This is a genomic window from Streptomyces sp. NPDC057099, from assembly GCF_042671245.1.
Classification (GTDB): Bacteria; Actinomycetota; Actinomycetes; order Streptomycetales; family Streptomycetaceae; genus Streptomyces; species Streptomyces purpurascens.
This window is the reverse complement of sequence record NZ_JBHUTX010000042.1, coordinates 1-55365: the sequence shown is the minus strand read 5'-3', so window position 1 is coordinate 55365 and position 55365 is coordinate 1. Positions and strand designations below refer to the sequence as shown.

Below are 55365 nucleotides of genomic sequence, written 5' to 3'. Positions count from 1 at the left end.
TGCTGATCGGTGCCACGGCGTTCGGCGCGATATCCGTGTTCAACGCCTATGCCACCACCCCCGAGATGTTGATCGTCGCGCGGGCCCTGCTGGGCGTCGCCGGTGCCACCCTGATGCCGGCCACGCTCGCGCTGATCCGCAACCTCTTCCACGACCCGCGCGAACGCAGCCTCGCCGTCGGCATCTGGGGCGCCACCGCCTCCGCCGGTACGGCCGTGGGCCCGATCGTCGGCGGGTTCCTGCTGGAGCACTTCTGGTGGGGCTCGGTCTTCCTGATCAACCTGCCCGTGATGGCCGTCCTGGTCCTCGTCGGGATCAAGCTGCTGCCCGAGTCGCGCACCGCGAACGCCGGCCCCTGGGACCTGGTCAGCGTCGTGCTGTCGCTGGTCGGCATGGTCGGTGTCGTGTACGCGATCAAGGAGGTCGCCACCCACGGCTTCGCCTGGGCCACCCTGGCCGCCGGCCTGCTGGGCGCGGCTGCCCTGTACGGGTTCGTACGCCGTCAGCTCACGCTCCCGGCCCCGCTGCTGGACATGCGGCTGTTCCGCCACCGAGGCTTCAGTGGAGCCGTGCTGGCGGACCTGCTGACCATTCTCGGCCTGTCCGGGCTGGTGTTCTTCCTCTCCCAGTACCTGCAACTCGTCCAGGGCAGGCGCCCGTTCGAGGCGGGCCTGGCCGAGCTGCCCGCCGCCATCGGCGCGGTGGTGGCCGGACTGGCCGCGGGGCGCGCGGCCCGGCGTTTCTCGGTGCGGGCCGTCGTCGCCGGGGGTCTCGCGGCGATCGGCCTGGCGCTGGCCGCGCTCACGGTGATCGGCCAGTCCACCGGCTACCCGCTGCTCGGGTCCGCGCTGCTGGTCGTCGGTGTCGGTGCCGGTCTCTCCTTCACGGTGACCGCCGACGTGATCCTCTCCAGCGTGCCCAAGGAGCAGGCGGGCTCCGCCTCGGCCGTGTCCGAGACGGCGTACGAACTCGGCGCGGCCCTCGGCATCGCCGTGCTCGGCTCCATCGTGACCGGCGTCTACCGCGACTTCACCGGCCCGGCGGGCACCCCCGCCGCCGCCCACGAGTCGCTCGGCGGCGCCGTCGAGGCCGCCGCGAGCATGCCCGCACACACCTCGGCGGTGATGCTGGACGCGGCCCGCACCTCGTTCGTCGACGGCCTGGCACTCGCGGCGGGCGTCGGCGCTGCGGTCCTGCTGGCCGCGGCGGTGGCGGCGTGGTTCCTGCTGCGGGGGCAGCGGCTCGCAGACGGGGCGGAACATCCGTAGCGTCCAGAGCCGCCGCTCGTCCCGACCGTAGGACGAGGTCCGAATGCCGCCGGTGTGGTCTGCCTCGGTTGATCACACTTGCGGCATGACGACTTCATCCACGACGGACTCGTTGACCATCCTCACCGGCATGTACAGGGCCGAGGCGGAGTACCTGGCGGCCGGAGGCCCAGGTGAGGCTTCGTTCGGTCTGCTGGCGCCCTTCTTCGCGCCTGATGTCGTGCTGCATCAGGCCGAAGCCCTTCCCTTCGGCGGAACCTGGCGTGGGCACGAAGGCCTGGAAGCGTTCTTCCTGGCCATGAGCCGCGCATGGGAAGTGTTCGACATGACGGAGCAGGAGTTCCTCGCCACCGGCGAGACGGCAGTGGTGCTCACCCAGGTCCGTGCTCGTGCCCGTGCCACCGGTCACGAGCTCGGATTCCCGATTCTGCAGACGATCAGGTTCGAGGAGGGACGGATCTCTGAAGTCCGCCCCTTCTACTGGGACTCACATGCTGTCGCCGTAGCGTGCGCGGGGCTCTGACCACTGCCCGGTTCTGCCGCGTGAGCGCGACAGGCCCCGGACGCACCCGCGGCCGGAAGACTACGCCGCTTCCTTGGCCTTGCTGGCGTACATGTCCACGTACTCCTGCCCGGACAGCCGCATGACCTCGCTCATCACCGAGTCCGTCACGGCCCGCAGCACATAGCGGTCCCGGTCCATCCCCTCGTACCGGGAGAACTCCATCGCCTCACCGAACCGCACGGTGACCTTGCCCGGGCGGGGGAGACCCGCGCCGCCCGGCTGCAGCCGGTCCGTGCCGATCATCGCGAACGGCACCACCGGCGCGCCCGTCATCAGCGTGAGCCGGGCGATACCGGTACGCCCCCGGTACAGCCGCCCGTCGGGCGAACGGGTGCCCTCCGGGTAGATGCCGAACATCCGGCCCTCGTCCAGCACCCGGCGCCCGGTCATCAGGGCCGCGACCCCGCCCCGGCCGCCGTCGCGGTCGACCGGGATCATGCCGACGCCGGTGAAGAACCAGGCCATCAGCCGGCCCTTGAGGCCCTTGCCGGTGACGTACTCGTCCTTGCCGATGAAGACCACCTGCCGGTCGCAGACCAGCGGCAGGATCATCGAGTCGATGAACGTCAGGTGGTTGCCGGCCAGGATGACCGGACCGTCGCCGGGAATGTGCTCCGCACCTTCCACCTGTGGGCGGAACATCAGGCGCATGACCGGACCGAGCACTGCCTTGATGAGCGCGAAGCGGGACAACGGACCCTCCGGTGTCAAGGGAATCTGTATGAGTATGTGCAGGTGGGGACGATACTCGTGGCCCCCGGGGTCGCGCACATCGGGCACGATGACTTAACCGAGGCCTTACGCACTGTTGACGCGTGTTTACCTGCGGTGGCGCCTCGTCGGCCGTGTGTAACCCGGCCGCCATGATGTGACGGACATCGCCTCGGACGCCACCGGACGCGTTCCCAGAACCGCCGCACCGAATCGAACGGGGTGCGACGAATCGTCAGATCACCCTCCCCACCAGCCACTACGACATCCGGAGCCACCCGCGTGTTCCGCCCGGGGTCTCCCACCCGTCATGTACGCGCCCCTACGATCAGCCCGCAGTGACGAGTCGAACGGCAGGGAGGGCGCTCACATGGGAACGCAGGAGTCGAACGAAGAAACGAGCGGGACCGGACGGCGGGCCCTGCTCGGCGCGGCGGTGCTCACCGCCGGCGGAGCGGTCCTCGGCATGACCGGCACCGCGCGGGCGGACGGCTCCCGGCACGGCGGCGGACACGGCGGCCTGGGGAGCCTGCCCAAGCCGACGATCGTCGGCCACCGCGGGGCCAGCGGCCACCGCCCGGAGCACACGCTGGGCTCGTACCAGCTGGCCCTCGACCTGGGCGCGGACATCGTCGAGGCGGGCGACCTGGTGCCGACGAAGGACGGGCACCTGGTCTGCCGGCACGAGCCGGAGATCGGCGGCACCACCGACGTCGCCGACCACCCCGAGTTCGCCGGCCGCAAGAAGACCAAGCTCCTCGACGGCGTCTCCACCACCGGCTGGTTCACCGAGGACTTCACGCTCGCCGAGCTGAAGACGCTGCGCGCGATCGAGCGCATCCCGGCCAACCGCCCGCACAACACCCTCTACAACGGGCGCTGGGAGATCCCCACCTTCGAAGAGGTCCTGAAGTGGCAGGACGAGCAGACCCGCAAGCGCGGCAAGCAGGTCTGGATCTACCCCGAGATCAAGCACCCCACCTACTTCCGCAAGCAGGGCCTCCCGCTGGAGGAGCGGGTCGCCAAGGTGCTGCGCAAGCACCGCAAGGACCGGCGGACCTCCCCGGTCGTCATCCAGTCCTTCGAGCCGACCAGCATCGAGCGCCTCAACAAGCTCGTCGACAACCCCCTGGTCGTCCTGCTGTCGTCGGCGGACACCCGTCCCTGGGACTTCGTCGAGACCGGCGACCCGCGCACCGTCGCCGACCTGGTCAAGCCGGCCGGCCTCAGGGAGATCGCCTCCTACGCGCAGGGCATCGGCCCGACCCTCGACCTGGTCATCCCGCGCGACGCCAAGGGCAACCTCACGCAGCCGACGACGCTCGTCGCGGACGCGCACAAGGTGGGGCTGATCCTGCACCCGTGGACCCTGCGCAACGAGAACCCCTTCCTGCCCGCGAACTTCCGCAAGGGCACGGACGCCGACGCCTACGGCGATGTCTTCGGCGCGTACAAGGCGTACTTCGCGACCGGCATCGACGGTGTCTTCACCGACCAGCCCGACACGGGCCTGCTGGCTCGTGAGGACTTCGTCAACGGCTGAGCTCACACCACCCGGTCGAGTGGGCTTCGGCCGCCCGGGCAACCCGCCGCCCGGGCGGCCGCGTCGCTCCGCATATGACACCCGACCTGGTCACCGCCCTGGGCCCGCTGCTCACCGCCGAGGCCTCCGCGGAGGCATATGCCGCGGGAACCGAGCCGAGTGACCTGGAGCAGGCGGTCTGGCTCCGGCTGCTGGAGCGCCTCGACGCCGATGACCCGCCGCTCGACCCTCAGGGATGGCTCCGCCGTGCCGTCCGCTCGGAGGCCCGCCGCACCCGCCGTACGCGCCGCCTCGAACGGCCGTACGCCGGTGAACCGGTCGACGACTGCGGCCGCGACCCCGAACAGCTCGCCCTCGCCGCGGCCCGCGGCCGTGCCCTGCGCGCGGCCGTACGCCGTCTCCCGGGCCGCTGCCCCCGGCTGATCGAGGCGCTGCTCTCCCCACAGGACCTGACATACCGGGAAATCGCAGGGGAGTTGGGTATGTCACAGGGGAGTCTTGGCCCGGAACGTTCCAGATGCCTGGGATGTCTGCGCAGATTGCTCGCGCCGGAGGTTGCGGCCCACTGAGGACGGGGATAGGAGTGGGGGACGACAGGTGATCAGATGAGCGGGAGGCGTGCGCACATGGGCATGAGCGTGACCATCTCTGCGGCGACCGAGCAGGACGCGGAGCAGATCTTCAGGCTGCAGTACCTGTGCTTCCAGCGGGAAGCGGCGCTGTACGGGAACTACCGCATCGACCCGCTCGTCCAAACCCTCGACTCGGTCCGCGAGGAGGTCACCCGGGACTGCGTCTTCGTGGCCCGGCTAGGCGACGAGGTCGTCGGCTCGGTCCGCGGCTCGGTCACCGAGGACGGCGCCGCCGCGATCGGCAAGCTCTGCGTCCACCCGCGCCTCCAGGGCCACGGCATCGGAGCCCGCCTCCTCCGAGCGGCCGAATCGGCCCTGGCCGACCAGCACGGCGCAAAGCGCTTCCGCCTCCACACGGGCCACCGCAACGAGGGCAACCTCCGCCTCTACCGCAAGGTGGGCTACGAAACGGTGGGCACGTCCCAGGGCGCCGACGGCATCCCCATGATCGTCCTGGAGAAGCCGGCGGGAACATACGCAGCCACGGCTTGAGGGCTTGCCTTTGGGGGCGCGGGGAACTGCGCGAACAACCACACCGGGCCCGCGGCCGCCTGTTCACCTCAGGCGGCACCCCCTACTGCGCTCGTGACCGCCGCAGCCAGTAAATGGCGGACAGCGGCAACAACACCGGGATGAACAGATACCCCATCCCGAAGTCCGACCACACAGTCGCGTCAGGAAACGCCGACGGCTCGACCAACGTCCAGGTCCCCACCGTCAGCACACCCACCAACTCCGCGACACAACACACCAGCGCCGCCCGCCGGGCAGTCTCCCCACCCCGCACCAACGAGTACGTGATGAACCCGTACACCAGCCCCGCCACCGCCGACAGCGCATACGCCAGCGGCGCCCGGTCGAACTCCGTCGCGATCTGATACGCCGACCGCGACACCGCCCCGACGACCATCACGCCGTACAGCCACACCAGCAGCGTGCCCGGCCCACTGATCAGCCGCTGCCGAGTCACCTCAGCCTCCCCAGATGTCATAGAGCCGCACCTCCAGCACCGCCAGCACCACACCGCCGGCGGCGACCGTCACCGAGCCCCACCGCGTGCGCTCGGCCAGCGACATGAACCCCGCCGCCGGGACGCACGCGAACGCGCCCAGCAGATACGCCACGAAGATCGTCGTGCCCTGCTCCGGCTTCTCGCCCTGCGCCAGCAGCACGATCCCCACCACCAGCTGGACCAGCGACAGCAGGGTGACCACGGCCATCCCGATGAAGTGCCAGTCCTTCGTCGGCTGGTCACGGTAGGCCGCCCAGCCGCACCAGGCGGCGAGCAGCAGCGCGGCGACGCCGGTCACCAGCGTCAGAGCAGCAAGCATGCTGCGACCTTATTACGGCCGAAAAGGCCCGATGCTTCCGGCCCTGGCCCGCACCGTAGGGTCGAGGGCATGAAGATCCACGCCCAAGCCCTGCTGTTCGACAACGACGGAACCCTGGTCTCCTCCCTCGACTCGGTGGACCGCTGCTGGACGCGGTGGGCCGCGGAGTACGGGATCACGGCCGAGGACTTCGCGCGGGTCGAACTGCACGGCCGGCCGGCCGTCGAGATAGCCGCCGACCTGCTGCCCGCCGAGATCGTGCCGCAGGCCCTCGCGCGGATCGAGGACCTGGAGGTGGAGGACGTACCCAACGGCGGTGTGCACCTCCTGCCCGGGACGCGCGCCTTCCTCGACTCCCTGCCCGCCGAGCGCTGGGCCGTCGTCACCTCGGCCACCCGGCGGCTGGCCGAGGCGCGGCTCGACGCCGTCGGCATCCTCCCCAAGACGCTCGTCGCCGCCGACGACATCACCCGAGGCAAGCCCGACCCCGAGCCCTACCTGCTCGCCGCCCGCACCCTCGGCGTCGACCCGGCCCACTGCGTCGTCTTCGAGGACGCTCCCGCGGGCCTGACGGCCGGCCGCGCCGCCGGGATGACCACCGTGGCGTTGACCACAACCCACCAGGCCCACGAGCTCGACGCCGACCTGATCGTCGAGAACCTGTCGGCCCTGTCCGCACTGGTCACCGAGCAAGGGGTGGAAATCTCCCCCCGCGGCTGACGCCTCCCGGCCCCTGTTCACCGCTGTCCAGCATGCGGACAGCGGCGTGACTGTCAGGACCGTACGCGTGTTTTACTGGCGACCATGACCACGACGAGCGACCGCATCCCCGCGACCGAGGCGACCATGACGCCCGGTGCTCGTTGTATGTGTCGAATGTGCGCCTTCTAGAGGGCCCCCGCACCACCCCCTGAGCTCGCGCCCCGAAGCGAGACAGCGGCAGGTCCGCACGCCCTGAGCGGTGTGGGACGCCAAGCCGCCCCGCGCGCATGTTCTCCCCGGTTCCCCGCCCCAGCGAGAACCGTGTCGCGTCCCTGAACGAACGCATCTGTGCCCGGGCACACCCACGCCCGCGCACTCGACAGTGACGGAAACCCACGTGATCACCACAACGGACCTGACCAAGGTCTACCGTTCACGCGGCCGCGAGGTCACCGCCCTGGACGGCGTCGACCTGCACGTCCGCGAAGGCGAGGTGTACGGCGTCATCGGCCAGTCCGGCGCCGGCAAGTCCTCGCTCATCCGCTGCGTCAACCTGCTGGAACGCCCCACTTCCGGCACCGTGACCGTCGCAGGACAGGACCTCACCGCCCTGGCCGGCCGCGGCCCGCGCGCCGGAAAGGAACTGCGGGAGGCGCGCAGCCGGATCGGCATGGTCTTCCAGCACTTCAACCTGCTGTCCTCGCGGACCGTCCAGGACAACGTCGAACTGCCGCTGGAGATCCTCGGCAAGTCCGGCAGGGAACGCTCCCGCAAGGCGCTGGAACTGCTCGACCTGGTCGGCCTCGCCGACAAGGCGGGCGCCTACCCCGCGCAGCTCTCGGGCGGCCAGAAGCAGCGCGTCGGCATCGCCCGCGCCCTCGCCGGCGACCCGAAGGTGCTGCTGTCCGACGAGGCCACCAGCGCCCTCGACCCGGAGACCACCCGCTCCATCCTGGCGCTGCTGCGCGACCTGAACCGGCAGCTCGGCCTGACCGTCCTGCTCATCACGCACGAGATGGACGTCGTGAAGTCGGTCTGCGACTCCGCAGCGCTCATGGAGCACGGCCGCGTCGTGGAGTCGGGCACGGTCAGCGAACTGCTCGCGACCCCCGGCTCCGAGCTGGCCTCCGCGCTGTTCCCGCTCGGCGGCGAGGCCTCCGGCGACGACCGCACCGTCGTCGACGTCACCTTCCAGGGCGAGAGCGCGACCCAGCCGGTCATCTCGCAGCTCGCCCGCACCTACAACATCGACATATCGATCCTCGGCGCGGCCATCGACACCGTCGGCGGCCTCCAGGTCGGCCGGATGCGCATCGAACTGCCCGGCCGCTACGAGGACAACGTCGTACCGATCGGGTTCCTGCGCGAGCAGGGACTGCAGATCGACGTCCTGGGCCACGAGTCCGAACTGGTGAAGGAGGGTGTCAAGTGACCTGGTCCGAGATGCAGCCACTGCTGGAACAGGCGTGTTGGGACACGCTCTACATGGTCGGCTGGTCCACGCTCATCGCCGTGGTCGGCGGACTGCCGCTCGGGATCCTGCTGGTCCTGACCGACCGCGGCGGCCTGCTCCAGAACCTCGCCGCCAACAAGGTCATCGGGCAGATCGTGAACATCGCCCGCTCCCTGCCGTTCATCATCCTGATGGTCGCCCTGATGGGCTTCACCCGCTCCATCACCGGGACGACCATCGGCGTCGAAGCCGCCATCGTGCCGCTCGCCGTCGGCGCCATCCCCTTCTTCGCGCGCCTGGTCGAGACGGCCGTCCGCGAAGTGGACCACGGGCTCGTCGAGGCCGTGCAGTCCATGGGTGGCAACACCTGGACCATCGTCCGCAAGGTCCTCGTACCCGAGTCCCTGCCGTCGCTGATCTCCAGCACCACCACCACGATCGTCGCCCTCATCGGCTACTCGGCCATGGCGGGCACGGTCGGCGCAGGCGGCCTCGGCGACATCGCCATCCGCTACGGCTACCAGCGCTTCGAGACCCAGCTGATGTGGATCACCGTCGCGATCCTCGCCGTCGTCATCTCGCTCATCCAGTTCGCCGGCGACTACGCGGCCCGCTCCCTGCACCGCCGCGGCGCCCACTCCGGCCCCGCCCCGAAGCTGCGGCTGCTGAAGGCCGCCTCCTGAGACTCCCCGTTCACCCACGACGGGGCCGCACCACCTCAAGGCCATAAGGAAAGGCACTTTTCGTGCGTAACACCGCCAAGATCACCACCGCCGTCCTCGCCGCCGGAGCCCTCACCCTCGGGCTCAGCGCCTGCGGCGCGGGCGACTCCGGCTCCGACGGACCCCTGATCGTCGCCGCCAGCCCCACTCCGCACGCCGAGATCCTCACCTACGTCAAGGACAACCTGGCGAAGAAGGAGGGCCTCGACCTGGAGGTCAAGGAGTTCACCGACTACGTCACGCCGAACACGGCGACGCAGGACGGCTCCGTGGGCGCCAACTACTTCCAGAACCAGCCGTACCTCGACGACTTCAACAAGAAGAACGGCACCGACATCGTGCCCGTCGTCACGGTCCACCTGGAGCCGCTCGGCCTCTACTCCCACAAGGTCAAGAAGGCCGACGCCCTGAAGAGCGGTGCGACGGTCGCCATCCCCAACGACACCGTCAACGAGGCCCGCGCCCTCAAGCTCCTCGCCGCGAACGGGCTCATCACCCTCAAGGCGGGCATCGGCAACGAGGCGACCCCTTCGGACATCACCAAGAACCCGAAGAACCTCAAGTTCAAGGAGCTGGAGGCGGCTCAGACCCCGCGCTCCCTCGACGACGTGGACGCCGCCGTCGTCAACGGCAACTACGCCCTCTCGTCCGACCTCAAGCCGGCGAAGGACGCCCTCGTCCTGGAGTCCCCGAAGGACAACCCGTACGGCAACTTCCTCGCCGTGAAGAAGGGCGAGGAGAAGGACCCGCGGGTGAAGAAGCTGGCGAAGCTTCTCACCTCGCCCGAGGTGAAGAAGTTCATTCAGGACAAGTACGACGGCGCCGTGCTCGCCTCCTTCTGAGGCCTCGCCCGGCACCCGCGCCGCACAGGGTCCTCCCTCACCGGGTGGGGGAGGACCCCGTGGTGCGCAGCAGTGCATTCATGCTGCATGCTGGGCAGTTGAGCAGGCCCTGAAGGTTCACCGAAGGTTACGGAGCGGCGCATGACGAGCACCTTTCCCAACGTCTCCATCAGCACGGAGCGGTTGGTGCTGCGTCCCCTTGACGAAGACGACGTCGCCGCCCTGGCCGCGATGATGAACGACGAACAGGTGGCGGCCTGGACCTCCGTCCCGCAGCCCTTCACGGAGGACGGCGCCCGCACCTGGATCACCGAGTACGCCCCCGCCGAGCGCACCGAGGGCCGCGGCCTCGACTTCGCGGTCACCGAGTTCCTCACCCAGCGCCTGGTCGGCGTCATCCAGCTCGGCAAGACCAACTGGCGCGTACGCTCCACCGAACTGTCGTACATCATCGCGCCCTGGGCCCGAGGCGAGGGCTACGCCTCCGAGGCCGCCCTCGTCACCGCCCGGTGGCTCTTCTCGGACCAGAAGTTCGAGCGCATCGAACTGCGCACGGCGGCCGACAACACCGCCTCCCAGCAGGTCGCCCAGAAGATCGGCTGTATCAGCGAGGGCGTGCTGCGCAACGCCTGTATAGCCCGCAGCCGTGCCGAGGACGGCACGTGGACGGACGTACGCACCGACTTCATCGTCTGGAGCCTGCTCCCCGAGGACCTGGAGGGCGTCGGCGGCCGGCTGCCCGATGGCTTCACGTCCTTCGGCGACTGGAACTGACCGGAACGGCCACCGTGCGCGAGCGCACCGCCGTCCCCTCCACCGGCTCCACCGGGTACTCTCACCAAGCCCGACCACGGGCCGCCCGCGACACGACACGCAGACGACCTGCGACATCCTCTGGAGACTGACGACGATGGCCGACCGGGTCACGGTGATCGGCTGGGACGGTTCGCCGCTGACCGACGCGGCACGCGCCGCCCTGGGTGCCGCCACGCTCGTGGCGGGTGCCGCCCACCACCTGGCGCTCCCCGAGGTACCCGCCGGCGCCGAGCGCATCCGCCTCGGCAGCGTCGCCCTCGCCGCCCGCCGCATCGCCGGCCACCGCGGCACGGCCGTCGTGCTCGCCGACGGCGACCCAGGCTATTTCGGCGTCGTGAAGACCCTGCGCGCCCCCGAGTTCGGCCTCGAGGTCGAGGTCGTCCCCGCCGTCTCCTCCGTCGCCGCCGCGTTCGCCCGCGCCGGCATGCCCTGGGACGACGCAGAGGTGGTCGTCGCACACCGCCGCACCCTGCGCCGCGCGGTGAATGTATGCCGAGCCCACACCAAGGTGGCCGTCCTCACCTCACCCGGCGCCGGCCCGGCCGAACTCGGCCTGCTCCTCGAAGGAGTCCACCGCTCCTTCGTCATCTGCGAGGAACTCGGCACCGAACGCGAGCGCGTCACGATCGTCTCCTCCGACCGGGCCGCCGACCACGCCTGGCGCGACCCCAACGTCGTCATCGTCCTCGGCGGCCCGGCCGGACCCGGCACGGCGGGGGAGGCCGGCGGCTGGATCGCCGGCCGCGACCCGTCCGCCGGGCCCCGCGGCTGGTCCCTGCCCGCCGAGTCGTACGGCGCCCCCCTCGGCGAGGGCGAGACCCAGCCGCTGCGCGCCTCCCAACTCGCCCGCCTCGGACCGCGCGTCGGCGACCTCGTGTGGGACATCGGCTGCGGCAGCGGCGCCTTCGCCGTCGAGGCGGCACGCGCAGGCGCCGCCGTCATCGCCGTCGACAGCGACCGGGCCGCCTGCGCCCGCACCGACGCCACCGCCCGCCGTCTCGGCGTCCAGCTCCAGATCGTGCACGGCACCGCCCCGCACATCCTGGAGAACCTCCCCGAACCGGACGTCGTCCGCGTCGGCGCCGGGGGAGCGGCCGTCGTCTCGGCGGTCGCCGACCGCCGCCCGCAGCGCATCGTCACGCACGCCGGCACCCGCGACGCCGCCGAACTCATCGGCCGCGACCTGACGGAGCACGGCTACGGCGTCGAGTGCGCCCTGCTGCAGTCCGTCGAACTCGACACCCGGGCCTGGACGGAGAAGGAACGGAGCGTCGCGTTCCTGCTCAGCGGCGTGCTGCCGCGGCGCAGCGCCTGATCCCGCCGCCGTCCCCGTGATCGGGTTGTCGTACTGCGCGCGGTAGGCTGGCCGATCGTTGCACCGCACGCGGGCGCCCGGCACTTCGTCGGTCAATGTCCGGAAAACCCGCCCGTTTTGGGGTGTGTGTGGTACGGCAGAACCGGAGGACGCGCAACGTGGCGCAGTCCACAGCGGAACCGTCGCGGATCAAGCTGCCGTGAGGGTGGCACGCCCGCGACAATGCCAGTGAATGGCTTTGTCGCCTTTTTGCGGCGGGCCGCTCGTGCCGCTGGGGACGCACGCTCGTTCTTCACAGCGGGGCGGTCGGTGCGCCGTCCCGGGCGAGCTGGTCGTAGGAGCACTAACCGATGGGCGAGGGGTACGCATGACCGACACCGGCCAGGTCCCGGGCGAGGGACTGCCGGAGAACGCAGGCATGGTGGAGCAGCCGGGCGCCCCCGCGCACGGTTCGTACACCTACCTCTCCGAACCCGAGACCACCGCCGAGGACGACGACCTGCTGCTGTTGCCGGGCGCCCAGGGAGCCTGGGGCAACGAGGTCGCCCCGCCCATGCCGGAGCCGGTCGCCGAGACCGTGCACGAGCCGGGCCCGCACGAGATCTCCGGCCGCGACAGCGGCTCGGTCGACCTCGGCGGCGTCCGGCTGCCCGACCCTCCGCCGATCCCGCCCGTCACTCCGCGCCGCCCGCTGCACCTCGGCCCGCCGCTGCCCGACAGCTCCGCCAGCCCGGTCCGCTCCCTCGCCGATCGCGGCCCGGCGGACGTGCCGCTGCGACAGCCCGTGCCGGCGTCGGCGGGACCCGAGTACCTCGACGCCCCGCGCGCCCCGGAGATGCCCTCGTCCCCGGCGGCGCCCTGGGACGCGCAGGTCACCCACCAGGCCCCGGTGAGCGCAGGGGCGGCCCCTGCGGAAACGGTTGTTCCGGAACCGCAGCCGGTGGCCGAGGCCGAGGCGCCTGTGCAGGTGGCCGAGGCCGTTTCCGCGCCTGAACCGGTTCCGGGAGAGGTGCCGGTCGTGGACGGTTCTGTTCAGGGCGGTGAGCCGGTGGTTGCCACTGGTCCCCCTGAGGCTTCTGTGCCGGTTGCCGTAGGCGACTCCGCCGACTCCGCCGACGCCGGCGATCAGGTTCCGGCGGCTGTCGAGGAGCAGGACGTGGTTCCCGCTCCTGTCGCCGAAGCCGTCCCGGTCGCCGAGGCCGCACCGGCCCCTGAAGCGGTCCCGTTCCCGGAGGCCGCGACCGCGCCCGAGGCTCCCGCCGAGACGCTCGAGGCAGCTCCCGCCGTGGCGCCGGAGCCGGTCGCTCCCGAGCCGGTCGCTCCCGAGCCGGTCGCTCCCGAGGCCGTCGCAGAAGCGCCCGCGGAGGTTGTCGGCCCCGAGGCCGCCGCACCCGGCCCGGACGCGACCGTCCCCGAGGCCGTGGCGCCGGAGCCGGACGCCCCCGGCGTCGAGGCCCCCGCGCCGGTCGCCGAGCCGATCGCCCCGCAGGCCGCCCCCGCTCCTGCCCCCGAGGCGCCGGCTCCACAGCCCGCCCCTGAGGCGCCGGCTCCGGTGGCCCCTGCCCCGGCCGCCGACGCACCGGAGGCACCAGCCGTACCGGTTCAGCCCGCCCCGGCCCCTGCCCAGGTCACCGAGACACCCGTGCCCGACGCGCCCGCCGAGGCCCCCGCACCGCCCCAGGCCCCCGAGGTAACGGAGCCCGCCCCCGTGGCCGAGGAAGTCGCTCCCGAGCCCGCCCCCGTGGTTGAGGAGGTCGCTCCCGCTCCGGCCCCCGCAGCCGCGGAAGTCACTCCCGACCCCGCCCCCGTGCCGATGGCCCCCGCGCCCGAGACCATGGACGTCCCCCCGGCACCCGCCGAGGACGTCACCGTCGTACTCCCCGAGCCGATCGCGGACGAGACGGCGGACGAGCGGACGGACGAGACGGCGGACGAGCAGACGGACGAGACGGCGGACGAGCGAACGGACGAGCGAACGGACGAGCAAAGCATGCAGCCGGTCCAGGGCCCCCAGCAGTCCCAGCCGCCCGCCGCCCCCCAGCCGGAACAGCCCGAGGAGCCGGAGCAGCCGGCCCCCGTCGCCACTGTCCCCGCACCCCGTGACGGCGACGCCGAACTCGTCCAGAACGCCGACGACCTGGACACCCGGGCCGCCGACCAGGAAGACTTGGCCGACCAGGCACGTCACGACGAAGAAAGCACGGCCGCAGTGGCAGAGGCACGACAGTCCACCGGCCCCGCCGCCCCCGCGTACGACGCCGCCGAGCGCGAGGCCGTACTGAAGGTCATGCGCGAACGCCGCGACATCCGCAACGGCTTCCGCAGCGACCCGATCCCGCACGAGGTGCTGCTCCGTGTCCTGGAGGCCGCCCACCACGCGCCCTCCGTCGGCCACTCGCAGCCCTGGGACTTCGTCGTGATCCGCTCCGCCGACACTCGGCGCGCGATGCACGAACTGGCCATGCGCCAGCGCGACGCGTACGCGAAGTCCCTCCCCAAGGGCCGGGCGAAGCAGTTCAAGGAACTGAAGATCGAGGCCATCCTCGACACACCGGTGAACATCGTCGTCACCGCCGACCCGACCCGCGGCGGCCGCCACACCCTCGGCCGTCACACCCAGCCCCAGATGGCGCCGTACTCGGCGGCCCTGGCCGTGGAGAACCTCTGGCTCGCCGCCCGCGCCGAAGGCCTCGGCGTCGGCTGGGTCAGCTTCTTCGACGAGCGCGAGATGGTCCGCGCCCTCGGCCTGCCCGACCACCTCGAAGTCATCGCCTACCTGTGCGTCGGTTACGTCGACGAGTTCCCTGACGAGCCCGAGTTGCTGCAGGCGGGCTGGTCCAAGCGCCGCCCGCTGTCCTGGGTCGTGCACGAGGAGACGTACGGCCGCCGCGCACTGCCCGGAGAGGAACCGCACGACCTGCTCGCCGAGACCGTGGCGCAGATCCGCCCGCTGGACGCCAAGGCGCTCGGCGAGGCGTGGGAGCGCCAGAAGCGTATGACCAAGCCGGCCGGTGCGCTGGGCATGCTGGAGATCATCTCCGCGCAGCTGTCCGGCCTGTCCCGCCAGTGCCCGCCGCCCATCCCGGAGCCCGCGGCCGTCGCGATCTTCGCCGGTGACCACGGAGTGCACGCGCAGGGGGTGACGCCCTGGCCGCAGGAGGTCACGGCCCAGATGGTGGCCAACTTCCTGGGCGGCGGCGCCGTCTGCAACGCCTTCGCCACCCAGGTGGGCGCCGAGGTCTGCATCGTCGACGTGGGCGTCGCCGCCGACCTCCCGGCCACCCCGGGACTGCTGCCCCGCAAGGTCCGGGCCGGTACGTCCGACCTGACCACCGGGCCCGCGATGACCCGCGAGGAGGCCAAGCAGGCCATCGAGGTCGGCATCGAGACCGCCCGCGACCTGGTCGCCGCCGGCAACAAGGCCCTGCTCACCGGCGAGATGGGCATCGCGAACACGACCGCCTCCGCCGCCCTGATCTCCGTCTTCACGGGTGCGGACCCGGCCGAGGTCACGGGCCGGGGCACCGGCATCAACGACGAGACCCTCGCCCGTAAGACGGAGGTCGTCCGCCGCGCGCTGGAACTCCACCAGCCGGACCCGGCCGACCCGATCGGCGTGCTCGCCGCGATCGGCGGCTTCGAGCACGCCGCCATCGTCGGCCTCCTCCTCGGCGGCGCCTCCCTGCGGACGCCGGTGATCCTGGACGGCGTCAGCGCCGGTGCCGCCGCCCTGGTGGCCCGCGCCATCGCCCCCGAGGTCCTGGCCGCCTGCATCGCCGGTCACCGCAGCGCCGAGCCGGGCCATGTCGCGGCCCTCAACAAGCTGGGCCTGCGCCCCCTGGTCGACCTCGACCTCCGCTTGGGCGAGGGCACGGGCGCCCTCCTGGCCCTGCCGCTGGTGCAGAGCACGGCCCGGGCGATGCACGAGGTGGCGACGTTCGACTCGGCGGGAGTCACTGAGAAGTAGGTGCCGAGGGCCGGCTCCGGTGCCCAGCCACTGGACCACCGGAGCCGTCCCGACTCCTGCCCATTAAAATTCGCACGTCAGGGCTACCGCACCGCCGTCAACAGGAGCCGCACCCCCATGGCCGAACACCCCGCCTACCCCGTAGGCCTCCGCCTCACCGGCCGCCGCGTGGTCGTTCTCGGCGGCGGCCAGGTCGCCCAGCGCCGCCTCCCGGCGCTGATAGCGGCAGGTGCGGACGTCTTCCTCGTGTCCCCCAGCGCCACCCCCTCCGTCGAAGCCATGGCGGACGCCGGCGAGATCACCTGGCAGCGGCGCCGCTACGAGGAAGGCGACCTCGAGAACGCCTGGTACGCCCTGATCGCCACCGGCGACACGGAGGCGAACACCCGGGCCTCCGCCGAAGCCGAGAGCCGCCGCGTCTGGTGCGTCCGTTCCGACGACGCCGACGAGGCGACGGCCTGGACCCCGGCCACCGGCCACAGCGAGGGCGTCACGGTCGCCGTCCTGACCACGGACGCCAAGGGCCGCGACCCCCGCCACACCGCCGCCGTCCGCGACGCGGTCGTGGAGGGCCTGCGCGACGGCACACTCGTCGCCCCGCACCACCGCACCCGCACCCCCGGAGTCGCCCTGGTCGGCGGCGGCCCCGGCGACCCGGACCTGATCACGGTCCGCGGCCGTCGCCTGCTCGCCGAGGCGGACGTCGTCATCGCGGACCGCCTCGGCCCGCGCGACCTCCTCGCCGAACTCCCGCCCCATGTCGAGGTGATCGACGCGGCGAAGATCCCCTACGGGCGCTTCATGGCCCAGGAGGCCATCAACAGCGCGCTGATCGAGCACGCGAAGCAGGGCAAGTCGGTGGTCCGCCTGAAGGGCGGCGACCCCTACGTCTTCGGCCGCGGCATGGAGGAGCTCCAGGCCCTCGCCGAGGTCGGCATCCCGTGCACCGTCGTCCCCGGGATCTCCAGCTCCATCTCGGTCCCGAGCGCGGCCGGCATCCCGGTCACCCACCGCGGCGTCGCCCATGAGTTCACCGTGGTCAGCGGCCATGTCGCGCCCGACGACGAGCGCTCCCTGGTCGACTGGCCGTCCCTGGCCAGGCTGACCGGCACGCTGGTGATCCTCATGGGCGTCGACAAGATCGGAAAGATCGCCGAGACGCTCGTCGCGCACGGAAAGCCGGCCGACACCCCCGTCGCCCTCGTCCAGGAGGGCACGACGGCCGCTCAGCGCCGGGTCGACGCCACCCTCGCGACGGTCGCGGAGAGGGTACGGGCCGAGGATGTGAAGCCCCCGGCGGTCATCGTCATCGGCGAGGTCGTGAAGGTGGGCGCCGAGAACCCCGCGCCCCGTGAGTAACCCCGGGTAACACAACCCGTACCGAGCCGTTGGCACCGCACCCAGGACAAGGCAGTATCACCCTGTGGCCGATCTCATCACCGTCGAGGACCCCGACGACCCGCGCCTCTCCGACTACACCGGCCTGACCGACGTGGAACTGCGCCGCAAGCGCGAACCCGCCGAGGGCCTCTTCATCGCCGAGGGTGAGAAGGTCATCAGAAGGGCCAAGGAAGCGGGCTACGAGATGCGGTCCATGCTGCTCTCGGCCAAGTGGGTCGACGTCATGCGCGACGTCATCGACGAGCTCCCGGCCCCGGTCTACGCGGTCAGCCCCGAGCTGGCCGAGCAGGTCACCGGCTACCACGTGCACCGCGGCGCGCTCGCCTCCATGCAGCGCAAACCCCTGCCCACGGCGGCCGATCTCCTGAGGACCACCCGCCGCGTCGTCATCATGGAGTCGGTCAACGACCACACCAACATCGGCGCGATCTTCCGCTCGGCCGCCGCCCTCGGCATGGACGCGGTCCTGCTCTCCCCGGACTGCGCCGACCCCCTCTACCGCCGCAGCGTGAAGGTCTCCATGGGCGCGGTCTTCTCCGTCCCGTACGCCAGGCTGGACACCTGGCCCAAGGGCCTGGAGTCGGTCCGCGAGGCCGGCTTCACCCTGCTCGCCCTCACCCCGGACGAGAAGGCCCGGCCCCTCGACGAGGCCGCCCCGCACACCATGGACCGCGTGGCCCTGATGCTCGGCGCGGAGGGAGACGGCCTGTCCACCCAGGCCCTGGTCGCCGCCGACGAGTGGGTCCGCATCCCCATGTCCCACGGCGTCGACTCCCTCAACGTGGGCGCGGCGGCAGCCGTGGCCTTCTACGCCGTCGCCACCGGCCGACCGCACGTCTAGACGCGGCCCTTCAGGTACGAGTCGTACCGTCCGGCCGCGCGGGCACGTCGCCCAGCGGCTGCGACCGGTGGACCTGCTGTTCCCGTACGCCGCCTCCGTCACCGCCGAGTCCCCGCGCCGGGCCCTGACAGCCCTGCACCAGGGCGATGCCGATCGCCACCAGCAGCGTGACCACGACGAACACGAACAGCCGCTGCCGCAGCAACCGCGGATTGGCGGGCCGCAGCCCGGTCCCCGTCCTGGACGGACGCCCCGTACCGCTGTGCGGGGCGGGTCGGCTGCCGCTGCCCGACCGGGTCCCGTTGCGTCCGGTGGGCGTCGGTCGCGCCCCGGAACGCCCCGGTGCGCCGCGGCCCCGTGCCGGAGTCCTGCCGCGGTTCGCGCCACCCGCCGACCGGTTCCCGTTCCCGCTTCCCGCGGGCCGCGCTCCGCCCCGGGCACCTGCTCCGCCCTGGGAAGCCGTACCGTCCGCGGACGGAATCCCGTCCCGGGACGGGGAGGAGCCCCGCGGTGGGGGAGTGCCCCGGCCCCGCTGCGCGCCGGCCGGCCCCGCACCCTGCGGTCCCTGCGGACGCCGGGTCCGGTCGGGGTAGGTGTCGACCGGCCGCTCGGTCTCCGCACCGCGCGGCGCCGGCGGCCGTACCCCGGCGAGGTCCTGCGCCTCCCGGGCCGCGATCTCCTTGAGTCGCAGCGACAGTTGGAGCGTGCTGGGCCGCTCCTCGGGGTCCTTCGCCAGGCATGCCCGGACGAGCGGGGCCAGCGCGTCGGGCACGCCGTGCAGCTGTGCCTCCTCGTGCACGACGCGGTACAGCATCACCTCGGAACTGCCGTGCCCGAACGGTGAGTCGCCCATCGAGGAGTACGCGAGCGTGGCCCCCAGCGAGAACACGTCCGTGGCCGGCGTGACGGCCGCACCGCGCACCTGCTCCGGTGCGAGGAAGCCCGGCGAGCCGACCGCGGTGCCGACGTGGGTGAGCGTCGAGGCGCCGGTGGCCCAGGCGATGCCGAAGTCGATGATCCGCGGCCCCTTCGGGGACAGCAGGATGTTGGACGGCTTCAGGTCCCGGTGCACGACCCCGGCCTCGTGCACGGCGACCAGGCCCTCCGAGAGGGCGGCCCCGACGGCCGCGACATCGGCGGCGCCGAGCGGTCCCTCGGCGGCGATCTTGTCGTGCAGGGAAGGTCCGGGTACGTACTGCGTGGCGAACCAGGGCCGGTCCGCTTCGAGGTCCGCGGCCACCAGCCGGGCCGTGCAGCCGCCGCGGATCCGCCGCGCCGCCGAGACCTCGCGCGCGAAGCGTGAGCGGAACTCCTGGTCCTCCGCCAGGTCGGGGCGGATGACCTTGAGCGCGACCCGTTGCCCCTTCTTGTCGGAGCCCAGGTAGACCACGCCCATCCCGCCCGCGCCGAGCCGTCTGTGAAGCCTGAACGAGCCGACGACGCGCGGGTCCTCGCGCCTCAGGCGCATCATCGCCATGTTCATCCCCGCTGCCCGGTCCTGTGACGAGCCACAGCTTACGTTTCCACGGCCGCCCACGCGCAGAGGCCGCGCCCTCTCGGGCCGATGGATTGTCAGTGGTGGGTGGGAGACTTGAAGCGTGGTCAGGGGGCGTGCGGACAGGCCGTGTTCGCGCGAGAGGCAACCCCAACCACCTGCCACGGAAGGGGGATTGGACCCGTGAAGGGTGACCGTGTGGAGATAGTCGTGGACGCCGGTGACACGACGCGCACGTATGAGGTCGTGGCGAGCAGGGCGGGCCGCAGGGTGGAGACGGCGGTACGCCGAGGTGTCGTAGAAGTGAGCGAAGTCACCCGTAGTGGGGCAGTCGTGCGTACGGCCCGTTTCATGGCGAACCGGGTGCTGGCGCTGGTGGAACAGCCTGTTCCGCGGGAGGAAAGCTCGGACAAAGCGGGGTGAGCCGGGCATCCCTTCGGGGAAGACCCTGAGACCTGGCTCTCCGTCTCCACCCAGGGGAGTACATCGCGGGGAGCGGCTCATCCTCCGGGAGGCCCGGCAATCGGTACGAGGGCATGACGCCCGGGGAGGGCCGGACGCCTAGATTTGAGGTCAAGCGGCGGGTGTAGCACTCGTCCCCCGAGGTCAGACGCCCGCCGCTGCCAAACGACAACTGAACGGTCAGGAGAGGGACCATGGCCCACACGGCACCGCGGACGCTGGTCCGCACGCGTGAGCGCAGTACGGGCCGCCGCCACCCCCTGGTGGCGACATTGATGGCCCTTCCCCTGGCGGTCCTGCTCCTCCTCGTCTTCGACGGGTGGGAGACAGTGGCCACACAGGCGTCGTCCGTGGGAGAGATGCTGGGGCGCTGAGAGGCGACCCCCAGGCCCGGAAGAGCGGTCCGGGCGGGGACATCCACCCATGAAACCCCGTGGGGACGGGGGTATGGCGGACGGCAAAAATGCCGGCGCAGCTGGGGAGCTGCGCCGGCATTGCTTTTCTCGGCCTAGCTGCGGGCATGCGTGCCCCCCCCCGTGCCTTAAGGGCCTGGGAGGTGCCCCCAGGGCGGCACGGGTGGGCGCAGCGGCACCTCGTCGCGCCGAGCTGCGCACCCACCCGCCCCTCAGCACCAGCGCCGAGCACCTGAAGCCGACAGCTCCCTACGCCCCCGCCCCACCTCGCCGTACCCTCACCCCGTGACCCCCGCCCCCCTCCTGGCCGACCTCACCGCCAAGGCCCGAGCAACCGCCCACGCCCGCTCATCGCCCTGCCCCTGCGGCGCAGCCACCCTCGCGGACGGCCCCGACGCGACGGTCGTCCGCCACGCCGGCATCGTCGCGAAGGCCCACCCCCCGGAATCCGACCGCGCCGAACTGACCAGCCGCCTCACGCTGGCCACCCGCCACCCCGAGATCCTCCTGGCACCGCTCACTCCCACCCCGGCCGACCTGCACGGCAGGCTTGTGACGTTCTGGCCGTACGGAACCCCCGTGGACCCGGACGACCCGGACGCCGCGCCCTGGGAGGCCGCCGCCACACTCCTCGCCCGGCTCCACCGCACCCCCGCCCCCGACACCCTCCCCACCATGCGAGGCCCCGCCAAGGCGGCCCGGGCCATCGACAAGCTCCGCAACGCCGGCCCGCATCCCGCAGCCGCCCCCGTCCTGCGGGCCTGGGACACCCTCCCCGCCTGGGCCCGTGCCGAGGCCCCGATGCCGCACACCCGCACCCTCTGCCACGGCGACCTCCACCTCGGCCAGCTCATACGCCACCCCGCCCCGGAAGGTCCCTGGCTGCTGATAGACGTCGACGACCTCGGCGTCGGCGTCCCGGCCTGGGATCTCGCCCGCCCCGCCGCCTGGTACGCCTGCGGACTGCTCCTGCCCGAGGAATGGGCCCGGTTCCTCGCCGCATACCGGGAGGCCGGCGGCCCGGCCGTACCCGCCGACGGCGACCCCTGGCCCGCTCTCGACGTCCCCGCTCGTGCCCTCACCGCGCAGACCGCGGCCCGGGCCGTCGCCAAGGCGGCCGCGGCCGGCCGTGACCTGGACGAGGTCGAGCAGTCCGTCGTGGACGCCTGTGACCGAATGGCTGCCCTCCCGCCGCAGTTGGCACAGGAGCACGCGAAGTAGGGTGCAACCGACCACAGCGGGACAGAGTCTGTCCTGGCGAGACACGAAGCAGGACCGACCGGCGAGGAGTTGAACCACCATGCAGTGTCCGAAGTGCCGTGCGCCCATGCACACGTACAACCGCAACGGTGTCCAGATAGAGCAGTGCAGCGGCTGCCGCGGGATCTTTCTCGACTACGGCGAGCTGGAGTCGCTGACCCGCCTGGAGTCCCAGTGGTCCCAGGGCGCGCCGCCGCCCCCGCCCGCCCCGCAGGCCTACCCCGCCCCTCCCGCTCCCGCCTGGGGCGCCCCGCACGGCGGCCACGGTCATCACGGCGGCCACGGCCACCACGGTCACCACCGCAACAAGGGCTTCGGGCACATGCTGTTCTCGTCGTGACCCGGTCGCCCCACGACAAGAGCCCCCGGCCGCGAACGGCCGGGGGCTCCGGTGTGGTGTGGACGATACTGGGATTGAACCAGTGACCTCTTCCGTGTCAGGGAAGCGCTCTCCCGCTGAGCTAATCGTCCTCGGGACCATGACCACTCGGTGAAGCGGATCATGGGCACTGCGTGCGCGATACTGGGATTGAACCAGTGACCTCTTCCGTGTCAGGGAAGCGCTCTCCCGCTGAGCTAATCGCGCGGGTTCGGATCTTGAAGCAGATCCAGTGGACGATACTGGGATTGAACCAGTGACCTCTTCCGTGTCAGGGAAGCGCTCTCCCGCTGAGCTAATCGTCCTTGGAGGTGGAGACGGGATTTGAACCCGTGTAGACGGCTTTGCAGGCCGTTGCCTCGCCTCTCGGCCACTCCACCAGGAGTGCAGGGGGCCGGGAAGTCCCCTGTTCCTGCGAGCGGACGACCAGGTTCGAACTGGCGACCTCAACCTTGGCAAGGTTGCGCTCTACCAACTGAGCTACGTCCGCTTGTCGTTTCCGGTTCGCTCTCGCGGCCCGGCGACGTGTTGAACTCTAGCGGATTCCGGGGCCAGCACAAAAACGCGTTTGTGCAGCGTGCTGCGCTTCCCCTGCTCAGGGATGTCGCGGAGCCCCGGAAGGGACATCCTCCGGTCACCCCCAGGACACCGCCATAGACTCGACTGTGTGTCCGACCTCCCTCCCCTGGCCCGCTTCGGCGACCGCGTCGCCACCGGGCTCCTCGACGTCACCGACGATCCCGAAGCCCTGGAATCCAGCGGCTTCTGGGCCGTCTGCGCCGACTTCGAGGGCCGTCTGACCTGCGCCCGCTTCGGGGACGTGCGGGAGCAGCCCGTGCCCGCCCCCGTGCCCGGCGCATGGCGCGCGCCGGCCGCGGACGACTGGACGTCCTCCCTCGACCACGCCGCGTACACGGCGGCCGTACGGCGGATCCGCGAGCACATCGCGGCCGGCGAGGTCTACCAGGCGAATCTGTGCCGGGTGCTGTCCGCGCCCGTCGCCCCCGGCGCCGACGTGGACGCCCTCACCGCGCTGCTGGCCCGCGGCAACCCGGCGCCGTATGCGGGAACGATCCGCCTGCCCGGGCACGGTGTGGAGATCGCCACCGCGTCACCCGAACTGTTCCTGCGGCGCGACGGGCGGGTCGTCGAGTCCGGGCCCATCAAGGGCACCGGCCGCACCGAGGCGGACCTGCTGGAGAAGGACTACGCCGAGAACGTGATGATCGTGGACCTGGTCCGCAACGACATCGGGCGGGTCTGCGCCACGGGCAGTGTGACGGTGCCCGATCTGTGTGCCGTCGAGAAGCATCCGGGGCTGGTCCATCTCGTCTCGACGGTCCGCGGCGAGCTGGAGGAGGGGTCAGGCTGGGCCGAACTGCTCGGCGCCGCCTTTCCGCCCGGTTCGGTCACCGGCGCGCCCAAGTCGAGCGCCCTGCGGATCATCGACGCGCTGGAGACGGCGCCCAGAGGGCCGTACTGCGGCGGGATCGGCTGGGTCGACGCCGACCGGCGGGTGGGGGAGCTGGCCGTCGGGATCCGTACGTTCTGGATCGACCGGGGAGACGGCATGCTGCGTTTCGGCACCGGCGCGGGGATCACCTGGGGATCGGACCCCGAGGGGGAGTGGCGGGAGACCGAGCTGAAGGCGTCCCGGCTGCTCGCGATAGCGTCGGGAGGGTATGAGGTGAGTGGAGAGGACCTGACGTGAAGATCTGGCTCGACGGCGGGCTGCAGGACAGCGAGTCCGCCCGCGTCTCCGTCTTCGACCACGGGCTGACCGTGGGCGACGGCATCTTCGAGACGGTGAAGGCCGTGGACGGCAGGCCGTTCGCGCTCACCCGGCACCTCGACCGGCTGACCCGGTCGGCGCGCGGCCTCGGTCTGCCCGACCCGGACCACGACGAGGTGCGCCGCGCCTGTGCCGCCGTCCTCGAGGCCAATCCCGCGCCGCTCGGCCGCCTCCGGATCACCTACACCGGCGGCCACGGCCCGCTCGGTTCCGACCGCGGCGAGCACGGCCCGACCCTCGTCGTCGCCCTCGGCGCGACCAGCCGCCGCCCCGACTCCACCGCCGTGATCACGGTCCCCTGGACCCGTAACGAGCGCGGCGCGCTCACCGGCCTGAAGACCACCTCGTACGCCGAGAACGTCGTGGCCCTCGCCCGAGCCCGTGAACGGGGCGCTTCCGAGGCCCTGTTCGGCAACACGGTGGGACAGCTCTGCGAGGGCACCGGGTCCAACGTCTTCGTCGTCCTGGACGGCGAGATCCACACCCCGCCGGTCGCCTCGGGCTGTCTCGCGGGCATCACGCGCGCGTTGGCGATCGCGTGGACCGGCGCCCGGGAGACCGATCTGCCGCTGGACGTGCTGGAGCGGGCCGACGAGGTCTTCCTGACGTCCACGCTGCGGGACGTGCAGGCCGTGCACCGCGTCGACGACCGTGAGCTGCCGGGCGCGCCGGGCCCGGTGACCGCCAAGGCCATGCGGATCTTCGACGAGCGCTCCGGGCACGACCTCGATCCCTGACAGCCCCCGCTCATTCGGCTGAACCGGGGCCTGGTTGCGGGTAGAACACCCCTGATGACCACGACCCTGCGGCCGACCGAGCCGCTTCAGCAGAACGCCGACGGGACGCGCTCACGCCGCTTCCAGGTGTGTGTGAACAGCCGTCCCGTAGGAGCGATACACCTCGGCACGCATCCCGTGTTCGGCGACGCGGTGGCCCGGATCATGAAGCTGCGCATCGAGGAACCGGACCGCAGACGCGGCCGGGGCACGGTGGCCGCGCTCGCCGCCGAGGAGGTGGCGCGCGGCTGGGGGTGCCGGCGCATCGAGGCGACGGTGCCCGCCGACGCCGGGCCGGCGCTCCGGCTCGCCACCGCGCTCGGCTACGTCGTGCGCAACCGCGGCATGGAGAAGCCGCTCGGCGACACCCCGCCGGAACTGCCCGCGGGCAGCCGGGGCCGGCCCATGACCGAGGCGGAGTTCGGCCCCTGGCTGGAGCAGGGCAAGGCGGACTACGCGCGGAGCTGGACCGAACGGGGCGTGCCGGAGGCCGAGGCCCGGGCCAAGTCCGAGCGGGACCACGCCACCCTGCTGCCCGACGGCCTCGCCACCACCGGCACACTCATCAGCGTGCTGGAACACCAGGGGACGGCGGTGGGCACGCTGTGGCTGGCGGTGCGCGCGAACGACTCCTTCGTCTTCGACGTCGAGACCCACGCCGCCCACCGGGGGAAGGGGCACGGCCGCACCCTCATGCTGCTGGCCGAGGCCCAGACGATCGCCGAGGGCAGACGGACCATCGGCCTCAACGTCTTCGCAGGCAACACCCCGGCCGAACGGCTCTACGCGTCACTCGGCTACGAGAACCGGCGGTACGCCATGTACAAGCCGCTGTTGTAGGGGTCCGGCGGGGGCCGATGCAGGGGTCCGGCGGGGGCCGGGTCAGCCCTGCTCCTGCCCGGCCAGCAACCGGTCCGCGATCTCCTCGATCCGCTCGCGCAGCCCCTCCTGGCTCTTGCCGCCGTCGAGCCGCTCGCCGTCGATGACATAGGTCGGGGTGCCGGTCACGCCGATCGCCTTGCCCTCGGCCTGGTCGGCGTCCACGATCAGGATGTGCCGGCCGTCGATCAGCGCGGTGTCGAACTCCTCGGCGTCCAGGCCCAGTTCGCCGGCCACCTCGACCAGGAAGGGTTCCCCCTTACGGGCCAGCTCCTCCACCCGTCCCAGCAGGGCCTCGGCGTACGGCCATCCCCGGCCCTGCTCCCACGCCTCCTCCGCGGCCTGGGCGGCGGCGAAGGCGTGCTTGTTCTTCTCCAGGGGGAAGTGCCGCAGCCGCAGCTCCAGACGATCGCCGTAGCGGGCACGCAGCGACCGGAGGTCGTCCAGCGCGGTGCGGCAGTCAGGGCACTGGAGGTCGCACCAGATCTCGAGGACGGGGGCGGCGGACGGGGCAGGGGTGGAGTTGCTCATGCCGACAGTCTTCCAGCCCGTGCACCTGCAACGGCACCTGCGGAGGAGGCGACCCGGAGATCTCCCTGATGTAGGGGCGAGCCATGGCCCGCCGGGGTGCGGCGGGTGCAGGATGGAAGGGACGAAGTGCCCCTGCCCGAGCGCGCCACGCCTGGAGGACCGGATGATTGCCGAGACCGTCTGCTCCGCCGTGTCCGCGGCAGGCCTGGGCATTGCGGCCATCACGGCGTACCGCAGGCGTTTCCTCGCCGCGGCCCGCATCGCGGCGTACTCGCTCGTGCCGATCGGCCTGGTCATGACGGGAGTCGTCGAATGGCTGGCCGACACCGCGTTCAGCCCGACCGCCTGGGCGGGCTTCGGAGTGCTGGGCCTCGCGTGGGCGCTGTTCGCGACCACCCGCGTCGTGGAGCGCCGCCGCGGCGGCACCCGCAAGGAGCGCAGAGCGGCCCGCGCGGCGGACCGGACCGAGGCGGTGGCCCCGGCGGCCTCGGCGCCCTCCCTGGGACAGGGCGGGCAGGGCTCCCGCCCGGCGTCCAGGGGAGAGGACGACTTCGGCGACATCGAGGCCATCCTCAAGAAGCACGGCATATGACCGCTGGCCGCGCGCCGGACTGAATCGTCACAGTGGGTCCGAGGACGCGCGGAAATGATCACAACCTGAACCGGACCTCACGCAATCGGCGCACCCTCGGGCGGAACGAGGGCGCTGATCGCGCCCGGCGGGGCGGCTGCGTCATCATCGCGGCGAGATGCTGGACACGACGAGACAGAGCGACCCCGCGCCGCCGCAGGACGAGCCCCGTGGTTGTCTCTTCGCCCTTTCCCAGCCACCGCTGATGATCTTCCTTGCGGTGATCGGGTGTCTGCTGCTCATGGCGTCGTTGCACGATCTGCTGATGCTCTGAGCCGTAACCGCGGTACCCGGCGCCACCCGCCGGGGCCGCGTCGGCATCGACATCAGCCCGCGGCCTCCCTGCGGCGCGCCCGGTACGCGGCCACGTGCAGGCGGTTACCGCAGGTGCGGCTGTCGCAGTACCGCCGGGAGCGGTTGCGGGAGAGATCCACGAAGGCACGGCGGCAGTCGGGCGCCTCGCACCGCCGCAGCCGCTCCTGCTCCCCGGCGACCACGAAGAACGCCAGTGCCATCCCGCAGTCGGCCGCCAGGTGGTCGGCGACGGAGGCACCCGGTGCGAAGTAGTGCACATGCCAGTCGTAGCCGTCGTGGTCCGTGAGCCGGGGCGTGGTGCCGGCGGCCGCGACCAGCTCGTTGATCAGTCCGGCGGCGGCCCGCGCGTCGGGGGCGGCGAAGACGGCGGCGAACCGCCCGCGGATCTTCCGCACCGCGGAGAGGTCGAACTCCGAGAGCACGCCGACATCGCTGATCTCGTGGTTGCCCACGAAATCCGTGAGCGTCGCCACGTCCGGCAGCCCGTCCGCCGCCGTGTCGTCCTCCGGTGCGGTGTTCACCAGATCGACCACGGTGTCGAGGGCGCACCGGGTGTCGTGGGTGATCAGCACGATTCGCTCCCTGGCCTGGGGGTCGGGCAGGCGCCCGCCGATGCTGGCCGATGGTAATGGCTCCGCATCGACCGGACCTCCCTCACGCCCGCACATGGCTTCGATCGCACATGGCTTCGATGAGAACGCTGCCGGGCCCGCCATGGTTCCCGCCTACCGACAGTGACGACGAACGTTCCCGTCACCTCCCGGATCTGCCCGCCGACGCGCGTGAACCGGCGCCGACTCCGCGTGATCCGCGGTGCCGACGCCGGTGTATCCCGTATGCGGTTGTCCGAGCCCGAGCCGTCTCCCCGAGTCGACGGCGCCGGGCGGCCTTGTGAGGGCCTCGCCCTAGCTTTCCGCCAGGATGTGCGAGAGCTCCTGATCGAGGTCGAAGTGCCGGTGCTCCGTGCCGGGCGGCACGGCGGCGTCGGTCCGCTTCAGGAAGGACTCCAGGGCCCGTGCCGGGGCCTCGAGCAGGGCCTCGCCCTCCGGTGAGCTCAGGGCGATGCACACGACGCCCTGGCCGTGACTGCGCGACGGCCAGACGCGGACGTCGCCGGTGCCGGTAGGGCGATGAAGTCCCTCGGCGAGGAGGTCGCGGGCGAACACCCACTCGACGGTCTCCTCGGCTCCGGTGTGGAAGGTGGCGTGCACGGCGTAGGGGTCGGCCGTGTCGTACCGCAGGCCTGCGGGGACAGGCAGGGAGGACTCGCTCGACACAACGAGGCGCAGGTGCAGCTCGCAGCTGACCGTGGTGTTCATAAGCGCCAGGGCCTTTCGCTCAGTGTGCGCTCGGGGATTCGCACGTCGGCGAAATCGACATGCCACCTACGGTGCCGTTGTAAACCCCTCTGAGTGTTTTGCGTGCCTTTACGTAACTCTTCCGGCCGAGAGATCGTTCGCGTCGTGCGTCCATTCCGGTGACTGGTTTCGCTCGGGTAGTGTTTGGCCGTATGAATACGGGGAGTAACGAGCCGGGCGAGGTGGCCATGGCATCGGACGAGACGGGAACGGACGAGGTGGGCAGCGAGCAAGAGCAGGGGCTTGGCTCGCGGGCGCCGGAATTCATCAAAGCGCGCCGGGCGCTGCACGTGAGCTGGCAGGTCGGGGTTTTCATCATCGGGCTCGCGGTCGTCGTGGCCGGCATCATCATGCTGCCCCTGCCCGGGCCGGGCTGGGTCGTGATCTTCGGCGGCATGGCGATCTGGGCGACCGAGTTCGTATGGGCCCAGCTGGTGCTCCGCTGGACCAAGCGGAAGGTCACCGAGGCGGCGCAGCGTGCCCTGGACCCCAAGGTGCGGCGGCGGAACATCATCCTGACGACCATCGGGCTGGTGATCGTGGCCGTACTGGTCGGTATCTACGTGTGGAAGTTCGGCATAGTCATGCCGTGGAAGATCAAGGACCAGTGACTCGCGTCGGGGTGCCGGTGTCGGTCTCACGCTGGTCACAGGCACCCCCTGACATGGGGTAATGTTCTTCCTGCGTCCGGGCGATTAGCTCAGTGGGAGAGCGCTTCGTTCACACCGAAGAGGTCACTGGTTCGAACCCAGTATCGCCCACCCGGATCAACGGCCCACCTGCGATTGAGCAGGTGGGCCGCTTCGTTGTGGGCGGGTGCGCGTGTTCGGCGGGTGCGCGCGATCCGCGCCAGGGGTGACCCGGGGGAGCGCGACCGTCCGGGCCGTCCGGCCGTGGTGTCCACGCCACGGGGTCGTCTGGCTGTGGCGCCCGCGCCCCCCGGGCCGTCCCGCTGTGGCGCCCGCACCCTCGGGCCGTCCGGCCGTGCCGCCTGTGCCGTCCGCCCGCGTCCCCGGAGCGTCGGTCCGTGCCACCTGTGGCCCCGGACCCTCCGGGTTGTGGCGCCCGCCCGCCTCTCCGGGCCGCCCGTGCCACCCACCCGCGGCCCCCGTGTCGTCCGGCCCGACCGCCCCGATTCCGCCGCCGACCCCCGGTGAGCCCTTTCGTTGCCCCGCGTCGCGACCCCCGGCCCTCACCACCCGCCCCACGCCCCGACGGCACCCCCACCCAAGCGCCACATGGCCGGAACCAGACCCCGCCCCGCCACCCCCGGCCCTCTGCCTCACCGTCGTCTTTCGGTCGCCCCCGAAACCCGCACGACCGGCCCGTAGTCGTTCGCCCCTTCGGCCGCACACGCCTCACCAGCAACGTCCTCCCACCCGGCCCTCGCCCCCGCCTCCTCGCCCCGCTCCGCCCCCGACCCGCTCGGTAAGAAATTCTTGTCCGAATCATTGACGCACTCTCAGCCCCTCCGTACCTTGTGCCAGCAAGCGCTTACTTGAAACGATTCATGCGAGCGGGACGACGTGCGGGGAGGTCCAACCGTGGTGAACGGCAGGAATGTTGAGAGACGTACGGTCCTGAAGGCGGCCGGGGCCACGGCGGCCACGCTCGGTCTGGCCGCGACGACCGGCTGTGGTGGTGATGGAGGGACCTCCGCCGACGGGACGGTGACGATTCGTTATGCGTGGTGGGGTGCGGAGGACCGCGCCCAGAGAATCAACAAGACCATCGCGCTCTTCGAGAAGAAGTACCCGAAGATCAAGGTGAAACCGGACTTCCAGCCCTATCTCGACTTCTGGAAGAAGTTCAACACCCAGGCCTCCGGGGGAAATCCGCCGGACGTCTTCCAGAATGCCATCGGCTTCCTCCGTAAATACGACGCGAAGAACGTGCTGCTCGATCTCAGCGAGCAGGCCGAGGCGGGCAACCTCCGGATGGAGGGATTCCGGGCCGGACTGGAGAAGTTCGGCGAGGTCGACGGCAAGCTCCTCGGTGTTCCGGTCGGTTCCAACTCGATGTCCCTGGTGATAGACAAGCCCGTCTACACCCGGGCCGGCGTCAAGCCCGAGCAGGGCTGGACCTGGGACGACTTCGACGCGGCGATGAAGAAGATCCGGGACAAGACGGGGCGCGCCGGGGACAGCGGGATGTACGGCGTCATGTACCTCTACGACCTGTACCTGCGCCAGAACGGCAAGGCGTTCTTCACCACGGACGGACTCGGCTTCACCGAGGCTGACCTGACGGACTGGTGGACGAAGGCGAAGAAGGGTGTGCGGGAGGGCATCTACGCCGATGCCAAGAAGGTCGTCCAGAACAAGCCCAAGTCGGCGGTCGCCGCCGAGCTCGCCGGAGGCGAGTTCACCTGGGACAACTTCACCGTTCGCTACACCTCCGAGGGCAAGAGCGAGTACGGCCTGGCCCCCATCCCGACCACGGACGGCAAGAAGACCGGCCAGTACCTCGGCTCGCTCATGCTGAGCGCCTCCAAGCGCACCCAGCACCCCAAGGAGGTCGCCCAGTTCATCGACTTCATGGTCCACGACCCCGAGGTCGCCAAGATCATGGGCTACGACCGCGGTGTGCCCGCTACGCAGGCCCAGTACGACGCGTACCAGCCGACCGACGAGGTCAACAAGGCGATAGCCGCCTACGAGGAGTCCCTCGTCAAGGCCGGAGTCCTGGAGCCCATCACACCGCACCCGAACGGCGCGGACATCTGTGAGTCCGCGTTCCTGCGCATCGCCGAGGAGCTCGCCCTGGGCAAGAGGTCGGTGGACGAGGCCGTCAAGCAGTTCTTCACCGAGTCGAAGACGGCTCTCGGCACCTGATGGGAACCACCGTGACACACGCCCCTGCGATGGAGGGCCTGACCCAGGACTCCGAGCCGCGGCACGGTCCGGTGAAGCCCGCGCGCCCCGCCGCCCTCAAGCGGCGGCGGCGCCGGGAGAACCTGGCCGGCTATCTCTTCATGTCCCCGTGGATCGCCGGGTTCCTGCTGCTCACCGCGGGTCCGATGGTCGCCTCGCTCTACTTCGCGTTCACCGACTACAACCTGTTCGACGCGCCCCAGTGGATCGGCCTCGACAACTTCTCCGAGATGTTCGGCGATCCGCGCTGGCGTCACTCGGTGCAGGTCACGCTCTGGTACGTCGTCGTCGGGACGCCGCTGAAGCTGATCGCGGCCCTCGGGGTGGCCCTGCTGCTGGCCCAGAGCCGGCGCGGGCAGGCCTTCTACCGGGCCGCCTTCTACGCGCCGTCGCTGATCGGGGCGAGCGTCTCCATCGCGATCGTGTGGAAGGCGATCTTCTCGGACGACGCCATCGTGGACCGGATGCAGAAGAGCTTCGGGATCGACGTCGGTGGCTGGACCGGCGATCCCGACATGATCATCTACAGCCTGGTGGCGCTCACCGTCTGGCAGTTCGGCGCCCCCATGGTCATCTTTCTGGCCGGCCTCAAGCAGGTCCCGCGTGAGCTGTACGAGGCCGCCGAGGTCGACGGGGCGGGCAAGCTGCGCCGGTTCTGGAACATCACGCTGCCGATGATCTCCCCGGTGCTCTTCTTCAACGTCCTGCTGGAGACGATCCACTCGTTCCAGATCTTCAGCTCGGCGTACATCGTCGGCGGCGGTGCCGGAGGCAACGCCTGCGGTCCGGCCGACGGCTCGATGGTCTACACCTGCTACCTCTATGTCCAGGGCTTCGAGAACAGCCGGATGGGTCTGGCCTCCGCCATGGCCTGGATGCTGCTCGTCGCGGTCGCCCTGGTGACGGCGGTGCTGTTCTGGTCCCAGAAGCGCTGGGTGCACTACGAGGAGGGCGCGTGATGAGCTCCACCGGACTCTCGACTTCGCGTCACAAACTGCCCGGTTCCCTCGCCTGGCACCTGGGTTCCCTGCTGATCCTCGCGGTGATCCTCTACCCGGTGATCTGGGTCCTCGGCGGTTCGTTCAAGAAGAGCGAGGATGTCGTCGGCAGCCTGGATCTCTTCCCGGGCGATCCGGTCCTCTCGAACTACACCAGTCTCGCCGACGGCATCGCCGACATCCCGATCTCCACGTTCTTCTTCAACTCGCTGTTTCTCGCGGTCGGTTCGGTGATCGGGATCCTGGTGTCCTGCTCGCTGACGGCGTACGCCTTCGCGAGGATCAGGTTCGCGGGCCGCAATCTGCTGTTCGCGCTGATGATCGGCACTCTCCTGTTGCCGTACCACGTGCTGCTGATCCCGCAGTACGTGCTGTTCCGCAACATGGAGATGATCAACACCTACACCCCGCTGCTGCTCGGGAAGTACCTGGCCACCGAGGCGTTCTTCGTCTTCCTGATGGTGCAGTTCATGCGCAACCTGCCCAAGGAACTCGACGAGGCGGCCAGGCTCGACGGCTGCGGCCACCTCCGGATCTACTGGACGATCATGCTGCCGCTGTGCCGCCCGGCCCTGATCACCAGTGCGATCTTCACGTTCATCAACGCCTGGAACGACTTCATGGGCCCGCTGATCTACCTCAACGAGCCCGACAAGTACACGGTCTCGCTCGGCCTGAAGATGTTCGTCGACCAGGAAGGGCTGGCCAACTACGGCGGCATGATCGCCATGTCGCTCGTCGCGCTGCTGCCGGTTCTCGCCTTCTTCCTGGCCTTCCAGCGGTATCTGATCGACGGCATGGCCACATCGGGTCTGAAGGGCTGAGGCGAGCATGGCCGGGACCCGAGTGAAGGCGCGGGGCGAGTCGGTGTTCGCCGAGCGGTTCGCGGTGTTCGCCGAGTGTCTGCTGACCGGGGTGTGGATCGCGGTGGCCTCGCTGGGGGTCGTGACGTATCCGGCCGCGTTCGCCGCCGGCGCACGGCATCTGCGGCGTCGTACCGCGCACGAGGGCGGTGGGTGGCGGGAGTTCGTCGCCGACTTCCGCATGGCTCTGCGCGGCGGGTGGCTCGCCGGGCTCGCCGGGTGGGCCGCGGTCGCCGCGGTCTCGGTGGACGTCCAGGCGGCCCGGGCGGGGATTCCCGGCGGGCCGCTCGTCGGAGCCGTCGGGGTCGTGGCGCTGATCGCCTTCGTCGTGGCGGGGCTGCGCGCGGCGGCGGTCTGGGAGCCGGACGCCCGCTGGCGCACGCTGCTCGCGCAGGCCTGGCGCCGGACGGTTCTCGACCCGGCCGGGTCCTTCCTGATCATCGCCGGGCTGGCCGTGGTGGTCGTGTCCGCCTGGTTCGCCGCGCCGCTGGCGGTCCCCGTCCTCGGGGCCGTCGCGGCGGCGGCCGTCGCCGTGGAGGAGCGGTACCGGCACCGCTGACCGGCGGTCCCCTCACTCCAGGTCGGCGCCCCGGGCGCCGCGCCGCATCTCTCACTGTCATGCCCCTGACCGGATCAGCCACGCGGAATCGCTTCCCGCACGGACAAGGAAAGGCAGCATCTCTATGTCTCCCATCCCCCGCAGGTCCCTCCTCAAGGCGGCCGCCGTCGCCGGAGCCGCCGCCCAGTTCAGCTGGGCACTGGGGGCGCAGAACGCGCAGGCGGCCCCCGGCGCCGAGCCCGCCGACGCCGACCCGGTGACCCTCGACTGGCTGGAGGACGGCGGACTCGGCGCGGCCCCCGGCTCCACCGTCGGCGTCCCCTGGCCCAAGGGCGCCTACGAGAAGGACCAGACCTTTGCGCTCACGGACGCGGACGGCAAGGCCGTTCCCGTCCAGTCCTGGCCGATCGCCTACTGGCCCGACGGCTCCCTCAAGTGGACCGCGCACGCGGTCGGTTCGGGCAACGGCAAGCTCACCCTCGCCGCCGGCACCCCCGCCGCCCCCGAGAAGAAGGTCACCGTCGACAAGAGCGGCGGCACCATCGACATCTCGACCGGCGTCATCACCGCGAGGATCGGCAAGTCCGGGTCCACCCTCGTCAAGTCGGTCCACCGGGGCTCGACGGAGATCGCGAAGAACGGCCGGCTCGTGCTGATCCGCCAGCCCGAGATCGAGGACGAGGACCAGGGCGCGGTCAAGACCGAGCGCTTCGACGGTGCCATTTCCAAGGTCGAGGTCGAGCAGGCGGGCCCGGTCCGCGCCGTCGTCCGGATCGACGGCAAGCACCGCAAGGGCGGCCGCAGCTGGCTGCCGTTCTCGATCCGGCTCTACTTCTACGCGGGCGCCGACTCCTTCCGCATGGTCCACACCCTCACCTTCGACGGCACGCAGGAGCCCGCGAAGGCGAGCGGCGACTTCATCCGCGGACTCGGCGTCCGCTTCCAGGTGCCGATGCGGGACAAGGCGTACGACCGTCACGTCCGCATCGGCGGCGACGGCACCGGCCTGCTCCGCGAGGCCGTCCAGGGCATCACCGGACTGCGCCGCGACCCCGGGGCGGCCGTGCGCACGGCCCAGTTCGAAGGCAAGAAGCTGCCCGACCCGGCCACCTGGGACCAGCGGGTCACCACCCGCCTCCAGTACATCCCCGAGTGGGGCGACTACTCCCTCTCCCAGCTCTCCGCCGACGGCTTCACGGTCCGCAAGCGGACGAAGAAGGGCCACGGCTGGATCGGTGCGGGCGGCGGCCGCCGGGCGAGCGGCTTCGGGTACGTGGGCGGCGCGAGCGGCGGATTCTCCTTCGGCCTGCGGGACTTCTGGGAGAAGTTCCCCGCCCAGCTCGACATCCGCGACGCCCAGACCGACACCGCCGAGGTCACCCTCTGGCTCTGGTCGCCCGAGGCCCAGCCCATGGACCTGCGCTTCTACCACGACGGCATGGGCCAGGACACCTACCCCGAACAGCTCGAAGGCCTCAACATCACCTACGAGGACTACGAACCCGGGTTCGGCACCCCCTACGGCATCGCCCGCACCAGCGAACTCCTCTTCTGGGCCCATGACTCCAGCCCGGGCGCCGAGACGATGGCCCGGCAGGTCGAGGCCGTACGCACGCCGCCGCAGCTCGCCGCCCCGCCCCAGCAGCTCATCAAGGCCGGCGTCTTCGGCAAGCTGTTCTCCGCGCCGGACCGCTCCACCAGCGCCAAGGCGAAGATCGAGGACCACCTCGACTTCCTCTTCACCTATTACAAGGACCAGGTGGAGCAGCGCCGCTGGTACGGCTTCTGGGACTACGGCGACATCATGCACAGCTACGACCCGAGCCGCCACCAGTGGTGCTACGACGTCGGCGGCTACGCCTGGGACAACTCCGAGCTCTCGCCGGACCTGTGGCTCTGGTTCGCATACATGCGCTCCGGCCGCGCCGACATCTTCCGCTTCGCCGAGGCCATGACCCGGCACACCGGCGAGGTCGACGTCTACCACCTCGGCAAGTGGGCGGGCCTCGGCACCCGCCACGGTGTCCAGCACTACGCCGACAGCGCCAAGCAGCAGCGCATCGCCAACACCACCTATCGCCGGTACTACTACTTCCTCACGGCGGACGAACGCGTCGGCGACCTCATGCACGCCAACGTCGACTCCGACGAGACGTTCCTCGTCCTCGACCCCATCCGCAAGATCCGCACCGAGCCGTACACCCCCGACCGCAACGCCCTGTCCATCGGCTTCGGCACCGACTGGAGCGGTCTGGTCTCCGCCTGGCTCACCGAGTGGGAGCGGCGCGGGCCCAAGTGGGAGAAGGCCAAGGCCAGGGTCCTGTCCACCATGGAGACCATCGCCGCCCAGCCCAACGGCTTCGTCCAGGGCAATGCGCTGTACGACCTGGACACCGGGAAGTTCGCCGTAGCCAAGGACGCCAAGGTCAGCGTCTCGCATCTGTCGGCCATGTTCGGCCTGGTCGAGCTGTGCGCCGAGCTGATCGACCAGGTCGACATGCCGAAGTTCAAGGAGGCGTGGCTCGACTACTGCCGCTACTTCAACGCCACCAAGGCCGAGCAGAAGGCCCGCTACGGCTCCGACTTCGGTTCCCTGCTGCTCTTCCAGGGCCACTCCCGGCAGGACGCCTACGCGGCAGTCCAGGCGGGCGACGACAAGTTGGCCGCCCGGGCGTGGCGGCAGTTCTACAACAGCGCCGACACCTGGGACTACAAGGAGTCCACCGACTGGTCCACGAAGAAGATCGAGGGCCCGACCGGCCTCGTCCCCGGCAGCGAGGCGGCCTGGGTGTCCACCAACGCCACGGCGCTGTACGGCCTGGCGGCGATCCAGAACCTGGCGCTGGTCGGGGACAAGATGCCGTAGCCGTGCCGTCCGTAGGAGACGGCTAGTTCATCCTCCCGAGGACCTCCCGCACCCGTCGGACGTCCCTGATCCGCTGCTCGTACGTCGCCCCGAGTGCGAGCAGCAGGAGTCCGGCGAGGGCGGGAGGCGCCCAGCGGGGGAGTGCGCCCGTCACCTGCACGACGTACGGGGCGAGTTCGTGCAGCGTGACCAGGGCCAGCGCCGAGCCGCCGAGCACCAGCGGCGCCTGGAGGTGGTGCCGCGCTCCCAGCAGGGTGACCAGCAGTGCCGCCGTGCCCAGCAGCAGCGGTCGCGTCCAGTGCGGGTCGGCCCAGGCCGCGACGAGGCTCGGCAGGAGGGTGGCGGCGAGTCCGGGGCCGTACGCCGTCCAGGAGGACGCCCCCGGGTCGCGGCGCCGGCGCAGGGCGCCGACGAGCAGGGCGGGCACGGTGACCGGGAGCGTGTAGGCCTCGGGTGTGCCGACGTCCCAGGCGACCAGGCGTACCCAGGCGGCCAGGACGAACAGGGCCGTGGCCGCGTAACCGACGGGACGGCGGTCGGGACGCAGCGCCGTGCCCGCGGCGATCACTCCGCACAGGGCCAGCACCAGGGCGAGCAGCGGCGGATCGGTGATGGCGAGGCCCACGGCGAGCAGGCCGGTGGCTGCTCCCACGCACTCGACCGGCACGGTCGCCCGGTGCTCACCGAGACGCGCCGCGAGCAGCGCGGCGGCCACGGGGACGGCCAGGACCAGCAGGGCGGTTCCGGCCGGCGGCCAGTCCGCGGCGGCACCGGTCGCCGCGGCCAGGGCTGCGGCGTACCCGAGGGCGGCCGGAGCCGTGACGGGGGCGACGTCCGCCTGCCACGAGGCCGCGGCGAACAGCGCCACCAGCACGGACAGCACCACCAGGGTCGCGGTCTGGGAGGCCAGGGCGGTCAGGGCGAGGCTGACGGAGGTGGTCAGGGCGAGGACGAGAGCGGTGAGCCGCGCGGCCGGCACCGTGGCCCGGCGCACGTACAGCGCGGCCGCCGTCATGACCCCCAGGACCGCCATCCCCGCGACGTACGCAATCCCGAGAACCGCGGGAAGTATCAGCGCCGTCGCCCAGAGCAGACCCAGCGCGCCGAGCCGGGCCCGCGCACGCCACTGCTCCGTGCGGATCACCAGGGCGAGAACGGCCGCGACGGCGACCAGCGCGACGGGAGCCGCCACCGAGTGCGCAGGCCAGGGCGCGTCGACGGTCACCGCGATGCGGGCGTCCGAAGGAGCGCCCCTCCACACACGGCCCACCCAGCCGGCCGGTCCCAGCAGCACCACGGTGACGACCGGCAGGGTCCACAGCAGCGCCACCGCCTGTACGACGCCGGAGGCCCAGGCGAACCCCTGCCGTATCGCGTCGGGCAGCCGCCCGGCCGTCATCGCCGCCAACAGGGCGATGCCGAACGCCAGATGGGCCGGAACCGCCCACTCCGACGGCAGTCCGGAGCGAGCGACCCCACCGAAGGCACCCACGGTCAGCAGCCCCGAGGCGATCGCGAGACCAAGGGGGTGCCGCGCGCCCGGGCCCCGCCAGGCAGCGCCCAGCGCGATCGCCGCCGCGAGCAGGAGAAGCCCCCCGGCTCGGGCAGCGTTGCCCGGACCGTCCGCCGCCGACGACAGCCAGCCGGCGGCCAGGACACCCGCGCCGCCCATGCCGTACGCACCGACGACAGCGGCGATCCGCACCGGACCGGCCGTCACCCGCAGCGCCACCACCGTGTCGAGCCCGGCCGTCACCAGCAGCGCGGCCGTGATCGGGTACGGACCCGCGTCGGCGGCCAGGGCCCACAGCAGCAGCGGGAACTGGGCCGCGGCCACGGCGGAGGGCAGGCTCAGCCGCAGGGCGGCCGTCGCCGGAAGCAGGCCGTACGCCGACCAGATCACCGCGAGCACCGCTGACGCGGCAGCGGCGTACCCGGTCCCGTCCGTCCCGGTGAGGGCGGCCTCGTGCAGCGCGTACGCGTCCAGGACGGTCAGGGCCAGCCCGAGCCCCGCCACGGACTCGGCCGTCGACCGCAGCCCCCGCTTCAGCAGGAGCGCGGGCCCGGCGAGCGCGGCCAGCGTGACCGCGCCGAGCACCAGCGCCCGCCCGGTGATGCCCATATGACCCCAGCTGACCAGCGTGAACACCGCAGCCGCGAGCGTCAGCAGCACACCGCCCAGGACCAGGAGGACGTTCTGCACGCTGGGCGCGGCGGTCTCCGGGCGGGGCGGTGCCGTGGGTGACCAGGCCACCGGCAGCGGCTGCTGGGTCCGTCGCAGGGTCGAGACCAGCCAGGCGCGACGGGTCAGCAACTGGGCCCGGCGGGCGTCCAGTTGCCGCAGTTCGGCGTCGAGGAGCCGCAACTCCTCGGCCGGAGGCGGAAGGTGTGTCATGCCTGGCAGTGTGGTCCGCGTCACCTCGTACGGCATGAGTGCGGATACTCAGCCGCGTACTCAGACAAGCCCCCCACGAGGAGCGGGCAGACTGCGGGCATGGACTGGAACCACTACCGCTTCCGCAGCCTGTGGCCCCTGGCCGCGCCGCCCGCCACCGTGTACGAGGCGCTGGAACGGGCCGAGGACTACCCCCGCTGGTGGCGCCAGGTCCGGCAGGTGACCCGGCTCGACGAGACCACCGGCACGATCCGGATCCGCTCCGTCCTGCCGTACGACATGACCTTCACCGCGCGGGAAGTGCGGCGCGATCCCGCGGCCGGTGTGCTGGAGACCGCCCTGTCCGGGGACATCGAGGGCTGGGCGCGCTGGACGGTCACGCCGCTCGGGCCGGGCAGTCTCGCGCGGTACGACCAGGTCGTGAGCGTGACCAAGCCGCTGCTGAGGAGACTCGCCATACCGGGACGGCCCGTCTTCCGCGCCAACCACACGCTGATGATGCGGTCCGGGCGGCGCGGACTGGCCAGGCACCTCGAAGCGGTTTGAAGGAAACGCGCCGGGGCCTGTATGGTTCAGTCCGTTCCCGGGCGATTAGCTCAGTGGGAGAGCGCTTCGTTCACACCGAAGAGGTCACTGGTTCGAACCCAGTATCGCCCACCGGAAACAGCCGGTCCGTCTCAGACGGACCGGTTTTTTCATGCCCGGACGCCCCGGACCCAGATGCTCAGGCCGCCGCCGGCAGGTCCGGACGCAGGGGCCAGGCCGGGTCGACCGACTCCTCGACACCGCTGCGCGCGAACCACGCCTGGAGCCCACGGGCCTGCGCCGCGTGCCACACCGCCTGCAGCGTGTGCAGTTCACCGGGGGCGAGCCGCTCCAGCCGGGAGGCGAACCGGCGGCCCACCGCCCGGGTCACCTCCAGCGCCGCCACGGCATCGGCCGCCGCGTCGTGCGCGCCCTCCAGCGTGACGCCGTAGTGCGCGCACAGGTCGGTCAGCGTGCGGCGGCCCTTGCGGTACCGGTCCAGGTGCTTGTCCAGGACCCTCGGGTCGAGCACGAGCAGCGGCGCCGGCTCGAACCAGCGGTCCAGGGCCGAGGCACGATGGCGGCGCAACTCCCGGTCCAGCAGGGTCAGATCGAACGGCGCGTTCATCACCACGACCGGGCGGCCGGCATGGGCCTGCTCGGCCAGCACCTCCGCTATCTCGTACATCACCGGCGCCGGCCACCGGCCGTTGCGCTGCAGGTGTTCCTCCGTCAGCCCGTGCACCGCCGTCGCCTCGGCGGGCACCGGCACCCCCGGGTTCACCAGCCAGCGGCTGACCCGCGGCCGGACGCCCGGGGCGTCCTGGATGACGACGGCCGCCGACACGATCCGGTCGGTCTCGACGTCCACGCCCGTCGTCTCCGTGTCGAAGGCGGCCAGCGCCCCCTCGTACCAGCACGTCGTCATAGCCACACAACCCCTCGTTCACCTTCGGCAGTTGACGCACCGTCCGCTGCCCGATTCGGTGATACCCGGGCTGTTTGCGTACTACGCCGGAAGGAGACAACAGGAGTACGGGTCGTTGCAGTTCAGCGGCCCGCAACGGGGAATCACTTGTTCTGGAAGGCTGTTGGCCATGGCCATTGCGCAGCCCGAACGGGGCGGGCTGCTGCCCGAGCGCACGGCTCCCTCCCGCGGCACTCTCGCCACCACCGCCTGCATGGAGACACTGCAGGTCGGCTACCTGCACGCCGTCGCGGCGGCCGCCGGCTGCTCGCTGTCCCAGCCCTTTCCCGACAACGGCATCGACTGGCACGTCAGCCACAGCGCCCCCGGGCACACGGTCGACGACGAGGTCACCATCAAGGTGCAGCTCAAGGCCACCTACCAGGTGCCGCCCAACCCGCCCGGCCGCACCTTCTCCTTCACGCTCGACAACGCCCACCTGGCGAAACTCGCCCGCACACCCGTGTCGGTGCACAAGATCCTGGTGGTGATGCTGGTGCCGCGCTCCCAGGACGACTGGCTGCGCGCCGGCCACGACCGGCTCGACCTCAGGCACTGCTGCTACTGGACCAACCTCGCCGGCCAGCCGATCACCGGCCGCAGCCGCACCACCGTGCGCATACCGACCGCACGCATCTTCGACGACCGGGCCCTGTGCGAGATCATGACGCGGGTCGGGACGGGAGGGAAACCGTGACGCACCGCCCGACCGAGGAGCCACTGAGGGCCGTGCGGCCCCACCCCGTCGACTCCTGGAGCGGCCCTCCGCCCGAGCCCCGCGAGGTCGACCCGGCCGTGCTGAGCGCCCTGCTGCGCCGGCACGGCTGGCTGCGGCGCGGCGGCGCCCCCGGACGCTACGGCCGCTGGACCCCGCCCGGCCCCGGCGGCAGCGGCACGAGCCTGCTGGTGCCGGAGACCCGCGCCTTCCCCGACAGCGACGACCTCCTCGGCGAGGCCCTGCTCGCCCTGTCCCGCAGCGGCGCGCCCTCCGCCCGCGAGGTCCTCGTCTCCCTCGCCGTGCCCAGCGACGAGATCCGCTGGTGGCACGACGTCCCCGCCGGGCCTGCCGGCGCGGCGCCCTGGATCGTCGAGGACCGGCTGCGCACCGCGGCCCGCCGGATGCTCCTCGCGGCGGCACTCGCCGCCCGCGCACCGGCCGGCTATCACGGCGCCCGCCACCGGCGCTCCGCCGCCGCGTCCCTGGAGAACGTCCTCGTCGGCTCCGCCGCCGACGGCCGGCTCACCGCCTTCGTGCCCGTCGCCGGCGGCCGCCCCGTGGCCGTACGCCTCCACCAGGCGCTGCACGCCGCCCGCGAGGCCATCGACTACCAGCGCGCCGCGGGCGGCATGGACGCCTTCGACGCCGCGGTCGAGGCAGGGGTGAGCCATGAGCTCACCGAGGCCCTCGTCGCCCTGGTCCGGGGCACGGAGGGCGCCCGGATCGCCGTCGCGTGGGCCCCGGCGGCCGGTGTGCCCGAGGGGTGCGCGTCCTCCGCCGAGCCCGTCGAGTTCTCGCCCGGCGATCTGCCGGTCCTGCGCGAGGCGGGCGCCCGCTATCTGCGCGAGGAACCCGCCGTGCCGGTGCGCATCACCGGAGCGGTGGTGCGGCTGCGCAGGTCCGGGCCGCGCGGCGAGGGCACCGTACGGCTGCGGGTACTGGCCGGGGCCGAGATCCCGAACGTCCGGATCACCCTGGACGAGGAGGGCTACCGGATCGCCGGGCACGCCCACCTCGTCGGACTGCCGGTGCGGGTGCAGGGCCGGCTGGAGAGCCGGGGCGGCTTCCGGCGCCTCACCGGCGCCCACGGCGTCGTACCGGTGCAGGTCGACGACGCCGAACGGGACCGGCTGATGAAGGCGCTGCAGGAGAACGCCGGGATGGCGGCCTTCTTCGAGGAGGCCTGCGGAGGGGACGAGGGGGACTGCGGGGACTGATTTCGCGGTGGATGGCCCGGGGTCGGTACGATCCCTTCTATTGCGTACGCCATGGAATATGGGTTAGAGCGGCGCATCCACCTTCAGTCAGGAGAGACCGGTGTCAGACGTCCGTGTGATCATCCAGCGCGATTCCGAGCGGGAAGAACGCGTGGTGACGACGGGCACTACGGCCGCCGAGCTCTTCGCCGGCGAGCGCTCGATCATCGCCGCGCGTGTGGCCGGCGAGCTCCGCGACCTGTCGTACGCCCTGTCCGAGGGCGACGAGGTCGAGGGCGTCGAGATCTCCTCCGAGGACGGCCTGAACATCCTGCGCCACTCCACCGCGCACGTCATGGCGCAGGCGGTGCAGGAGCTCTTCCCCGAGGCCAAGCTCGGCATCGGCCCGCCCGTCAAGGACGGCTTCTACTACGACTTCGACGTCGAGAAGCCGTTCACGCCCGAGGATCTCAAGGCCGTCGAGAAGAAGATGCAGGAGATCCAGAAGCGCGGGCAGAAGTTCGCCCGCCGCGCGGTCACCGACGAGGCCGCCCGCGAGGAGCTGGCCGGCGAGCCGTACAAGCTGGAGCTGATCGGCCTCAAGGGCTCGGCCTCCTCCGACGACGGCGCGGACGTCGAGGTCGGCGCCGGCGAGCTGACGATCTACGACAACCTGGACGCCAAGACCGGCGACCTGTGCTGGAAGGACCTCTGCCGCGGTCCCCACCTGCCCTCCACCCGGAACATCCCGGCGTTCAAGCTGATGCGCAACGCGGCCGCCTACTGGCGCGGCAGCGAGAAGAACCCCATGCTCCAGCGCATCTACGGCACCGCCTGGCCCACCAAGGACGAGCTGAAGCAGTACCTGGAGTTCCTCGCCGAGGCCGAGAAGCGCGACCACCGCAAGCTCGGCAGCGAGCTGGACCTGTTCTCCGTCCCGGAGCAGATCGGCTCCGGCCTCGCCGTCTTCCACCCCAAGGGCGGCATCATCCGCCGGGTCATGGAGGACTACTCGCGGCGCCGCCACGAGGAAGAGGGCTACGAGTTCGTCTACACCCCGCACGCCACCAAGGGGAAGCTCTTCGAGACCTCGGGCCACCTGGACTGGTACGCCGACGGCATGTACCCGCCCATGCAGCTCGACGAGGGCGTGGACTACTACCTCAAGCCCATGAACTGCCCGATGCACAACCTGATCTTCGACGCGCGCGGCCGGTCCTACCGTGAACTGCCGCTGCGCCTCTTCGAGTTCGGGACCGTGTACCGCTACGAGAAGTCGGGCGTCGTGCACGGCCTGACCCGGGCCCGCGGCTTCACCCAGGACGACGCGCACATCTACTGCACCCGCGAGCAGATGTCGGAGGAGCTCGACAAGACGCTCACGTTCGTCCTCGGCCTGCTGCGCGACTACGGCCTGACCGACTTCTACCTGGAGCTCTCCACCAAGGACCCGGAGAAGTTCGTCGGCTCGGACGAGGCCTGGGAGGAGGCGACCGAGACGCTGCGCCAGGTCGCCGAGAAGCAGGGCCTGCCCCTCGTGCCCGACCCGGGCGGCGCCGCCTTCTACGGCCCGAAGATCTCCGTCCAGACCAAGGACGCCATCGGCCGCACCTGGCAGATGTCGACGATCCAGCTCGACTTCAACCTGCCGGAGCGCTTCGACCTGGAGTACACCGGGGCGGACGGCGCCAAGCAGCGCCCCGTCATGATCCACCGCGCGCTGTTCGGCTCGATCGAGCGCTTCTTCGCGGTGCTCCTCGAGCACTACGCGGGCGCCTTCCCGGCGTGGCTGGCCCCGGTCCAGGCGGTCGGCATCCCGATCGGCGACGCGCACGTCGAGTACCTGGAGAAGTTCGCGGCGGCGGCCAAGAGCAAGGGCCTGCGCGTCGAGGTCGACTCCTCCTCCGACCGGATGCAGAAGAAGATCCGCAACGCCCAGAAGCAGAAGGTGCCCTTCATGGTCATCGCGGGCGACGAGGACATGTCCCACGGGTCCGTGTCCTTCCGCTACCGCGACGGCTCGCAGGAGAACGGCATCCCCTTCGACGAGGCCATCGCGAAGATCCAGAAGGTCGTCGAGGAGCGGGCGCAGGTCTGATCACACGGCACACGGGCCCCCGGGGAGATCCCGGGGGCCTTTGCCGTCCCCCCAGCTCGACGCCATATGCTGCACTGCATGACGAGTGAGCCGGAGCAGCAGCTGGGAGTGGGGACGCAGGACGCGTTCCAGCGTCTGTGGACGCCCCATCGGATGGCCTACATCCAGGGCGAGAACAAGCCGACCGGCCCGGGCTCGGGCGACGGCTGTCCCTTCTGCTCCATCCCGGCCAAGTCCGACGAGGACGGGCTGGTCGTCCGGCGCGGCGAGCAGGTCTACGCCGTGCTCAACCTCTACCCGTACAACGGCGGTCACCTGATGACCGTGCCCTACCGGCACGTCGCCGACTACACCGACCTCACGGCGGGGGAGACCGCCGAACTCGGCGAGCTGACGAAGCAGGCGATGACCGCCCTGCGCACCGCTTCCGGCGCGCACGGCTTCAACATCGGCATGAACCAGGGCACGGTGGCGGGCGCGGGCATCGCGGCCCACCTGCACCAGCACATCGTGCCCCGCTGGGGCGGGGACACGAACTTCATGCCGGTGGTGGGACATACGCGGGTGCTGCCGCAGCTGCTCGCGGACACCCGGAAGATGCTGGCGGAGGCCTGGCCGACGAGCTGAGTCCGGCGGGGCCGGCGTTCGTTCTTTCGACACCGGCCCCGGTCGCCCTAGGCTCACGAGCCCCTACGCGTCGTAGACATCAGCTTTCTTCGGCGAAGCCTCCTGCACGGCCCCGCTCAGCGCCGCCGACCTGGAACCGAACTTCTCCACGTCGACCCCGTTCTCCCGCAGCACCTTCAGCGCCGCCGCATGCACCGTACGCAGCACAGGCGTAGCCGCACGCAACGCGTCGTCGGCCATGAAGCGGTGCCGCCACGGCTGGTCGGCCCACGAGTGCCGCAGACCGAACGGCTCCGGGAGCGTCAGACTGCCGCCGAGCCAGTTCAGCAGCGGCGGGTACCAGGTCAGCGGGGCGCGCGCGGCCAGCCGTACCACCTCGTCGGCGTCGATCAGGGGGAGCTTCACGGTGCGGGTCTCCCAGAACCGGAGAGCCTTCTGCACCGCCTTCTCCTTGGCCGCGGGCTTCTCGTTGAACAGCGGGTTGACCGGCCCCAGGGCGTGACCGGTGACCTCGATGCGCAGGGTGTCGTGGAGCACGGTCACCGTGATCAGCATCGTGATCACCAGATGGCCGTCCCAGAGGGTCCACTGCACGCCGAGGTAGTGCCGGTCGCCGCTGCCGAACTGCTGCTTGTTGCAGATGTCCTGTATGGCGTGCGTCCGGACCGTGTACGCGTCGACGTCCGTGCCGCTCGGCCGGGACACCTCCGTCGCCTTCTCGCCGATCGGCGTGACGATCCAGTGCGTGATGGACGGCTTGGGGAAGCCGCCGGTGTTGATGGACGTGCGCTCCAGCATGCCCAGGCCGCCCTGGATCGCCACGATGACGTCCCAGCTGCGGAAGGGGTGGAACTCCTTGTCCGGATCGGCGGAGACCAGCTCCTCGGCCAGCTGCCAGCTGCCCCACCGCGTGCCCATGCCGAGTATGCCCTTGGGGCCGGCGTAGAAGACCGAGTTGGACCGCTGCTCGGCGCCGAGGCGGGCCAGCTCCTTGCGGACCTGCTCGGCCGCGTCGCCCGGGTTGCCCGGAACGGCCTCGGGGATCTTGGCGCCCACGCCGCCGCCCGACAGCAGGCTCGACCAGCGCTCCCGCAGGTCACGGGCGGTCCGCTCGCAGATCTGCTTGGCCCAGAACCAGCCGACGACCGGCATGATGATCGCCGCGCGCGCGTACCAGGCCCAGAATCCCGTGAAGGGCATCTTGATCAGGAACAGCACGGCGAGCGCGCCCACCGCGACCAGCAGGGTCGTGGCGAGGGCGCCGGCGCGCTTGTCCTCGCGCTTGGCCATGGTGGTGCGCAGCGTGAACACCAGCAGCCACACGAGGAAGCCCGGCAGGAAGAGCACCCCGCAGATGACCGTGATCGCCGAGAGCCAGTTGTCGCGGTCGCGGCGGATGCGGTGGGCCGCCAGGCAGTGCTCCACGACGACCTGGGGTTCGATGCCGAAGGACTGGATGACGGGATTGCGCCCGGCACCCAGCATCCGGTCGATGATCGCGCGGGAGAAGGCCTCGCCGAACCTGGGGCGGAAGATCTTCGCCCAGGGGCGCGGCGGTTTCACCTTCGACTGGTGCCACTCGTTGTCGGCTTTGAGGATCGTGGTGACCTCGTCGTCCCGGTACGCCGCCGCGGCCAGTGCGTAGGTCGCCGCCGTCTGCCCAGCCGAACCCGCCAAAGGCACCTGGGCCCCTGGGCTGAAGTCGAATCCGTCTGTCACTGCCGCCCCCATCGCTGCCGCATCCGCATCTGCGGCCTTCCCGACTTCCGCGCTCCGCACACCTGTTGATCAGGTCATCAGCGTATCCGCACGCACCGACATCCGTCGGCGGGCGGCCGTCAAGCCGCCCGCCGGTGCGGAGGGAAGCCCTCATGAGGGCCACTTGGTGGCGCCCGGCGCGAACTACGAGGCCTTGCGCGCCTCTTCACGCACCCGTTCCGCCACCTGTGGCGGCATCGGCTCGTGCCGCGCGTACCGGCGGCTGAACCGTGCCGTGCCGTGGGACAGCGACCGCAGGTCGACCGAGTACCGGCCGATCTCGATCTCGGGCACCTCGGCCCGGATCACCGTGCGACCGCCGGGTGTCTGTTCGGTGCCGAGCACCCGGCCGCGCCGCCCCGACAGGTCGCTCATCACGGCGCCCACGAAGTCGTCGCCGACCAGCACCGACACCTCGGCCACCGGCTCCAGCAGATGGATCCGCGCGTCGGACGCCGCCTCCCGCAGCGCGAGCGCGCCGGCCGTCTGGAACGCGGCGTCGGAGGAGTCCACCGAGTGCGCCTTGCCGTCCAGCAGGGTCACCCGTACGTCGATGAGCGGATGCCCGGCGGCGACTCCCTTGGCGGCCTGGGACCGTACTCCCTTCTCCACCGACGGGATGAACTGCCGTGGCACCGCGCCGCCGACGACCTTGTCCACGAACTCGATGCCGGAGCCGCCCGGCAGCGGCTCGACCTCGATCTCGCAGATGGCGAACTGCCCGTGCCCGCCGGACTGCTTGACGTGCCGGCCGCGTCCGCCCGACTTGATGGCGAAGGTCTCGCGCAGGGACACCTTGTGCGGCACGACGTCGACCTGGACGCCGTACCGACTGCGCAGCCGCTCCAGGGCCACGTCGGCGTGCGCCTCGCCCAGGCACCACAGAACCACCTGGTGGGTGTCCTGGTTCTGTTCGAGCCGCATCGTCGGGTCCTCGGCCACCAGCCGGGCCAGGCCCTGCGAGAGCTTGTCCTCGTCCGGCTTGCTGTGCGCCTGGATGGCCAGAGGCAGCAGCGGGTCGGGCATCTGCCACGGCTCCATGAGCAGCGGGTCTTCCTTGGCGGACAGGGTGTCACCGGTCTCGGCGCGGCTCAGCTTGGCCACGCAGGCCAGGTCGCCCGCGATGACGTGCGACACCGGGCGCTGCTGCTTGCCGAACGGCGTGGACAGGGCGCCGATCCGCTCGTCGACGTCGTGGTCCTCGTGGCCGCGGTCGGACAGTCCGTGCCCGGAGACGTGGACCGTCTGGTCGGCGCGCAGAGTGCCGGAGAACAGGCGGATCAGCGACAGCCGGCCGACGTACGGGTCGGAGGAGGTCTTCACGACCTCCGCGACCAGCGGCGCGTCCGGGTCGCAGGGCCTGAGCTCGCGCGGCTTGCCGTCGATCGTGGTCACCCGCACCGTCTCGTGCTCCAGCGGTGTCGGGAAACCCCGTGTGATCAGCTCCAGCACCTCCACCGTGCCGAGCCCCTGCCGGGCGCCGTCGGACGCGGGGGCGGCGGCCAGGACGGGGAAGAAGACCCCGCGCGCGACGGCCCGCTCCAGGTCCTCGATCAGCGTCCCGACGTCGATCTGTTCCCCGCCGAGATAGCGGTCCATGAGGGTCTCGTCCTCGCTCTCCGAGATGATCCCCTCGATCAGCCGGTTGCGGGCCTCCTCGATCAGCGGCAGCTCGTCCTCGCCCGGCTCCGACTCCTTGCGCTCGCCGGTCGAGTAGTCGAACAGCTTCTGCGACAGCAGCCCGATCAGGCCGGTCACGGGCGCGTGCCCGTCGGGCGCCTGCGGGCCGTGCAGCGGCAGGTAGAGCGGCAGGACCGCGTCGGGATCGTCCGCGCCGAAGGCCTCGGCGCAGATCCGCGTCATCTCCTCGAAGTCGGCGCGCGCCGCCTCCAGGTGCGTGACGACGATGGCCCGGGGCATGCCCACGGCCGCGCACTCCTCCCACACCATGCGGGTCGAGCCGTCCACGCCGTCCGAGGCCGAGACGACGAAGAGGGCCGCGTCCGCCGCTCGCAGACCGGCCCTGAGCTCACCGACGAAGTCGGCGTATCCGGGGGTGTCGAGAACATTGACCTTGATGCCGTCCCACTCGACGGGCACCAAGGAGAGCTGTACCGAGCGCTGCTGCCGGTGCTCGATCTCGTCGTAGTCGGAGACGGTGCCGCCGTCCTCCACACGGCCCGCCCGGTTCACCGCCCCCGCTGTGAGCGCGAGGGCTTCCACCAACGTGGTCTTGCCCGATCCGGAGTGGCCGACCAGCACCACATTCCGTACGGACTGAGGGTGGTCGGCCGCTAGCGCCCTGCCGGCGGCCCCAGGGTGTGTCTGTCCTTTGTCGCCCATGATCCTGCCTCCCGTGCACGGTGAGGTCACTGTGGGCGCGGACACGCGGGATCCGCGTGCATGGCGGCTCCGGCGACGCCCGCGGTCATTCGACCTTCCCACTCCCGTCACGGTGCGTCCATACGAAGGACGCGATCGCGCCGCCCACCAGCGGTGCGCCGGATCCCCCGAAGGGGTCCGGGTGCCCGCCCCTCGGCCACGCGCGCGCGTGGCTACGATGGGCCAGCCGGTGGCCAGCAGGGGCCATGCGGCGACACCGACCCTCGGGAAGGCCATGCTGAACAAGTACGCGCGTGCATTCTTCACGCGTGTCCTCACACCGTTCGCCGCGTTTCTCATCCGGCTGGGCGTCAGCCCCGACGCCGTCACGCTCATCGGCACCGCCGGTGTGGTCGCGGGCGCGCTGGTCTTCTACCCCATGGGCGAGTTCTTCTGGGGCACGGTCGTGATCACACTCTTCGTCTTCTCGGACCTCGTCGACGGAAACATGGCGCGCCAGCTCGGCCGCTCCAGCCGCTGGGGCGCCTTCCTGGACTCCACGCTCGACCGGGTCGCCGACGGCGCGATCTTCGCCGGCTTCATCCTCTGGTACGCCGGGGGCGGCGACGACCTCGTGCTGTGCGCCGTCTCGATCTTCTGTCTGGCCAGTGGCCAGGTGGTGTCGTACACCAAGGCCCGTGGCGAGTCGATCGGTCTGCCGGTCGCCGTCAACGGGCTCGTCGAGCGGGCCGAGCGGCTGGTGATCTCGCTGGTCGCGGCCGGGCTCGCGGGTCTGCACGCGTTCGGTGTGCCCGGCATCCAGTACCTGCTGCCCGTCGCCCTGTGGATCGTCGCCGTGGGCAGCCTCGTCACGCTGATCCAGCGGGTCGTCACGGTCCGCCGGGAGTCCGCCGAGGCCGAGGCGGCCGCGCAGGACAATGAGGGCAAGCAGCACAACGCCTCTCACGGGAGCGAGGCGGCCACGTGAGCGCACAGGACCGGCTGACGGACGCGCTGTACGGCCTCGGCTGGAGCACAGTCAGGAAGCTCCCCGAGCCTGTCGCCGCACGGCTCGGGAACACCATCGCCGATCTCGCCTGGAAGCAGCGCGGCAAGGGCGTGCAACGCCTGGAGAGCAACTACGCGCGCGTGGTGCCCGACGCCGGCCCCGAGCGGCTGGCCGAGCTCTCCCGCGCGGGCATGCGCTCCTACCTGCGCTACTGGATGGAATCCTTCCGGCTCCCCGCCTGGAGCACGGAGCGGATCAAGGGCGGTTTCGACGCCAAGGACATCCACTACCTCACCGAGGGCATGGCCGCGGGCAACGGCGTCGTACTCGCCCTGCCGCACCTGGGCAACTGGGACCTCGCCGGCGCCTGGGTCACCACCGAGCTGGGCATCCCGTTCACGACGGTGGCCGAGCGCCTGAAGCCGGAGACGCTGTACGACCGGTTCGTCGCCTACCGCGAGAGCCTCGGCATGGAGGTCCTGCCGCACAGCGGCGGCACCGCCTTCGGCACCCTGGCCCGGCGGCTGCGCGACGGCGGCCTGGTCTGCCTGGTCGCCGACCGCGACCTGTCCGCCTCCGGTGTCGAGGTCGACTTCTTCGGCGACACCGCCCGGATGCCGGCCGGACCCGCCCTGCTCGCCCAGCAGACGGGCGCCCTGCTGCTCCCCGTCACCCTCTGGTACGACGACTCGCCCGTCATGCGGGGCCGTCTCCACCCACCGGTGGAGGTGCCCGAGTCAGGCACCCGCGCCGAGAAGACGTCCGTGATGACACAGGCGCTGGCCGACGCCTTCGCCTCGGGGATCGCCGACCACCCGGAGGACTGGCACATGCTGCAGCGCTTGTGGCTCGCGGACCTCGATCCAGCGAAGGGATCCACGTGAGGATCGGCATCGTCTGCCCGTACTCCTGGGACGTACCGGGCGGCGTCCAGTTCCATATCCGCGATCTGGCCGAATACTTCATCCGCCTCGGCCACGAGGTGTCCGTCCTCGCCCCCGCGGACGACGACACCCCGCTGCCGCCGTACGTCGTCTCGGCCGGACGCGCGGTGCCGGTGCCGTACAACGGCTCGGTGGCCCGGCTGAACTTCGGCTTCCTCTCGGCGGCCCGGGTGCGCCGGTGGCTGCACGACGGCGCGTTCGACGTGATCCACATCCACGAGCCGACCTCGCCCTCGCTGGGCCTGCTGACCTGCTGGGCCGCGCAGGGCCCGATCGTCGCCACGTTCCACACGTCCAACCCGCGCTCCCGGGCCATGATCGCCGCGTACTCGATCCTCCAGGCCGCCCTGGAGAAGATCAGCGCGCGGATCGCGGTGAGCGAGTACGCCCGGCGCACGCTGGTGGAACACCTCGGGGGGGACGCGGTGGTGATCCCGAACGGCGTGGACGTCGACTTCTTCGCCGAGGCCGAGCCCAAGGCCGAGTGGCAGGGCGACACGATCGGCTTCGTCGGGCGCATCGACGAGCCCCGCAAGGGACTGCCGGTCCTGATGAAGGCCCTGCCGAAGATCCTCGCCGCGCGTCCGCAGACCCGGCTGCTGGTCGCCGGGCGCGGCGACGAGGAGGAGGCGGTGGAGACGCTCCCGGCCGAGCTGCGCTCCCGCGTCGAGTTCCTCGGCATGGTCAGCGACGAGGACAAGGCGCGCTTCCTGCGCAGCGTCGACCTGTACGTCGCGCCCAACACCGGCGGCGAGAGCTTCGGCATCATCCTGGTCGAGGCCATGTCCGCCGGCGCCCCCGTCCTCGCCTCCGACCTGGACGCCTTCGCGCAGGTCCTCGACCGGGGAGCCGCCGGTGAGCTCTTCCCGAACGAGGACGCCGACGCCCTCGCCGACGCGGCAGTCCGGCTGCTGGGGGACCCGGAGCGCCTCGCGGAGCTGCGGGAGCGGGGGAGTGCCCATGTACGGCGCTTCGACTGGTCGACCGTCGGCGCGGACATCCTGTCCGTCTACGAGACGGTGACGGCGGGCGCGGCGGCGGTGGCCGAGGACGATCGGGTGACGGGGCTGCGGGCCAGGCTGGGGTTCGCCCGGGACTGAGCCCGGACGGACTGATTCCGTCCCGGCCGAGCCGAAGGGCGGCTCGGCCGGGGCGGGGTGAACCGAGAGGCCGGTCGGGCGGCTAGCCTTGCCGCCCGTGACCACCACTCTCATCTGGATCGCCGTCGCCCTGGTCGCGATCGGGCTGTATCTGAGCTGGACCGCCGGCCGTCTCGACCGTCTCCACGCCCGGATCGACGCCGCCCGGGCCGCCCTGGACGCGCAGTTGCTGCGCCGGGCCTCGGTGGCGCAGGAACTGGCCACGTCGGGGGTCCTGGATCCGGCCGCCTCGATCGTGCTCTACGAGGCCGCGCACGCCGCCCGCCAGGCGGAGGAGGAGCAGCGGGAGGTCTCCGAGAGCGAGCTGAGCCAGGCGCTGCGGGCCGTCTTCGCGGAGGCCCAGCAACTGGAGGCGGTGCGGGAGGCGCCCGGGGGAGAGGAGGCCGCGACCGAGCTCGTACAGGCGGTGCGGCGCGTCCCCATGGCCCGCCGCTTCCACAACGACGCCGTACGCGCCGCTCGCGCCCTGCGCCGCCACCGCAAGGTCCGCTGGTTCCGCCTGGCGGGCCACGCGCCGTTCCCGATGGCCTTCGAGATGGACGACGAACCACCGGCCGCCTTGGCGGACCGCTCGGGCTCCTGACGGCGGGACGTTCCCGCCGCCCCAGAGCCAAAACGATCCACCGGCTTCTCATTGGCCCTTGCTGTGGCCTGGTCCCCTCACGTTTCCTCGGTGCTGCACAAAACCCCTCTTTCCCAGCAGCGAGGTCACCCGTGTCCATCTCCGAAAACCAGGCTCCCGAGACCGGCACCGCCCGTGTGAAGCGCGGCATGGCCGAGCAGCTCAAGGGCGGCGTCATCATGGACGTCGTCACGCCGGAGCAGGCGAAGATCGCCGAGGACGCGGGCGCCGTCGCCGTCATGGCCCTGGAGCGGGTCCCGGCCGACATCCGCAAGGACGGCGGCGTGGCCCGCATGTCCGACCCGGACATGATCGAGGGCATCATCGAGGCCGTCTCCATCCCGGTCATGGCCAAGTCCCGCATCGGCCACTTCGTCGAGGCCCAGGTCCTGCAGTCCCTCGGCGTCGACTACATCGACGAGTCCGAGGTCCTCACCCCGGCCGACGAGGTCAACCACAGCGACAAGTTCGCCTTCACGACCCCCTTCGTCTGCGGTGCCACCAACCTGGGCGAGGCCCTGCGCCGCATCGCCGAGGGCGCCGCGATGATCCGCTCCAAGGGCGAGGCCGGCACCGGCAACGTCGTCGAGGCCGTCCGCCACCTGCGCCAGATCAAGAACGAGATCGCCCGCCTGCGCGGCTACGACAACAACGAGCTGTACGCCGCCGCCAAGGACCTGCGCGCCCCGTACGAGCTGGTCAAGGAGGTCTCCGAGCTGGGCAAGCTGCCGGTGGTCCTCTTCTCCGCCGGAGGCGTCGCCACCCCGGCCGACGCGGCCCTGATGCGGCAGCTCGGCGCCGAGGGCGTCTTCGTCGGCTCCGGCATCTTCAAGTCCGGCGACCCGGCCAAGCGCGCCGCCGCCATCGTGAAGGCCACCACCTTCTACGACGACCCGAAGATCGTCGCCGACGCGTCCCGCAACCTCGGCGAGGCCATGGTCGGCATCAATTGCGACACCCTCCCCGAGACCGAGCGCTACGCCAACCGCGGCTGGTAAGGCACAGGTACCCATGAGCGACACCCCCGTCATAGGCGTCCTGGCCCTCCAGGGCGACGTACGGGAGCACCTCGTCGCCCTGGCCGCGGCCGATGCCGTGGCCAGGCCGGTGCGGCGCCCCGAAGAGCTCGCCGAGGTGGACGGCCTCGTCATCCCCGGCGGCGAGTCCACCACGATCTCGAAGCTGGCCGTCCTGTTCGGCCTGATGGAACCGCTCCGCGCGCGCGTGCGGGACGGCCTGCCCGTCTACGGCACCTGCGCCGGCATGATCATGCTCGCCGACAAGATCCTCGACCCGCGCTCGGGCCAGGAGACCATCGGCGGCATCGACATGATCGTGCGCCGCAACGCCTTCGGCCGGCAGAACGAGTCCTTCGAGGCGGCCGTCGACGTCGAGGGCGTCGAGGGCGCCCCGGTGGAGGGCGTCTTCATCCGCGCCCCCTGGGTCGAGTCCGTCGGCGCCGAGGCCGAGGTGCTCGCCGAGCACGACGGCCATATCGTCGCGGTCCGCCAGGGCATGGCCCTGGCCACGTCGTTCCACCCGGAACTGACCGGCGACCACCGTGTGCACGGCCTGTTCGTGGACATGGTGCGCGCGAACCGTACAGCCGAGTCCTTGTAGGATTCCTGCGTTCGTTGCTGAGATGGGTTACGCGAAGGAGACAGGCAGATGTCCGGCCACTCTAAATGGGCCACGACCAAGCACAAGAAGGCCGTCATCGATGCCAAGCGTGGCAAGCTCTTCGCGAAGCTGATCAAGAACATCGAGGTCGCGGCGCGCATGGGCGGCGTCGACATCGAGGGCAACCCGACGCTGTACGACGCCATCCAGAAGGCGAAGAAGCAGTCGGTCCCGAACAAGAACATCGACTCCGCGGTCAAGCGCGGCGGTGGCCTCGAGGCCGGCGGCGCCGACTACGAGACGATCATGTACGAGGGCTACGGCCCGAACGGCGTCGCGGTGCTCATCGAGTGCCTCACCGACAACCGCAACCGCGCCGCCTCCGACGTCCGCGTCGCGATGACCCGCAACGGCGGCAACATGGCCGACCCGGGCTCGGTGTCGTACATGTTCAGCCGCAAGGGCGTCGTCATCGTCCCCAAGGGCGAGCTGTCCGAGGACGACGTCCTCACCGCCGTCCTGGACGCGGGCGCCGAGGAGGTCAACGACCTCGGTGAGTCCTTCGAGGTGCTCAGCGAGGCCACCGACCTGGTCGCGGTCCGCACCGCCCTCCAGGAGGCCGGCATCGACTACGACTCCGCCGACTCCAGCTTCGTGCCCTCCGTCCAGGTCGAGCTGGACGAGGAAGGCGCCAAGAAGATCTTCAAGCTGATCGACGCGCTCGAGGACAGCGACGACGTGCAGAACGTCTTCGCCAACTTCGACGTCAGCGACGAGATCATGGAGAAGGTCGACGCGTAACGCCGCCGCGCGCCGTGGGTTCCGGCGGGCCGGTGGGACACGTC

General features: G+C 71.2%; 52 protein-coding genes and 7 tRNA genes (1 of these 59 only partly in view). 43 read left to right on the top strand and 16 right to left on the bottom strand.

Annotation, left to right across the window (positions count from 1 at the left end):
• Together ACFT4A_RS33595 and ACFT4A_RS33590 are read left to right on the top strand one after the other, a co-directional pair.
• Positions 1-1268 carry the 3' portion of an MFS transporter gene (locus tag ACFT4A_RS33595; RefSeq protein ID WP_382837817.1) on the top strand. The gene continues 265 nt to the left of window position 1, outside the view, so 1268 of the gene's 1533 nt are visible here — the last part of the coding sequence; the start codon falls outside the window, past its left edge; it ends in the stop codon at positions 1266-1268.
• Between the two features lie 85 nt (positions 1269-1353).
• The gene (locus ACFT4A_RS33590; RefSeq protein WP_382837814.1) at positions 1354-1791 is read left to right on the top strand and encodes a nuclear transport factor 2 family protein; all 438 of its coding nucleotides are present in this window, start codon (positions 1354-1356) and stop codon (positions 1789-1791) included.
• Positions 1792-1851: 60 nt separating this feature from the next.
• On the opposite strand, the gene ACFT4A_RS33585 is transcribed toward ACFT4A_RS33590, so the two are convergent.
• Positions 1852-2526, bottom strand: coding sequence for a lysophospholipid acyltransferase family protein (locus ACFT4A_RS33585; RefSeq protein WP_382837811.1), 675 nt, complete (start codon positions 2524-2526; stop codon positions 1852-1854).
• 388 nt (positions 2527-2914) lie between these two features.
• Here ACFT4A_RS33585 and ACFT4A_RS33580 point away from each other — a divergent pair, with 388 nt between their 5' ends.
• The 3 genes from ACFT4A_RS33580 to ACFT4A_RS33570 all read left to right on the top strand — a co-directional run bounded on the left by ACFT4A_RS33580 (position 2915) and on the right by ACFT4A_RS33570 (position 5211).
• A complete protein-coding gene (locus tag ACFT4A_RS33580; RefSeq protein ID WP_382837808.1) occupies positions 2915-4087 on the top strand; it encodes a glycerophosphodiester phosphodiesterase in 1173 nt (390 codons plus the stop codon).
• A gap of 74 nt (positions 4088-4161) precedes the next feature.
• Positions 4162-4656: an RNA polymerase sigma factor gene (locus ACFT4A_RS33575; RefSeq protein ID WP_382837805.1), complete on the top strand. Its 495-nt coding sequence runs from the start codon at positions 4162-4164 to the stop codon at positions 4654-4656.
• Between the two features lie 57 nt (positions 4657-4713).
• Positions 4714-5211 (top strand): GNAT family N-acetyltransferase, encoded by a 498-nt coding sequence (locus ACFT4A_RS33570; RefSeq protein WP_382837865.1) that lies wholly within the window; start codon positions 4714-4716, stop codon positions 5209-5211.
• A gap of 82 nt (positions 5212-5293) precedes the next feature.
• On the opposite strand, the gene ACFT4A_RS33565 is transcribed toward ACFT4A_RS33570, so the two are convergent.
• A complete protein-coding gene (locus tag ACFT4A_RS33565; RefSeq protein ID WP_382837802.1) occupies positions 5294-5710 on the bottom strand; it encodes a hypothetical protein in 417 nt (138 codons plus the stop codon).
• A complete protein-coding gene (locus ACFT4A_RS33560; RefSeq protein ID WP_184597297.1) occupies positions 5691-6050 on the bottom strand; it encodes a hypothetical protein in 360 nt (119 codons plus the stop codon). Before ACFT4A_RS33560 ends, ACFT4A_RS33565 begins: the two co-directional genes overlap by 20 nt.
• Positions 6051-6119: 69 nt before the next feature.
• Between ACFT4A_RS33560 and ACFT4A_RS33555 the strand changes: the two genes are divergently transcribed.
• The 9 genes from ACFT4A_RS33555 to ACFT4A_RS33515 all read left to right on the top strand — a co-directional run bounded on the left by ACFT4A_RS33555 (position 6120) and on the right by ACFT4A_RS33515 (position 18109).
• Positions 6120-6770 carry an HAD family hydrolase gene (locus tag ACFT4A_RS33555; protein ID WP_382837799.1) on the top strand — a complete coding sequence of 217 codons (651 nt, stop codon included), beginning with the start codon at positions 6120-6122 and terminating at the stop codon, positions 6768-6770.
• A 379-nt stretch (positions 6771-7149) separates the two neighbouring features.
• Positions 7150-8184 (top strand): methionine ABC transporter ATP-binding protein, encoded by a 1035-nt coding sequence (locus tag ACFT4A_RS33550; RefSeq protein WP_382837796.1) that lies wholly within the window; start codon positions 7150-7152, stop codon positions 8182-8184.
• A complete protein-coding gene (locus ACFT4A_RS33545) occupies positions 8181-8888 on the top strand; it encodes a methionine ABC transporter permease (protein WP_382837793.1) in 708 nt (235 codons plus the stop codon). The genes ACFT4A_RS33550 and ACFT4A_RS33545 overlap by 4 nt, the downstream gene beginning before the upstream one ends.
• A gap of 62 nt (positions 8889-8950) precedes the next feature.
• Positions 8951-9769, top strand: a complete 819-nt coding sequence (locus tag ACFT4A_RS33540) for a MetQ/NlpA family ABC transporter substrate-binding protein (RefSeq protein ID WP_382837790.1) — start codon at positions 8951-8953, stop codon at positions 9767-9769.
• Positions 9770-9910: 141 nt separating this feature from the next.
• Positions 9911-10543 (top strand): GNAT family N-acetyltransferase, encoded by a 633-nt coding sequence (locus tag ACFT4A_RS33535; protein ID WP_382837787.1) that lies wholly within the window; start codon positions 9911-9913, stop codon positions 10541-10543.
• Positions 10544-10679: 136 nt separating this feature from the next.
• Entirely contained in the window at positions 10680-11900 is a 1221-nt protein-coding gene (gene cbiE / locus ACFT4A_RS33530; protein ID WP_382837785.1) for a precorrin-6y C5,15-methyltransferase (decarboxylating) subunit CbiE, read from the top strand.
• 367 nt (positions 11901-12267) lie between these two features.
• Entirely contained in the window at positions 12268-15867 is a 3600-nt protein-coding gene (gene cobT, locus ACFT4A_RS33525) for a nicotinate-nucleotide--dimethylbenzimidazole phosphoribosyltransferase (protein WP_382837782.1), read from the top strand.
• A 117-nt stretch (positions 15868-15984) separates the two neighbouring features.
• Positions 15985-17226 (top strand): uroporphyrinogen-III C-methyltransferase, encoded by a 1242-nt coding sequence (cobA, locus tag ACFT4A_RS33520; protein ID WP_382837779.1) that lies wholly within the window; start codon positions 15985-15987, stop codon positions 17224-17226.
• Between the two features lie 64 nt (positions 17227-17290).
• The gene (locus ACFT4A_RS33515) at positions 17291-18109 is read left to right on the top strand and encodes a TrmH family RNA methyltransferase (RefSeq protein ID WP_382837776.1); all 819 of its coding nucleotides are present in this window, start codon (positions 17291-17293) and stop codon (positions 18107-18109) included.
• Positions 18110-18119: 10 nt separating this feature from the next.
• Here ACFT4A_RS33515 and ACFT4A_RS33510 read toward each other — a convergent pair whose 3' ends face one another.
• The gene (locus tag ACFT4A_RS33510) at positions 18120-19592 is read right to left on the bottom strand and encodes a protein kinase (protein WP_382837774.1); all 1473 of its coding nucleotides are present in this window, start codon (positions 19590-19592) and stop codon (positions 18120-18122) included.
• Between the two features lie 195 nt (positions 19593-19787).
• Between ACFT4A_RS33510 and ACFT4A_RS33505 the strand changes: the two genes are divergently transcribed.
• From ACFT4A_RS33505 to ACFT4A_RS33490, 4 genes are all read left to right on the top strand, one after another.
• Entirely contained in the window at positions 19788-20027 is a 240-nt protein-coding gene (locus ACFT4A_RS33505; RefSeq protein ID WP_229873124.1) for a hypothetical protein, read from the top strand.
• A 233-nt stretch (positions 20028-20260) separates the two neighbouring features.
• Positions 20261-20440 carry a hypothetical protein gene (locus tag ACFT4A_RS33500; RefSeq protein ID WP_382837771.1) on the top strand — a complete coding sequence of 60 codons (180 nt, stop codon included), beginning with the start codon at positions 20261-20263 and terminating at the stop codon, positions 20438-20440.
• Positions 20441-20764: 324 nt separating this feature from the next.
• Complete coding sequence (locus ACFT4A_RS33495; protein ID WP_382837768.1) at positions 20765-21700, top strand: phosphotransferase family protein; 936 nt, start codon at positions 20765-20767, stop codon at positions 21698-21700.
• Positions 21701-21779: 79 nt separating this feature from the next.
• Entirely contained in the window at positions 21780-22079 is a 300-nt protein-coding gene (locus ACFT4A_RS33490) for a zf-TFIIB domain-containing protein (protein WP_193480248.1), read from the top strand.
• Positions 22080-22138: 59 nt separating this feature from the next.
• On the opposite strand, the gene ACFT4A_RS33485 is transcribed toward ACFT4A_RS33490, so the two are convergent.
• The 5 genes from ACFT4A_RS33485 to ACFT4A_RS33465 form a co-directional block, all read right to left on the bottom strand.
• Positions 22139-22210: transfer RNA gene (locus ACFT4A_RS33485), tRNA-Val, on the bottom strand.
• Positions 22211-22253: 43 nt separating this feature from the next.
• Positions 22254-22325, bottom strand: a tRNA-Val gene (locus ACFT4A_RS33480).
• 26 nt (positions 22326-22351) lie between these two features.
• Positions 22352-22423 (bottom strand) — tRNA-Val (locus tag ACFT4A_RS33475).
• Between the two features lies 1 nt (position 22424).
• Positions 22425-22498 (bottom strand) — tRNA-Cys (locus ACFT4A_RS33470).
• A 37-nt stretch (positions 22499-22535) separates the two neighbouring features.
• Positions 22536-22608, bottom strand: a tRNA-Gly gene (locus ACFT4A_RS33465).
• A 177-nt stretch (positions 22609-22785) separates the two neighbouring features.
• Between ACFT4A_RS33465 and ACFT4A_RS33460 the strand changes: the two genes are divergently transcribed.
• Genes ACFT4A_RS33460 through ACFT4A_RS33450 form a run of 3 tightly spaced genes read left to right on the top strand, consistent with a single transcriptional unit; the run spans position 22786 to position 25526 of the window.
• Positions 22786-23829, top strand: coding sequence for a chorismate-binding protein (locus ACFT4A_RS33460; RefSeq protein WP_382837765.1), 1044 nt, complete (start codon positions 22786-22788; stop codon positions 23827-23829).
• Positions 23826-24647: an aminotransferase class IV gene (locus tag ACFT4A_RS33455; RefSeq protein WP_382837762.1), complete on the top strand. Its 822-nt coding sequence runs from the start codon at positions 23826-23828 to the stop codon at positions 24645-24647. Before ACFT4A_RS33460 ends, ACFT4A_RS33455 begins: the two co-directional genes overlap by 4 nt.
• 54 nt (positions 24648-24701) lie before the next feature.
• Entirely contained in the window at positions 24702-25526 is an 825-nt protein-coding gene (locus ACFT4A_RS33450; protein ID WP_382837759.1) for a GNAT family N-acetyltransferase, read from the top strand.
• 42 nt (positions 25527-25568) lie between these two features.
• Here ACFT4A_RS33450 and ACFT4A_RS33445 read toward each other — a convergent pair whose 3' ends face one another.
• Positions 25569-26096, bottom strand: a complete 528-nt coding sequence (locus ACFT4A_RS33445) for a DsbA family protein (RefSeq protein WP_382837757.1) — start codon at positions 26094-26096, stop codon at positions 25569-25571.
• Between the two features lie 163 nt (positions 26097-26259).
• On the opposite strand from ACFT4A_RS33445, the gene ACFT4A_RS33440 reads away from it, so the two are divergent.
• Both ACFT4A_RS33440 and ACFT4A_RS33435 read left to right on the top strand, forming a co-directional pair.
• The gene (locus ACFT4A_RS33440; RefSeq protein WP_382837754.1) at positions 26260-26688 is read left to right on the top strand and encodes a hypothetical protein; all 429 of its coding nucleotides are present in this window, start codon (positions 26260-26262) and stop codon (positions 26686-26688) included.
• A 157-nt stretch (positions 26689-26845) separates the two neighbouring features.
• Positions 26846-27001: a hypothetical protein gene (locus ACFT4A_RS33435; RefSeq protein ID WP_382837751.1), complete on the top strand. Its 156-nt coding sequence runs from the start codon at positions 26846-26848 to the stop codon at positions 26999-27001.
• Positions 27002-27053: 52 nt separating this feature from the next.
• On the opposite strand, the gene ACFT4A_RS33430 is transcribed toward ACFT4A_RS33435, so the two are convergent.
• Entirely contained in the window at positions 27054-27614 is a 561-nt protein-coding gene (locus ACFT4A_RS33430; protein WP_382837748.1) for a CGNR zinc finger domain-containing protein, read from the bottom strand.
• 333 nt (positions 27615-27947) lie between these two features.
• A complete protein-coding gene (locus ACFT4A_RS33425; RefSeq protein WP_004002642.1) occupies positions 27948-28361 on the bottom strand; it encodes an SsgA family sporulation/cell division regulator in 414 nt (137 codons plus the stop codon).
• 191 nt (positions 28362-28552) lie between these two features.
• On the opposite strand from ACFT4A_RS33425, the gene ACFT4A_RS33420 reads away from it, so the two are divergent.
• The 7 genes from ACFT4A_RS33420 to ACFT4A_RS33390 all read left to right on the top strand — a co-directional run bounded on the left by ACFT4A_RS33420 (position 28553) and on the right by ACFT4A_RS33390 (position 36559).
• Positions 28553-29011 carry a TIGR02611 family protein gene (locus ACFT4A_RS33420; RefSeq protein WP_382837745.1) on the top strand — a complete coding sequence of 153 codons (459 nt, stop codon included), beginning with the start codon at positions 28553-28555 and terminating at the stop codon, positions 29009-29011.
• A gap of 78 nt (positions 29012-29089) precedes the next feature.
• A tRNA-Val gene (locus ACFT4A_RS33415) sits at positions 29090-29161 on the top strand.
• Between the two features lie 783 nt (positions 29162-29944).
• On the top strand, positions 29945-31234 hold the full coding sequence (locus tag ACFT4A_RS33410) for an ABC transporter substrate-binding protein (RefSeq protein WP_382837742.1): 1290 nt from the start codon (positions 29945-29947) through the stop codon (positions 31232-31234).
• Positions 31234-32232 carry a carbohydrate ABC transporter permease gene (locus ACFT4A_RS33405; RefSeq protein ID WP_382837739.1) on the top strand — a complete coding sequence of 333 codons (999 nt, stop codon included), beginning with the start codon at positions 31234-31236 and terminating at the stop codon, positions 32230-32232. Before ACFT4A_RS33410 ends, ACFT4A_RS33405 begins: the two co-directional genes overlap by 1 nt.
• The gene (locus tag ACFT4A_RS33400) at positions 32232-33095 is read left to right on the top strand and encodes a carbohydrate ABC transporter permease (RefSeq protein ID WP_382837736.1); all 864 of its coding nucleotides are present in this window, start codon (positions 32232-32234) and stop codon (positions 33093-33095) included. Before ACFT4A_RS33405 ends, ACFT4A_RS33400 begins: the two co-directional genes overlap by 1 nt.
• Positions 33096-33102: 7 nt before the next feature.
• The gene (locus ACFT4A_RS33395) at positions 33103-33693 is read left to right on the top strand and encodes a hypothetical protein (protein ID WP_382837734.1); all 591 of its coding nucleotides are present in this window, start codon (positions 33103-33105) and stop codon (positions 33691-33693) included.
• Positions 33694-33817: 124 nt separating this feature from the next.
• Positions 33818-36559, top strand: a complete 2742-nt coding sequence (locus ACFT4A_RS33390) for a Tat pathway signal sequence domain protein (RefSeq protein ID WP_382837731.1) — start codon at positions 33818-33820, stop codon at positions 36557-36559.
• Positions 36560-36581: 22 nt separating this feature from the next.
• Here ACFT4A_RS33390 and ACFT4A_RS33385 read toward each other — a convergent pair whose 3' ends face one another.
• Entirely contained in the window at positions 36582-38990 is a 2409-nt protein-coding gene (locus ACFT4A_RS33385; protein WP_382837728.1) for an SCO7613 C-terminal domain-containing membrane protein, read from the bottom strand.
• A 63-nt stretch (positions 38991-39053) separates the two neighbouring features.
• Here ACFT4A_RS33385 and ACFT4A_RS33380 point away from each other — a divergent pair, with 63 nt between their 5' ends.
• The gene (locus ACFT4A_RS33380) at positions 39054-39500 is read left to right on the top strand and encodes an SRPBCC family protein (protein WP_382837725.1); all 447 of its coding nucleotides are present in this window, start codon (positions 39054-39056) and stop codon (positions 39498-39500) included.
• 39 nt (positions 39501-39539) lie between these two features.
• Positions 39540-39611: transfer RNA gene (locus ACFT4A_RS33375), tRNA-Val, on the top strand.
• A 67-nt stretch (positions 39612-39678) separates the two neighbouring features.
• Here ACFT4A_RS33375 and ACFT4A_RS33370 read toward each other — a convergent pair.
• Positions 39679-40407 carry a 3'-5' exonuclease gene (locus tag ACFT4A_RS33370; RefSeq protein WP_382837862.1) on the bottom strand — a complete coding sequence of 243 codons (729 nt, stop codon included), beginning with the start codon at positions 40405-40407 and terminating at the stop codon, positions 39679-39681.
• Between the two features lie 169 nt (positions 40408-40576).
• Between ACFT4A_RS33370 and ACFT4A_RS33365 the strand changes: the two genes are divergently transcribed.
• The 4 genes from ACFT4A_RS33365 (at position 40577) to ACFT4A_RS33350 (ending at position 45085) form a co-directional block, all read left to right on the top strand.
• A complete protein-coding gene (locus tag ACFT4A_RS33365; RefSeq protein ID WP_184597254.1) occupies positions 40577-41143 on the top strand; it encodes a DUF4365 domain-containing protein in 567 nt (188 codons plus the stop codon).
• Positions 41140-42381: a hypothetical protein gene (locus tag ACFT4A_RS33360; protein ID WP_382837722.1), complete on the top strand. Its 1242-nt coding sequence runs from the start codon at positions 41140-41142 to the stop codon at positions 42379-42381. The genes ACFT4A_RS33365 and ACFT4A_RS33360 overlap by 4 nt, the downstream gene beginning before the upstream one ends.
• 100 nt (positions 42382-42481) lie before the next feature.
• Positions 42482-44458 (top strand): threonine--tRNA ligase, encoded by a 1977-nt coding sequence (gene thrS / locus ACFT4A_RS33355; protein WP_382837719.1) that lies wholly within the window; start codon positions 42482-42484, stop codon positions 44456-44458.
• A 66-nt stretch (positions 44459-44524) separates the two neighbouring features.
• Entirely contained in the window at positions 44525-45085 is a 561-nt protein-coding gene (locus ACFT4A_RS33350) for an HIT domain-containing protein (RefSeq protein ID WP_311124712.1), read from the top strand.
• Between the two features lie 63 nt (positions 45086-45148).
• Here the strand turns inward: ACFT4A_RS33350 and ACFT4A_RS33345 are convergent, their stop codons facing one another.
• Entirely contained in the window at positions 45149-46816 is a 1668-nt protein-coding gene (locus ACFT4A_RS33345; RefSeq protein ID WP_382837716.1) for a hypothetical protein, read from the bottom strand.
• 171 nt (positions 46817-46987) lie between these two features.
• Positions 46988-49186 (bottom strand): elongation factor G-like protein EF-G2, encoded by a 2199-nt coding sequence (locus ACFT4A_RS33340; RefSeq protein ID WP_382837713.1) that lies wholly within the window; start codon positions 49184-49186, stop codon positions 46988-46990.
• A 217-nt stretch (positions 49187-49403) separates the two neighbouring features.
• Here ACFT4A_RS33340 and pgsA point away from each other — a divergent pair, with 217 nt between their 5' ends.
• From pgsA to ACFT4A_RS33305, 7 genes are all read left to right on the top strand, one after another.
• Entirely contained in the window at positions 49404-50153 is a 750-nt protein-coding gene (pgsA, locus tag ACFT4A_RS33335; RefSeq protein WP_382837710.1) for a phosphatidylinositol phosphate synthase, read from the top strand.
• Positions 50150-51058, top strand: coding sequence for a phosphatidylinositol mannoside acyltransferase (locus tag ACFT4A_RS33330; RefSeq protein WP_382837707.1), 909 nt, complete (start codon positions 50150-50152; stop codon positions 51056-51058). The genes pgsA and ACFT4A_RS33330 overlap by 4 nt, the downstream gene beginning before the upstream one ends.
• A complete protein-coding gene (locus ACFT4A_RS33325) occupies positions 51055-52218 on the top strand; it encodes a glycosyltransferase family 4 protein (RefSeq protein WP_382837704.1) in 1164 nt (387 codons plus the stop codon). The genes ACFT4A_RS33330 and ACFT4A_RS33325 overlap by 4 nt, the downstream gene beginning before the upstream one ends.
• 97 nt (positions 52219-52315) lie before the next feature.
• Positions 52316-52861 (top strand): hypothetical protein, encoded by a 546-nt coding sequence (locus tag ACFT4A_RS33320; RefSeq protein ID WP_382837701.1) that lies wholly within the window; start codon positions 52316-52318, stop codon positions 52859-52861.
• A gap of 131 nt (positions 52862-52992) precedes the next feature.
• Positions 52993-53898 carry a pyridoxal 5'-phosphate synthase lyase subunit PdxS gene (pdxS, locus tag ACFT4A_RS33315; protein ID WP_215122607.1) on the top strand — a complete coding sequence of 302 codons (906 nt, stop codon included), beginning with the start codon at positions 52993-52995 and terminating at the stop codon, positions 53896-53898.
• A gap of 13 nt (positions 53899-53911) precedes the next feature.
• Positions 53912-54520, top strand: a complete 609-nt coding sequence (gene pdxT / locus ACFT4A_RS33310; RefSeq protein WP_382837699.1) for a pyridoxal 5'-phosphate synthase glutaminase subunit PdxT — start codon at positions 53912-53914, stop codon at positions 54518-54520.
• A gap of 48 nt (positions 54521-54568) precedes the next feature.
• Positions 54569-55321, top strand: a complete 753-nt coding sequence (locus ACFT4A_RS33305; RefSeq protein ID WP_382594889.1) for a YebC/PmpR family DNA-binding transcriptional regulator — start codon at positions 54569-54571, stop codon at positions 55319-55321.
• Positions 55322-55365 lie beyond the last annotated feature (44 nt).

What these genes read in the sequence shown, in the direction of transcription:
- pdxT (WP_382837699.1), top strand. Translation starts at nt 53,912, where the DNA reads ATGAGCGACACCCCCGTCATAGGCGTCCTGGCCCTCCAGGGCGACGTA.
- ACFT4A_RS33565 (WP_382837802.1), bottom strand. Translation starts at nt 5,710, where the DNA reads ATGACATCTGGGGAGGCTGAGGTGACTCGGCAGCGGCTGATCAGTGGG.
- ACFT4A_RS33305 (WP_382594889.1), top strand. Translation starts at nt 54,569, where the DNA reads ATGTCCGGCCACTCTAAATGGGCCACGACCAAGCACAAGAAGGCCGTC.
- cobA (WP_382837779.1), top strand. Translation starts at nt 15,985, where the DNA reads ATGGCCGAACACCCCGCCTACCCCGTAGGCCTCCGCCTCACCGGCCGC.
- ACFT4A_RS33450 (WP_382837759.1), top strand. Translation starts at nt 24,702, where the DNA reads ATGACCACGACCCTGCGGCCGACCGAGCCGCTTCAGCAGAACGCCGAC.
- ACFT4A_RS33425 (WP_004002642.1), bottom strand. Translation starts at nt 28,361, where the DNA reads ATGAACACCACGGTCAGCTGCGAGCTGCACCTGCGCCTCGTTGTGTCG.
- pgsA (WP_382837710.1), top strand. Translation starts at nt 49,404, where the DNA reads ATGGGCCAGCCGGTGGCCAGCAGGGGCCATGCGGCGACACCGACCCTC.
- ACFT4A_RS33385 (WP_382837728.1), bottom strand. Translation starts at nt 38,990, where the DNA reads ATGCCGTACGAGGTGACGCGGACCACACTGCCAGGCATGACACACCTT.
- ACFT4A_RS33445 (WP_382837757.1), bottom strand. Translation starts at nt 26,096, where the DNA reads ATGAGCAACTCCACCCCTGCCCCGTCCGCCGCCCCCGTCCTCGAGATC.
- ACFT4A_RS33400 (WP_382837736.1), top strand. Translation starts at nt 32,232, where the DNA reads ATGAGCTCCACCGGACTCTCGACTTCGCGTCACAAACTGCCCGGTTCC.
- ACFT4A_RS33555 (WP_382837799.1), top strand. Translation starts at nt 6,120, where the DNA reads ATGAAGATCCACGCCCAAGCCCTGCTGTTCGACAACGACGGAACCCTG.
- ACFT4A_RS33435 (WP_382837751.1), top strand. Translation starts at nt 26,846, where the DNA reads ATGCTGGACACGACGAGACAGAGCGACCCCGCGCCGCCGCAGGACGAG.
- cobT (WP_382837782.1), top strand. Translation starts at nt 12,268, where the DNA reads ATGACCGACACCGGCCAGGTCCCGGGCGAGGGACTGCCGGAGAACGCA.
- ACFT4A_RS33560 (WP_184597297.1), bottom strand. Translation starts at nt 6,050, where the DNA reads ATGCTTGCTGCTCTGACGCTGGTGACCGGCGTCGCCGCGCTGCTGCTC.
- ACFT4A_RS33365 (WP_184597254.1), top strand. Translation starts at nt 40,577, where the DNA reads ATGGCCATTGCGCAGCCCGAACGGGGCGGGCTGCTGCCCGAGCGCACG.
- ACFT4A_RS33390 (WP_382837731.1), top strand. Translation starts at nt 33,818, where the DNA reads ATGTCTCCCATCCCCCGCAGGTCCCTCCTCAAGGCGGCCGCCGTCGCC.
- ACFT4A_RS33490 (WP_193480248.1), top strand. Translation starts at nt 21,780, where the DNA reads ATGCAGTGTCCGAAGTGCCGTGCGCCCATGCACACGTACAACCGCAAC.
- ACFT4A_RS33370 (WP_382837862.1), bottom strand. Translation starts at nt 40,407, where the DNA reads ATGACGACGTGCTGGTACGAGGGGGCGCTGGCCGCCTTCGACACGGAG.
- cbiE (WP_382837785.1), top strand. Translation starts at nt 10,680, where the DNA reads ATGGCCGACCGGGTCACGGTGATCGGCTGGGACGGTTCGCCGCTGACC.
- ACFT4A_RS33575 (WP_382837805.1), top strand. Translation starts at nt 4,162, where the DNA reads ATGACACCCGACCTGGTCACCGCCCTGGGCCCGCTGCTCACCGCCGAG.
- ACFT4A_RS33345 (WP_382837716.1), bottom strand. Translation starts at nt 46,816, where the DNA reads ATGGGGGCGGCAGTGACAGACGGATTCGACTTCAGCCCAGGGGCCCAG.
- ACFT4A_RS33590 (WP_382837814.1), top strand. Translation starts at nt 1,354, where the DNA reads ATGACGACTTCATCCACGACGGACTCGTTGACCATCCTCACCGGCATG.
- ACFT4A_RS33340 (WP_382837713.1), bottom strand. Translation starts at nt 49,186, where the DNA reads ATGGGCGACAAAGGACAGACACACCCTGGGGCCGCCGGCAGGGCGCTA.
- ACFT4A_RS33350 (WP_311124712.1), top strand. Translation starts at nt 44,525, where the DNA reads ATGCTGCACTGCATGACGAGTGAGCCGGAGCAGCAGCTGGGAGTGGGG.
- ACFT4A_RS33380 (WP_382837725.1), top strand. Translation starts at nt 39,054, where the DNA reads ATGGACTGGAACCACTACCGCTTCCGCAGCCTGTGGCCCCTGGCCGCG.
- ACFT4A_RS33395 (WP_382837734.1), top strand. Translation starts at nt 33,103, where the DNA reads ATGGCCGGGACCCGAGTGAAGGCGCGGGGCGAGTCGGTGTTCGCCGAG.
- ACFT4A_RS33420 (WP_382837745.1), top strand. Translation starts at nt 28,553, where the DNA reads ATGAATACGGGGAGTAACGAGCCGGGCGAGGTGGCCATGGCATCGGAC.
- ACFT4A_RS33405 (WP_382837739.1), top strand. Translation starts at nt 31,234, where the DNA reads ATGGGAACCACCGTGACACACGCCCCTGCGATGGAGGGCCTGACCCAG.
- ACFT4A_RS33580 (WP_382837808.1), top strand. Translation starts at nt 2,915, where the DNA reads ATGGGAACGCAGGAGTCGAACGAAGAAACGAGCGGGACCGGACGGCGG.
- ACFT4A_RS33510 (WP_382837774.1), bottom strand. Translation starts at nt 19,592, where the DNA reads ATGAACATGGCGATGATGCGCCTGAGGCGCGAGGACCCGCGCGTCGTC.
- ACFT4A_RS33535 (WP_382837787.1), top strand. Translation starts at nt 9,911, where the DNA reads ATGACGAGCACCTTTCCCAACGTCTCCATCAGCACGGAGCGGTTGGTG.
- ACFT4A_RS33570 (WP_382837865.1), top strand. Translation starts at nt 4,714, where the DNA reads ATGGGCATGAGCGTGACCATCTCTGCGGCGACCGAGCAGGACGCGGAG.
- ACFT4A_RS33440 (WP_382837754.1), top strand. Translation starts at nt 26,260, where the DNA reads ATGATTGCCGAGACCGTCTGCTCCGCCGTGTCCGCGGCAGGCCTGGGC.
- ACFT4A_RS33500 (WP_382837771.1), top strand. Translation starts at nt 20,261, where the DNA reads ATGGCCCACACGGCACCGCGGACGCTGGTCCGCACGCGTGAGCGCAGT.